The sequence below is a fragment of the Bdellovibrionales bacterium genome, from assembly GCA_041662785.1.
Taxonomy (GTDB): Bacteria; Pseudomonadota; Alphaproteobacteria; order UBA9219; family UBA9219; genus UBA8914.
The window spans coordinates 1-44694 of record JBAZRW010000010.1; the positions used below are offsets into that span (position 1 = coordinate 1).

Below are 44694 nucleotides of genomic sequence, written 5' to 3' on the forward strand. Positions count from 1 at the left end.
CTCCTTCGCTCACTGGAAAAACAAGGTCAAAATACATCGAGGATTGAAGAAGGATCGGCGGAGAAAAATGATCAGCTTTTTGCTCTCAAAATCGTGAATCTACCCACACCTTTTGATCATTATGCCGTTTTTATTGTGTTTTACAAACTTCGCCCGATTTTGGATCTCCAAAACCAAAAAAACAGGGAGAAGGTGGCGGGGGCCACCCGTTTCTTTTTAGCGGCGCTCGCAATAAATCGTTGTGGTCGTTATGAGCGCGATGATCACAATGAGTGCCACGATAAGCGCCCACGTGAATCCAAAAACAACAAAAGCCGCCGCGATAGACGCCGTGGTTATAAGCTCAATCACCACATAACGCGTACCGATGGGCGCGGCGCAATGGCGGCAACGCCCACGCCCGATCAGCCATGACACAACGGGGATTAGATCGCGTGGTGTCAAGTGAGAGCCGCAACTGGGGCAGGTTGAAGGTGGCGAGACAATCGACAGGCCTCGTGGCAAGCGATAGCTGAGCATGGTTGTGAAGCTGCCCAGCACCAGCCCGACAAGCGTGCCGACAAACAGTCTGACGAAGGGTTCGTTGAGCAGGGGGTCGTTCATATTTCTATACCTAAAACAGGTGAGGAGTTGGCGGGTGGAAAAAACAAACGGGACTCCCGCTTTCGCGGGAGTGACGGTGTTTTTTGTGGTCACAGTTTCCTTTAGCGTCATCCCCGCGAAAGCGGGGATCCAGTTTTCTTATTTTTTCTGTTCCAGAAAACTAACTCTTGAAGTGGAAGTGGCATAGCATAGTCTTTTTTTAGGCTGATGGCCATGCCGTCCTTGAAAAAAAGGTGGCTTTATGACTATGATCCTTATCTTTGCACTCTTGTAAAGCAGAGATGATCATGGCGGATCCCATCATTCAGGTACAGGACTTAACACGCGGTTTTCGTGTGCGTGATAAGGATGCCAAGAAAAGCGGTTGGTTTTCGAGTCCGAAAACAAAAGAGCTTGTGGCTGTTCGCGACCTCAATTTTTCCATTCAAGCTGGCGAGAAAGTTGCCTTTATCGGCCCCAATGGCGCGGGAAAATCAACGACGCTTAAGATGCTTTCGGGCCTTTTGTGCCCTACGTCGGGGACGGCGTCCGTTTGCGGCATGACACCGTGGGAGAAGACGCAAGAATTGGCCTCCAAGATTGGCCTTGTGTTCGGGCAGCGCTCACACCTGTGGCCGCACTTACCTGTAAAGGACAGCTTTGCTCTGCTGGCCAAGATTTACTCTCTGGATGAGACGGCGGCGAACCAGCAAACGGAAAAACTAATTGAGGTGTTTGGCCTTACCAAGTTTTTTAATCAGTATGCTCGCACGCTTTCGCTGGGGCAGCGGATGCGCTGTGATATTGCGGCGGCGCTTCTCCACCAGCCGTCGGTTTTGTTTTTGGACGAGCCGACCATCGGTCTTGATGTGACGGCCAAGGCCTTGCTGCGTGATCACTTAAATCGCTTGGTGCAAGAGTTCGAAACGACAGTTTTGCTGACCAGTCATGACACCGACGATATCGAGAAAATCTGCGACCGCGTGATTTTGATCGATCGCGGGCTTAAGCTTTTGGATACGACGTTGCCTGTACTGCATCGCGATTATCGTCAGACAAAAACGTTGCTGCTTACGACGGAAGAAGAATGCCCCCTGTTCGATCATCCGCATGTCACGGTGGAAGAACAGGGCGATCATAGGCTTGTGCTTAAGGTGGACGTAACGCAGGTGAGGATGGAGGTTATCGTCGCACAATGCCTTGAGCGATTTAAGCTGCTTGACATCACAATTGAAGATTTGCCGTTGGAGGAGATTATTAAAACGATCTACCTTCACATGAAACACAAAAAGGCGGGATGATGGCTGGCCTTTCCAACTCTTTGAGTGTTCTTGGCATTGGGTTGCGTCTTGGCTTTCGCCAGACGATGCAGCAAAAGATTTTGTTCGTCGGCGCGTTCCTTGTCTATGCGACGATCATGGTGTTTTACGCGGGCATTATCAAAATGATCTCGCCCGCCGATCTGGCCAAGCATGGCTATAGCCATGCGCAGTTGATCTGGTATTTGGCGATCACGGAATATATGTTGTTCTCGTGCGTTTCCTGGGTTTTTAAAGAGGTGCAAAGCGATTTTCATAGCGGGCAGATGAGCCTGTCTCTGCTGCGTCCTTATCCCACCAGTTTGACTCGCGTGTCGATTTGGTGCGGTGAAGCGCTGGCGCGGCTTTTGGTGTTGTTTGTGCCAATGATGGGAATCACAGCCTTGCTGGCGGGCGCGTTTGTGATGACGCCTTTGCAAACGGTTGGCATGGTGCTGAGCTTGCCTCTTGGCGCGGTGATCACGGAGTGCGCTTTTTATATGATTGGCGCGTCGTGTCTGTGGTTTGCGCAGGCTGAACCTGCCTCATGGGTGTGGCAAAAGGCTGTGTTTTTGTTTGGCGCGATGATCTGGCCGATGGCGTTTTATCCGCTGTGGATGAAAGGGATCATGTGGGCCACGCCCTTTCCCGCCGTGCTGGCGGCGGCGGGGAGTTGGGCCTTGCATCACTCCGCGCTTTATTACGCGCTGGCGTTCCTGCATCAGGTATTTTGGGCAGCGGCGTTTCTTGCGCTCTTACGTTGGTTTGATGGCGTGATTATGCGCAAAATCCAGTCGGGGGAGGGTGCATGAGGGGGACTCTTTCCTATCTTTGGGCGCTGATGATGGCAAACATGAAAAGCCATGGCGCGCAGCTTAGACGCTTGTTCGTCATGTCATTTTTCATGATGATCCAGAACACGATGTTTTTTATCATCTGGATCCTTTTTTTCCAATCGGTCAGCGATCTTAAAGGTTGGCAATTGCCCGATTATATGCGGCTTATCGGAATTTTTGCCTCTTCCTTTGGCTTTTGCATGTTTTTCTTTTACGGCGTGCGGAACATCGCCTACTGGATACAGGATGGATCGCTGGACGCTTATATCACGCGACCTCGTGCGGTTTTGCCTGCCGTGCTTATGAGCGCCTCATCGCCAGCCAGTTTGGGCGACATTTTGTACGGCCCTATTTTGTGGCTAACACTGGGGGGGATGCCTCTATCAAGCTTGCCGTGGTTTCTGGTGCTGGCGATGATGTCCGCTACGCTTTTGCTGTCGGTTCTTATTATCATGTACTCCCTTTCATTTTGGCTAAAGGGGAGCCCGCGCTTTCCCGATCAGCTTTTTGAAATGCTTCTGATTTTTACGGGCAACATTCTTCATGGCCAGCCCTTTGCGCTTAAAGCGGTGGCCTTTACGATCATTCCCGCCGGATTCATTACCTATATTCCTGTTCAATTGACGCGGGAGTTTGACGCAACGCTTTGCGCATTGCTTATCGGCGCGATGATTTTCTATGGCGTTCTGGCTGTGATTGTTTTTAACGCGGGGGTCAGGCGTTATGTGCGCGGCGCTGTCTAACCCTTAAGCGCCGTGATGGCTTCGCTCACCTGCGCTGGCTTTGTGAAATCAATGCGAGGATGGCGAAAAGGAACCCACTGGAATCGAGCGTACCATAATTTTCCTTCATGCGGCGGCTGCGCGTAATCATAAGACGCCAGCGGCCTAAAGACCTCATGATCTGTTTTGATAGTGCCAAGGTTGCTTCGCTCACTGGCGTAAAGGTTTAAAAGGGTTTGTTTGTTCCCTTTTTCTTCGTCCGTCAGGCGCACAAGTCTTTCGGTTCCATTCGGGGAGGAAAAATGATTTGAATGAGCCTTCCCGCCTGCATAGTTATATTCTGAGAACTCAAGAATACTGATGTCTTGTTTTAATAGGCTGCATACGCCGTTGATGGCGTCATGATCGGTATGGCCGCCTTCATAGGCAGGAACCCATAGTTGATCAATGTCGTGTGACGCGATGGCGTAGCGGATTTCCTCTAGGACAGTGGGCAACTCATTGATCGCGTATCGTGAGGGACGGTCCGCAAACGCAAGCGGTTTGACCTTAAGCCGTTTGGCGGCCAACTCAGCTTCTTTGTGCCGACGCGCGACCATCGTGCGGTAATGCTCTCGCTGCCACGGCCACAAGGCGTTTCGCGCAATGCAGCCATTCGTCAGATAAAGGGAATAGATCCTTGCGCCTAAGGCTTGGGCGCGGCCTATTGTTGCGGCGCAGGCGACGACCTCATCGTCGGGATGCGGGACAAGGATCAGTATGTGATGACCAAAATCAGGCATCTTTTTTCTTTTCTTCCGCCGCTTTTTTCCATACTGGGTAAAAATCGTTCTCTAAAACAGTGCGCCAATCCGCGATCGATGTATCGGCATAAGCACGTGCGACTTTGCCCATGTGAAGGCGCGTGTTGGTTGAGCCTGTCACGTCGCGCAAGGCATTGGTCCAAGCCTCAACCCCACTGGGCACGACCAGCATGGCGGGTGTATTATCGCACAGGGCGGCGATGCCGCTTTTTTCCGACACAAGGATGGGGAGGCCTGAAACGATGGCTTCAACTGAAGCCGTGTTGCGAATTTCGATTTCAGAAGGAAGGGCAAAAACGTCAGCACTAGCGTACAGACGGGCGATTTCTTCAGGACTGACTTGTCCCGCCACTGTGACGTGATCGCCAAGGCGCTCCCGCAAATCTTTATCGGCGGGGCCCACGCCTGCCGTGATAAGGTGAACGGCGCGACCCTCGGCAATGAGGTTTTCCATCGCGCCGATCAGGGTGTAGATGTTCTTGCCCTCATCTAGCCTTCCGACGAAGAGGACAATGATGCGATCATGCGGGATGGCATAGTCTGCCTCCACGCCTGCGCGGTCACGTCTGTGAGGGCCGAAAAGGTCGCGATCCGTGCCGATACGCACAATGTGAACGCGCTCGTCCCCGATAATGCCTGCCGCAATGGCTCTGTCTTCGTCACGTTTGTAGAAAGCGGCGGTGCAGGCGCGAAGATGTTTTTTAAGGCGGTTTATTTTGGCGGCTTCCTGCCGTTCAGGTAGATGAAAAACATTGAGGAGCAACCGCGCCAGCCAGCTTTGCCCAAAAAGACGTTCAATAGTCAGTTGCGTAAATACCCGCGCATAGGCGGGCGTGTCGGTATGAAAAGACGTTGTGAGGGGAATACCTTTTTTGCGGCTTACTTTTTCCGCCGTTTGCGCGAAGCAGAAAAAGCCATCTGTCGTAACGATAACATCGTAATCCGTAAGCTCTTTCGCCAGTTCCTTATGATAGCCCCCTAAGTCTGTGTTATCGGGAACGTAGGGAAGAAACTTAAGGCGGCTTGTGCTAAATATCGGGGGCAGGCGTTTAATCCTTGCCTTGGCGCTTAGCTCTTGCGTGCTTGTCTCACCCGAAAAATAGGCGGTGAAGTCAAGGGGGAGGTCTGTGATAGCGGCTGCCTTAGCCAAATTTTCCCAACCTCGTGCATGGCCTCCCGACATAGGCGAGAGGGGCAGGTCAATCAGCGCGGCAACGCGCAAGGGGGCGGGGGATGGTTTGGGGCTTGTCATGGGCTGTCTTTTTGTCATCTAATGTGAAGCGGGCTTTAAGTTGTTCACGAGCGCGATTTTTCCATGAGTGGGAGTCTAAAACAAGTGCGAAATCTGTTTGTTCTTATTCTTTTGTGTTTGTGCCTTCCTGTGCCCGTTCAAGCTGGCGTTCTGTCCACTTCTGGTGAGATTCAAACGGGCCCGCGAGAGGCTCCAGCCGATAAAACCATCTCGGTTGATTCTGTTCTTGACGGCGTTTCGGGCGTTTTTGATTCTGTTGTCTCAACGATTAGTGACGGTAGTCTTCCTAAAAGCGATGAGAAAAACGATGCGAAGAAGGCTGAGGTTAAGGAATCCCCTGCACTGATTAAGGCCAAACGCCTTGAGACGGACAAAGAGACTTCTGCCCAAAATGGGCCGCCGCGTAAAGACGAACCTTCCGCTCCCTATAAAGTCTATACCGCGCCGATGATTGCGGATGATCCACCCGTGGTGATTGACCCAGCCCCTCCTTCTTCTAGAGTGGACTCCGTTCAAGGCGATGGCTTTGAAGGGTGGCAGACGCAGGCTCCCAAAACGGTCGATCTTAGCAAGCCGCCTGCCCTGACAGAGGAGGCGAAAAAAGCGGCGGGCCTTGATGTTGAGCGCGAGGATGTTTTATATGCGCCCGAAGGGAAGGCAGGAAAAACGGAAAGGGGAAGGGGTATCCCCCCCATTGCGGCGTTGCCCAAACAGTTTATCCCGATCCTTCCGATGGGTTTCGGCGCGAAAGCCGCGCCCCAGCTTTTACCTGTGGCTAGTAGCGTTGCACTGGATGAGGATCAAACGCAAGTTAAGCGCGTCATTGTTTTTATCCACGATATGACGCGTAATGCCGCTGATGGCATTGCTACCTTGATGACCTTGTCCGGCTCAGAGGGCGAGCAGACTCTTATTCTCGCGCCGCAGTTTCCTTTGGATGTTGATATCGTGCGGTTTGCCAAGTACCTGCCTGATTCTGGACGGCAGGTTGCGCGTTGGCGCATCGAAGACGGCTGGCAATGGGGGGGGGAGTCCACGTTAGGGGCTGGGCAGCGTGGGATTAGTTCCTATACCGCGCTGGATATCTTGCTTTTGTATCTTTCGGATCGTGAGCGGTTTCCGATGCTGGAGAAAGTCATTCTTGCCGGACATGGGCAGGGTGGCGATTTTGTTCAGCGTTATGCTGCGGTGGGGAAAGCCCCTTCTGTTTTGAAAAAGGAGGGATTGCCCATGCGTTATGTCGTGGCCAACCCCTCTTCCTATCTTTATATGACGGCCTCGCGTCCTTCGCCGGAAAGCGCACGTTTTATCGCGCCGGATGTTGCTTCGTGCCCCAATGTTAACGATTATCCTTACGGTCTTGCCTCTCTTTCCTCCTATGCCAAGAGTGCGGGGGCCAATGCGATCCGGCTGGACTATCCAGAGAAGCCCGTTCTCTATCTAGTGGGTGATAAAATTCTCATTGATCACTATCTGGATCGTTCTTGCGCCGCGATGGCGCAAGGCCCAGATCGAACAGTGCGGGGCAAGAATTACGGGCAGTATTTGTCCAAAAGCTTTGGTGAAACGGCGTTTGGTCACATGATGACGATTGTCCCGAATGCAGGTTATGACCCCGTTTCGCTTTTTGGATCGTCTTGTGGGATGGCGGCGTTGTTTGGCGATGGCCGGTGTTAACAATCTCTACTACACCTTTGGCTTTTTGCCCGTTTTCTGTGGTTCGCTGCGCACGTACCTAAACGTACGTTTACGCTGCGATCCTCGAAAACAATCAAAAATCCTTTGTTGTAGCGAGATTGACTCTTTAAATAATAGAGGGGAGAAAAGATTCCCATGATACGTCGGCGCGGGGACGCGCCTCGTTCTCGGCAATAATCGCGTCGGCGCAGCGTGTGGCAAGACGAAGACTTTTGTCGACGGGCCAACCCAGTGTTTGTGCCTTTAAAAAGCCAGCCAGAAATTGATCGCCAGCGCCAAGGGAATTGACAAAGCAGGCGTGTGGCATGGCGCGGTGGGAAAGGGTTTTGCCCGCATGGCGAGCGCAGGATCCTTGCGCGCCTTTGGTTGTCAGAATAATTTTTTCGGGGTCGGTGATCTCTCCCGTTATGGCAAAAAGGGCCTGCATCTCGGTTTCATTGCCGACCAAGATATCGGCATGACGGGCTACAATATCGTTGGCGTAGGTCTCGCGGCCTTGCCAGTTTCTGACTTCCGAAACGGTGATAACGATTTTGCAGGATGTCGTGGCGGCTTGCTCTAGGGCGTTTGCGATAATATCGGCCGTTTCAGCGTTGGAAAGTAAATTGCCGCCGACAAGAAGATAGCGCGTGGAAGAGAAATCAAAGGCAGAAAAATCGGCAGGGTTAAAATGATCCACACAGCCTTTATGGAGGGCAAAGCTGCGTTCGCCCCCTTCGGTCAGCAGAACGATGCAGGTTCCGGAAAGAAGATTTCCCGTAAGAGGGTTTGAGGCAAGATCATCAATCTTGCGCTCCGCCAAGTCGTCTGAAAAAGTGCGCCCCAGATCATCGTCCGCGACGTTGCCAAAATAGCCTGCGCGCGCGCCAAGAGCCGCAACCCCCGCGATGGTGTTGGGGATAGCGCCGCCGGAAAAGTGCTGTGGGGACTTAAGCTTGGCTTGAATCTCTTTGATTTGTTGTGCATCAAAAAAGCGGCCCGTATCGAGGGGAATATCATGGTCGTTGAGAAGGGCATAAGGAGCTGATGCGATGACATCAACGTAAGAGCGGCCAATGCCGACAACGTCAAAAAGACTTTGGTTTTGGATCATGAGCCATCAATAAAAATGGTGCACCCGAAGGAATTCGAATCCCTAGCCTTCTGATTCGTAGTCAGATGCTCTATCCAGTTGAGCTACGGGTGCATTGCTTTACCAGCAAGGCGCGTAAAGTAGACAATCGGCGGGCAAAAAGCAAAGGGTTTTTTACCCTTTTTTTCATGGCGTTGCTATTAAGGGCCGTATGCGTTAACCAGTATAAAACACGTCGATGAAAGGGTTTTTCATGTGCATCACTTGCGGTTGTTCCGGCGAACAGCATCACGATCATACTCATGGCCATGATCACCACCACGATCACGCGCCTTTAGGCGCTGTTCACGATCATGAGATGGGCGCGACCCGCGCCGTTTCGGTCGAGCAAGACATTCTGGCCGAAAACAATCGCTATGCGGCGCAAAACCGCGCGGCATTTCTGGCCCATAAAATTGTCGCCCTTAACCTGATGTCCAGTCCAGGGGCGGGCAAGACGACGCTTCTCACAAAAACGCTAGAGGCCGGACGATTTAAGGCGGGCGTGATCGAAGGTGATCAAAGCACCGACTTTGATGCCGAGCGCATCCGCGCCACGGGCGCTCCTGCTGTTCAGATCAACACGGGCGCGGGCTGCCATTTGGATGGTCATATGGTGGGGCATGCGCTGGAAGATTTAAAGGTTGACGAGGGCACTCTTGATGGTGGGGTCATGTTTATCGAAAACGTTGGGAACCTTGTTTGCCCTGCCTCGTTCGATTTAGGTGAAGCGGCCAAGGTCGTTTTGCTTTCCGTGACGGAAGGTGATGATAAGCCGCTTAAATATGCGCCTATGTTCGCCGCTGCCGATTTAATGCTGCTCACCAAAATTGATTTGCTGCCCCATGTGCCGTTTGATGTTGAGCGTTGCCTTGGGTTTGCGCGGCAGATTAACCCTAAGCTTACGATTCTGCAGCTTTCCGCTACGTCGGGCGAGGGCATGTCTGCGTGGCTGGAGTGGATTGAGGGCGTAGGAAAAGTTTAGGGCGGCGCGTTATCCCGCCGCCTTCACAAAACTCTCCATCACCTTTTTAAGGCCCGCTTTGTCAAAGGCGATTTCTAGCTTGTCGCCATCCACACGGCGAACAGTGCCAAGGCCGAACGTGCCATGCGTGATGCGATCCCCGACATTCAGCCTGCCTTCCCGCCGTGGTGCGGCGATCTCACGCGCTTTGCCTTCTATCTGTTGTGCTTGATGAGGCAAGGCGTGGGCGCGTCCCGCCTTAAGCTGCTGCCAAAGGGGTGGGGCTTTCTTCTCGCGCCGTTCTTCATCCCAGCCGCCCAAAGACGATGAGCGGTGCGCGGCGGTTTGGCCGATGGTTGAGCTTCTCTCGACATGCGTGGCAGGCAATTCGGCAAGGAAGCGTGAGGGTAGGGCGTTCACCCAACTGCCATAAACAAGGCGATTGGCGACGTGGCTGATCCACGCTTTTTGCCGCGCGCGCGTCAGGCCGACATAGGCGAGGCGGCGCTCTTCCTCCAGCCCCTTGTTGCCGTTTTCGGCTAGCGATAGGCGTGAGGGGAAAATATCTTCTTCCCATCCCGGAAGAAAGACAAAGTTGAACTCAAGGCCCTTTGCGCCGTGCAGAGTCATCAGGCTGACTTGATCAATTTCTTTGTTATCCGTGACTTCAAGGACGAGGCTCACATGCTCCAAGAAGGCGGGAAGCGTGTCAAACTCGGCCATCGCGCTGATCAGCTCTTTCAAGTTGTCGAGGCGGGACGGCGCGTCGGGCGATTTGTCCGCTTGCCACATGCCTGTGTAGCCGGACTCGTCCAAAATAATCTGTGCGACTTCCGCGTGTGGAAGCTCATTAAGAAGATCGCGCCAGCGGGCGAAGCTTTGCATCAGGTTTTGCAACGTGGCGCGAAGCTTGGGCTTCAGCTCATCCGTTTCCGACAAACGAAGCGCGGCCTCGCTTAGCGAAAAGCCGTGGTCGCGGGCGAACGTGTGGCACTGCTGAATCGCGGCGGGGCCGACCCCGCGTTTGGGTAGGTTCACGATGCGTTCAAACGCCAGATCGTCGTCGGGTGAGGCAACAAGACGCAGGTAGGCCATCGCGTCGCGGATTTCGGCGCGTTCATAAAAGCGAGCACCAACCAGCACGCGATAGGGAATGCCAAGCGCGATAAACCGTTCTTCAAATTGGCGGGTTTGAAAGCCTGCGCGCACCATGATGGCAACTTGTGAAAGGGGGATTTTGCGTCGCTGTAGTGCCTCAATTTCATCCGCCGCCCACCGCGCCTCTTCCTCGCCGTCCCACAGGGTGCGCACCTGAACCGCATCGCCCATATCGGCCATCGTCCACAGGCTTTTGCCAAGGCGCATTTCGTTGTTTTCAATGAGAGCCGAAGCGGCGGCAAGGATATGGCCCGTGGAGCGATAATTTTCCTCTAGCCGCACAACGGTTGCACCCGGAAAATCCTCTTCAAAGCGCAGAATGTTGCCAATCTCCGCGCCGCGCCAGCCATAGATGGATTGATCCTCATCACCCACGACGCAGATGTTTTTGCTTTTTTGCGCGATCAGGCGTAGCCACAAATACTGCGCGACGTTGGTATCCTGATACTCATCGACAAGCAAATACTGAAAGCGGTTTTGGATCTGCTCTAAGATGTCGGGATTTTGGCGCATCAGCGTCAGGTGATGCAAAAGAAGATCGCCAAAGTCGCAGGCGTTCAGCTCTAACAGGCGTTCTTGATACAGTTTGTAAAGTTTTGGCAGCTTGCCGTTTGCGATATCAAAGTGATCGTTGCTGACCTCATTGGGGAGAAGCCCGCGATCCTTCCACCGCTCGATAAAACTAAGGACGACGCGAGGCGGCGACTTTTTGTCATCGATGTTTTCGGCTTCCAGTAGCTGCTTGATCAGGCGCAGTTGATCGTCTGTGCCAAGAATAGTGAAGGAGGGCTTGAGGCCAACGCGCTCAGCATGGGGTCGCAAAAGACGCGCGGCCAGCGCGTGAAAGGTTCCAAGATACCAGCCCTCAACCGAGCGCCCGCCCAAAAGTCCAGAGACGCGCTCACGGATTTCGGCGGCGGCTTTGTTGGTGAAGGTCACGGCCATGATCTGCGCCGGAACGGCCTTGCCTGTTGCTAGAAGGTGAGCAAGGCGAGAGGTCAGCACGCGCGTCTTGCCCGTCCCCGCCCCCGCTAGGACAAGGATGGGGCCGTCCAACTGCTCTACAGCCGCCCGCTGCGCAGGGTTCAGCCCTTGCCAGTAGGGGGATTCGGGTTCTTGATTTAAAGCGCCAAAAGTCATGCCTTTGGCCTAACGCATTGATGCGATAGGTGCAAGGCGTTCTTTACCGCCCCCCTTGCGGGGGAGGAAAGTTTTTCTTGGGTTTGCGTAGCAAGTCCTTAGAAAAACTAGGTGGGGGGTCATGATTGGATGGGACGGGTTTCGACCCCCCACCTGCAAAAACTAAGACTTACTTCCGTCTTCGCTGCTTTGCAGCTTCGCCGGACAAGTCGTAAGCCTAAGTTTTTGCTTCCTCCCCCGCAAGGGGGGCGGTAAAAGAATTAGGCAACCTTAATTATGAGAACTTGTTTCATTATCACTCTCCTTCAGCCCAAGCAATCGCGGCAGTTAGAAGATTTTCTGACCCTTGGGTTTGGGGAGAGCTTTCGGCCTTTGGCGTGTGACTATATTGCGTGCATGTTTTCGGATGATTACCACAAGCCTGCTTTTCTGGTATGTGAGGAAGAGGGCGCGATCATCGGCGCAGCGGCGATTTCAGAGGAGTTATTTACGGTCAATACTTGGGGCATTAGCTGGTTGGCTGTGCATCCCGATCATCAAAAACAAGGACTCGGATCGCAGATGATTGAAGGGTGCGTTGAGGAGATTGCTAGGCGGATCAAAGTGCCATCAACGGTTATACTTGCCGTTTATGACGCCATTGCGCCATTTTATTATAAGGCTGGATTTAGCGGTACGACGCGTGTCCACGATGAGGGCGGCGGCCTATATTTGACCCGCGCCGTTCTGCCAAAATTGGCATCGTCGACTATTGCGCGTCCGGCTCTGTAACTGGCGCGGCCTTGGGCACGACCTTGTTGCGGCCCGTTTGTTTGGCTTCATACAAAGCCCCATCAGCGCGACCAATAAAACTGTCTGTTTCCTCATTGGGAATATATTCTGTTGCGCCCATCGAGATGGTGACGACGCCCAGATTTTCATTGGTGCGGCGGCGGCGTACTTGCTTGGTGGCCAAAATGTTGCGCAGCTGATTGCCGACGCGCTCGGCGTCCGCCACGGTGGTTTGAGGCAAAAGGATCACGAACTCCTCCCCACCATAACGGGCGATGATGTCGCGGCCTTTCAAGTTTTCAACCAGTGTTTTAGCGACAAGTTTAAGAACTTCATCGCCGATCAAATGCCCAAAGGTATCGTTGAACTTTTTAAAGAAATCGATATCGCACATCAGTAAGGATAAAGGCGTGTTATTCTCAACGGATTCATCTATGGCGCGTTTGATCTCCTCATCAAAATACTTGCGGTTGCCGACACCCGTCAACGCATCCGACAGCGAGGCCTTACGCACAACATCAAGGTTATAGCGCATCTCGGTTAGCTGTTGCGTTGAGTTTGTCAGCTGGGATTGAAGCCGCTGATTTTGTTCGGCCATGATGCGTGTTTCGTTTGCCACGCGGGACACGGCTGATTTAATCTGATCGATTGAAACGTTGGATTGAAGAGCTCCCGTGAAAGATGTCAGCGTTTGGTTGTACTGATTGGACTCATCCGCTGATTTTTCTAAAACCTTCATCACCGTGTTGATTTCATCAACAATGTTGCCAGAGGCTTTTTGGATGACCTTGTTTTCGGCCTCAAGACTAAGATGAGCCAGAAAGAGTTCCGTGCATTGTGATTGGGTCAGGCGCCCATCTTGATCAATGAGCAAACCCATCGCCATTTTCAGGTTAGGGTTCGAATTGGAAAAGTAACCGTAATAGACGGCAAAATTATCGGGCGTTGGAGCAAGGCCATGCTCTGCCATAAGCTCTATGGAAAGTTTGGCCCATACGTCAGGCAAATCTGTGTTCTTATCGTCGCTCACGGAGCCTCACAGGCGGGTGGTTGATTCGCGTTTCCCCAAGTTAGGCAAAAAGCGCTTCATTGTACAGAGGGTTAGAGGGATTCAATAAGATGGAGCCATGCGGCCTCATCCAGCACAGTAACGCCCAGCCCTACGGCTTTGCCTGCCTTGCTGCCAGCGTCCGTGCCCGCGACAAGAAAATCCGTTTTTGAGGATATGGATCCGGCTACCTTAGCCCCCAGACTTTCTGCCTTGGCTTTGGCCTCGCTGCGCCCCATGCCCTGTAAAGTGCCTGTAAACACAATGGTTTTTCCGGAAAGGGGCGATGGCCTTTCCACCTGAATAAAGGGCAGGATGGTCAACTCGTGGGCCAAATCGGCCAAAACTTGCCTATTATGCTGTTCGGCGAAAAAGGCGACGATGTCGCGGGCCACAAGCTCGCCAATCTGGTCAATGCCGATAAGAACCTGCCATGCCTCGGCCGTTTCGTCCTGCGCGGCGATCATGGAAGCTTGCAGGGCGTCAAGCGAGCCATAGTGCCGCGCCAGCAGTTTTGCCGTTGCCTCGCCGACTTGGCGGATGCCAAGGGCGTAGATGAGCTTGTCGAGGGAAACCTCGCGCCGCGCCTTAATGGCATCCAGAAGGTTGGCGACAGACTTTTCCTTCCATCCCTCGCGCTGGGTTAAGGCGGCGCGGTGCGCGTGAAGGCGGAAAATGTCGGCGGGCGCTTTGATTAGGCCAGCTTCCATCAGCTCACGCACGCGGCGCTCGCCAAGGCCTTCGATGTTGAACGCGTCGCGGCTGACAAAATGGCATAGGCGTTCCACCGCTTGCGCGGGGCAGGTCAGGCCGCCTGTGCAGCGGCGAACCGCCATGCCTTCCTCGCGCACAGCCTTAGCGCCGCAAGCGGGGCAATGATCAGGAAAGGCGAACGGCGCAGAGTCCTTGGGGCGATGGTGAAGGAGAGCCTCGACAATTTGCGGGATCACGTCACCGGCACGTTGCACGATAACCGTGTCGCCTTCGCGAATATCTTTGCGGGCGATTTCATCTTCGTTGTGAAGCGTGGCGCGGCTCACCATCACGCCGCCGACATTGATCGGCTCCAATTCCGCAACAGGGGTCAACGCGCCCGTTCGTCCGACTTGAACCGTGATGGCTTTTAAGATTGTTTCTGCGCGTTCAGCCGCGAACTTGTGCGCGATGGCCCAACGTGGAGCGCGGCTGACAAAGCCAAGACGTTCTTGCAGCGCGAAGTCATTGACCTTGTACACCACGCCATCAATATCAAAGGGCAGGGCGTGACGCGCCTGTTCAATCTCTTCGTAATAGGAAAGAATCTCATCCGTTGTGTGACACAAGCGGGCGGGTTCATTAAGGGCAAAGCCCCAAGCCAGAAGATGTTCGCGCAAGCCTTGCTGTGAGGTGAAGGGGAGGGTGGAGGCCTCGCCCAAAGCATAGGCGAAGAAGGAGAGAGGGCGCTGCGCCGTGATTGATGCGTCAAGTTGACGCACACTGCCAGCCGCCGCGTTGCGGGGGTTAGCAAAAAGAGGCTCGCCCGCCGCCTCACGCTGCGCGTTGAGCGCAAAGAAATCCGCGCGGTTCATGTAAATCTCACCGCGCACCTCAAGGACATTGGGCGCAAGACCGGCAAGCGTGTGGGGCACGTTCTTGATCGTCATTACGCCTGCCGTGATGTTTTCGCCGACTTGGCCATCGCCGCGCGTGGCAGCAAGAACAAGGCGTCCCCTTTCGTAGCGCAGTGAGGCCGATAGGCCATCGATCTTCGGCTCGGCCATCATGGCGATGGGGGCAGAGTCGGCAAGGTTCAAAAAGCGTCGGATACGCGCGATAAAATCGGCCACGTCCTCGGCGGCAAACGCGTTGCCCAAGGACAACATTGGCACGCTATGCGTGACCTTGCTAAAGCCTGCGGCGGGCGCGGCGCCAACCTTCTTTTCAGGATCGTCGGCGGGGGCAAGGTGGGGAAAGGCTTCGCGTAGCGCCTTGTATTTCATGCGCAGAGCATCGTAATCCGCATCCGAAATCTCTGGCGCGTCCTTTTGGTGATAGAGCGCATCATGCCGCGCAATCTCAGTCGCCAGCGATGCCATCGCAGCAGCAGCTTCCAAAGGGGTGCGGGGAGGGAGTGTGGTCATGTGTCTTGCGTAAAAGAGGAATTATCTAGGCACAACATAGGATGGGGTAGGAGAATAGTATTTTACCCCATAGTTTTTTTCGTATTTTTGAAGAATAGTTTCTATAACGCCGTCATCGGCAAGTTGTGTAATGGCGTGATCAATCATATCTCTTAATTGATACTCGCCGCGTCTAACAGAAAGAAGCTCGCCATAAATGCGAACGGGAGGAATACTGGCTACTTTGCGAAGCGTATTCGGGTTTGTTTTCATAAAGTCATTTACAAGACCAACATCGCACATGACAATATCAGCTTTCTTTGTCATGATTTGCATCAGAAATTCACTCCCCGAAGCCGTCATAGGCAGAGAAACGATGGTGGCATTGGGAAGTTTTTCCTTCGCAAGATCGTAGCTATAGTCGCCATCAATTGCGGATATTTTAACATCTTTTATGTTCGCTTTCTCGATATTGCTATCAAAGCGTTGGTCGTCGGCGCGTGTGAAGGCATGAACCGGGTTATAAAAAGTTGCCCTTGTCATAGTTAGCGTTTGAAGGCGTCCGGCTGCTGGCCAAAGGGAGGCGCACATGACGTCAAATTTTTGGGCGTTTAGCGCGGCTGCAATTTCGCCACTACCTGTTTCAACAATCCAGTTTATTTTAAGACCAAGGTTCCTGCCGATGGCTTCCATAATATCATAATTGATGCCAGACACTTTTCCAGTGTTTGGGTCTTTGATAATATAGGGGGGCCAAGTAATATAGCCGCAGTTTATCGTTTTGCTTTTTTCAACGCGCAAAAATGCGGTTTCTTCAGCGTGTGCGGGCAGGCTCGCAGCGAGCAAAAGAATAATCATTAAACCAAGATGAGCATATGGGCGAAATGACATTATGGATTCTTTCTGATAGAGGTAACAAGCTCAAAGTTTATCTATAGATGGTATTCCAATCAAGAAGCTTCATAGTACGTAACTCATTTTTTAAAGCCATAAGTTATAATCGTCATTGCGAGCGGAACCCCCGCGAAGGCGGGGGAATCCAGCGCCGCGCGGCTGGATGGCCACGTCGGCCTTTGGCCTCCTCGCAATGACGGTAAAATGTCAGTCATCACAATCTTACTGCTTTCTTTGGTGTTTGAAAATTATCCCCCATTAGCGCTCGTGCGGCGTCGCGGGCGGCGTCGGTGGTGGCTGCGCCTGCCAACATCCGGGCGATTTCTTCAAGGCGCTCATCGTGCGCAAGGGGCTTAACATCCGTGGTGGTCGCTTTGCCCTTCGTGCTTTTGCTGACGCGCAAATGATGGCCGCCAAGAGCGGCGACTTGCGGGCTGTGTGTGACGACTAGAACCTGCACGTCGCGCCCCAGCTGCGCGAGGCGGTGTCCTACGGCGGAGGCGGTCGCGCCGCCGATGCCTGCATCCACCTCATCGAAAATAAGCGTCGGGACAGGGTCGGCTTTGGCCAGCACGACTTTGATCGCCAGCATAAAGCGCGAAAGCTCGCCGCCTGAAGCGACTTTGTTGAGGGGCGCGAGCGCCTGCCCCGCGTTGGTTGTTGCCATAAACGCGACGCGATCAAGCCCTTCCGCGTTCCATGCGGCTTCATCTTGGCGGGTGACTGTCGGCTCAAACACCGCGCGTTCCAGTTTGAGCGGCGGCAATTCGCGCATAATATCGTTGGCGAGTTTGGCGGCGGCTTTTTGGCGTTTGTCGCTGAGTTCCTCGGCGCGTTTGACATAAGCCGAGCGGGCGAGCGATACGGCTTTGGCGAGTTTGGCGAGTTGCCCACCTTGATCGGTAAGCAGCGCAAGGCGTGCGCGTAAATCCTCATGGATCGCAATTAAATCGTCCGTATTATGGCCGTGCTTGCGGGCCACGGCGCGGAGCTTGAATAGGCGTTCCTCGATTTTATCAAGGCTCGCGCCGTCGTTATCGATGGCCGCCCCAAACCGCTCGATCTGGATCGACGCCTCCTGCGTTTCATTGATGGCGCGATCCACAATAGCCAAAATGTCGGAAAGCATGGGCGCTTTGTCAGCAATTCGTGCCAGCGTCTTTCCGGCCAAGGCGAGCTGAGCCGCCGCGCCGCGATGACTGCTAAGTGCTTGCTCGGTTGTTTGAAGCGCTTCCAAAATCTTCTCACGGTGCTGCAATTGCGTGCGCTGCGCCGCCAGCGCTTCGGTTTCCTTGTCTTGTGGCGCGAGGTCGTCCAACTCCGCCACCGCGGCTTTAAGAAACTCTTCCTCATTTTGCGTGCGCTCATGTAAAGCCAGCGCATCGTCATAGGCGGAGCGAGCCTTGTGCCAGTCGTCAAAAGCCGTGCCGGTTTGTTTTTTAAGCGCCCCCGCGCCCGCATAAAGATCGAGAATCGTGCGGTGGTTGGCGGCGTTCAAAAGGCCATGTGTTTCAAACTGGCCGTGAACTTCGATCAAAGCATCGCCGATTTGGCGCAAGAGAGCCACGCCAATCGGTTGATCGCAAAAAAAGGCGCGGCTTTTGCCGTCCTTGCCAATCACGCGGCGCAGGGTCAGGGGATCCTCAAAACTTAGGCCTTGTTCTTGAAGTAAAGCCTTAAGATCGGGCGGCAATGCGCCAGAAAAGCTGGCCGTGACAGAGGCTTGATCAGCGCCTGCGCGGATAAGGCCCGCATCGCTTCGTGCCCCCAAGGCAAGAGCCAGCGCGTCCAACAGGATCGATTTTCCCGCGCCCGTTTCGCCTGTCAATACATTCAGTCCCCCTTCAAAGGAAAGCGTCAGCTTTTCGATCAGGACGACATCATGGATGATGAGTTGGTTTAGCACGGCGGGTCCACTTTTGGTTTAAAACGCCTTGTCCCAAATCTTGCCGATCCAGCTTTCCTTATTCTCTTCGGGGGCGAGATCGTTTTTCACAAGAAGGTTATAACTGTCTTGATACCACGAACTGCCCGGAAAATTGTGACCCAGAACGGCGGCGGTGGCTTGCGCCTCGCTCACGATACCCAGCGAGAGATAGCATTCGACAAGGCGGTGTAGCGCTTCAGGCACATGGCTGGTGGTCTGATACTTTTCGACGACATTGCGAAAGCGTCCGACGGCGGCGGTGTATAGTTGTTGCTTCATGTAATTGCGCCCGACTTCCATCTCGGCCCCCGCCAGATGATCGTTGACCAGTGCAATTTTTAGCACGGCGTCTTTGGCGTAGGTTGTTTCGGGAAAGCGGCTAATAATCGTTTGCAGGCGTTTCAGCGCGTTGTGAGCATAGGTTTGATCGCGCCGCACGTCCGTTAGTCGTTCATAGTCGCACAAGGCAGCAAGGTAATAGGCGTAAGGCGTGCTGTCATGGCCGGGATGAAGCTGAATGAATTGTTCCAAAGAGGTTAGCGCAGCATCGTAATCCATAGCTTGGTATTGGGCATAGGCCCCCATGAGCTGTGCTCTGGTTGCCCACGTCGAATAGGGATGCTGGCGCTCGACCTCTTGAAACTGCTTAGCGGCCTCCTTGTAATCCTTTTGATCCATCAGGTCAGAGGCATGCGAATAAAGCTCCTCAACGGGTTTGTCGGGAGGCAGCGGTTTGTCCTCGCTCGCGCAAGCGCCAAGCGTGGTTGTCAAAAGCAAAAGAGCTAAAAGGCGGTGAAAAGAAGTGAAAGTCACGGCGCGAATCCCATAACAGTTTGATGGTGGGGAACTATAGCAGGCGTCCGCGCAAAAATCACCTTGGATCCCACAAAGCCCTAACATGAAGAAAAAGCTATAATTCTCTGATTTTTCCGTTAACCAAACCGCCGCGTTGCATGACCAAAAATAAAGAGATAGGCTTATGAAAAAGGGTAGGCCTTTAACTAAAAAAGGGGGCGGCATGATGGACGAGCAAGAAGTGGAAGCTAAGGTTGGCCAGATTTTTGCTGAGTTTATAGAGGCAATCCCTTCCCACATTGTGACCGATCCAGAACATATGAATTACTTGTGTAGTCTTTTGGTGGGGTATTATTTGCCTTGTTCTGTCCCCGAAGAGGCTCAAAAGATTTCCTCTGTTTTTAATCAAACTTTGGATCAGGATAAAGGGACTCGTGATGGCGTGGGGTTAGTGTGGGAGGCCACGCAACAGGTCTGCCAAATCCCCCAAGAACATGAATCCATATACAAGGACGTCGTCAAGACTTTGGAAGAATTCATGAGGCTTGACGCAAACCTTTCTGGACTCTTTGAGAAAAAAACAATTTTTTCGTATAAAAGGTATGTTGATACTCATAAATTTCTTTATGAAAACGCTGACCATGAAGAAACAAAACAGGAAACCGTTTTGCGTGTTTGGCATAATTACTGCGCTCTGATGGATGAAAAGGAAACGGCCGCCACCCCAGCCAGTCGTGAGGCGTTACTGTGCTATCAGAAGGATTTAGATTGGGTTGGGAAGAACACCCGTGACCCCGATGTTCAAAAGGGGGTTTCCAGTGCCCGTGTAAAAATAGAACAAGACATACAGACGATGCCCGTGCCAGAAGAAAAGTTTTATGTTGTTAAACGGCCTGCCTTTTTTCTTCAATATGCAACGCCTTCTTTTGAGACACACTGACGCGGCATCTGCCTTATCCCTTTCGCACCTTTTCGACAAAGGCGGCCACAGTATCGCGCATGACAGCGGCATTGCGCGTTAGCCCTTGGGACTCGCTCAAAAGCGTTTTTGCATTTTCCCCTGCATTGCGGATGGCTGTCGATATGCCCGATATGTTGGAGGATACTTCTTGGGTTCCTACCGCGGCCTGTTCGACGTTGCGGGCGATTTCTTGCGTCGCGGCGCTTTGCTCCTGTACGGCCGAGGCAACGCCGTTGACGTGTTCAATGGATTCAGAAACATGATGGATGGCATCGACGGCTTTTTTCGTTTCCGTTTGAACGGCTCCGATCTGTTGCGCTATTTCGTCGGTAGCGCGCGCCGTTTGGTTGGCGAGGGACTTAACCTCATTTGCAACAACGGCAAAGCCTTTGCCTGCATCACCAGCGCGAGCCGCTTCAATCGTGGCATTGAGCGCGAGTAAGTTCGTTTGCGCCGCAATATCATTGATAAGGTTGACCACTTCACTAATGCGCGTGACGGCGGCCTCAAGTCCATTAATAACGGCCCCCGTTGAAGAGGCATCGGTGACGGCTTGTTGCGTTGCCTTTGTGGATTCCGTCACCTGTCTTCCGATTTCTTCAACAGAGGAGGAAAGCTCTTCCGTGGCGGAGGCGACGGCCTGAACATTAGCTGCGGCTTCTTCCGAGGCGGCTGCCACAACGGTCGATTGAGAGTCAGCTTGTGCTGACATAGAAGCTAGAGACTGCGCGCTGTTCTCCATACCTTGGGCGGCTCCGGCGACCCCTTGGACGACGGAAAGAACACTCGACTCAAAATCGTCGGCAAGTTTGAGCATCATGGCCCGTCGTTCTTCCTCGCTGCGGCGTTTACCCATATGCGAAGATTGTTAAATATGAAGGCCCCTTTGTTTGTGCTGAATTCGTATCAAAGATTGTGTTAACCATGTTTCCCTTTATTAACCAAAACTTCAAGCAATAGTTTTTTTAAAAAAACGCAAATGCATGTTTTTTTTGTGATTTTTAAGTGGGCGGGTTTGCTCTTTCTCCTTCTTTGACGATTTCTTGTTTAAAGGTACACTGGGACAGAACATGCCTTCCTTTTGACTGGGTTATCCCCTGATGTCCGATGCTCCCCTCATCCACTGTGTCGTGCCTCTGGCAAAGCGCGTGCCGCCTGTCCTTGGCGTGGGCGCTTTTTTGAAAAACGCGCTCTGTCTTATTCAGGGGAATGAGGCGTGGATCAGCCGTGAAAACGGATCACTGGATTCAGCGGAGGCGATCCACCGCTTTGAGGCAACGGCGCAAGGGCTGCTGGCCTTGGCGCATGAGAACCCCATCGTGGTCGCCCATGATCTTCACCCTGATTTCCCCTGCACGCGCTGGGCTGTTGAGAGCGGTCTGCGTACGGTCGCTGTTCAGCACCACCATGCTCACGCCGCTGCCGTGATGGCTGAGCATGAAATCGCGCATCCCATTCTGGCGCTTACGTTGGATGGCTTTGGCCTTGGCGAAAATAATGAAGCATGGGGCGGCGAGCTTTTGCATGTTCGTCCCGATGGTTTTACGCGCCTTGGTCATTTGCTCATGCTTCACCAAGCGGGCGGCGATGTTGCTGCACGACAGCCTTGGCGCATGGGCGCGGCGGCGCTTTGGGCTATGGGGCGCGGGGATGAGATTGCCTCGCGCTACAGTGCGTTTGCTGGCGCAGCGCAGCTTGCCGTGATGATGGAGCGCGGCCTCAACGCGCCTTTGACCAGCAGTGCGGGGCGTCTGTTTGATGCGGCTTGCGGACTGCTTGACGTGATGCCCGTCGCCTCGTTTGAAGGTGAAGCCCCCATGACGTTAGAGAGCCTTGCCGCGCAAAGGCAGGGCGCTCCGCTGGTCGATCAAGAGGGCTGGCGCGTGGAGGCAGCGGGGCTGATCCTTGATATGCGTCCTTTGCTGGTGCGTCTTGCGGACAGCAAGGCGGAAGGTTTGGCTATAGAGGATGCCGCCAGCCTGTTCCACGGAACCTTGGCATCGGCGCTGGTCGATTGGACGAAGCGTGCCGCCGCGCGGGTAGGTGTGCGCGAGGTTGCTTTATGTGGTGGGTGTTTCCTCAATGCGATTTTGCGAAGTTTGGTGGTGCAGGGCTTGACGGACGCAGGCCTCACGCCGTTGCTGCCCAAACAATTGCCGGTGGGCGATACCGCCATCGCTCTGGGGCAGGTTTATGCGGCTGCGCTGACGTTGGATGAGCAAGAAGCCCCCCCCCCTTTGACAAAACACAATTTCTTTTCTAGGCTCTCTCTTACTGGGGTGCCCCTTTGGTTGAGGGCTGAGATGATACCCATTGAACCTGATCTGGGTTATGCCAGCGAAGGGAGTAGTCCTTGAATGAACGTCGCCGCGTTGCGGACGCGATCGTGTCCAACCTTTTTTCCCATGTCCTCTCTTGCTCTTCCATCGGCGGGTCGCCGGATCCATGTCGGATTCTCGCACCTTCAACGTATTGGTAAGGGCGCGACGACGGATGTCTGGTTCTCCGATGGCTATTCGCCAGAAAAGGAAACGCCGCTCGCTTGGGCAGCGGTGAGGCAGTTTGAGCTATTACAAGAGGCGGGCAATCTAGCGATTGAGGATTTGGACGTTGCCGACACGCGCCGCGCCTTTCAATCCATGATGAAGATGCGGGCGGGTGGCTACCGCATGACGATGATCATGATGGGCGATTATAGCGACGAGCCAGAGCGCGATGATCTGGCCATCGTTGATCAAAAGCTTCAGGACGAAATCGCGCAGCTGATCAACTTCCTCTATCTCAGCGAGCTAAGCGAACGCGCCAGCGCCCAGAACGCTGAGGCGTTGCAAAGGCCTCTTTGGTCGTGTGAGGAAGCGCTTCCGCATATTATCCAGACGCTCAGCGCCAAAAAGTTGTTTAAGCCAGAGCGCGAAACGCTGGCCGAGAAAACCTTTCTCGCTCTTTTGAAAAAACTTCCCGCAAGCCATATTGTGCATGACACGGCCATCGGCCTCGTCTTGCCCGATGCGACAAAGGAGAAAAACTGGACGTACATCGCGGCGGGCGAAAACACCTTTGCCTCTTTTCAAAACGCGATGACTACGGTTCTGGGCGGACTGGATAAGGGGATGGCCACGATGCGCCATATGCGCGGCTATGGCGACCGCCTTGGCTCACGCTTTGAAGGATGGGGTATGCGCTTGCACTACTTGCCGCTACATCCAAAGAACAATTAACTGAGCCAGACAAACCGAAGAAGATTGCAGGACTAGATGATGAACAGATGTTTCGAATGGGGCGCGAAATGGGAAGTTTACAAAGGGAGTTTAAGTTGATTGAAGAATCCTACGGAGGGGATGTTTTGAATCTGACTCTAATTAAAACGTGGTTAGCCCGCCTCATCAGAAATGGAAATATAAGCAAGTACATGGCACATCATTATCCAGATCTTCTAGAGCAATTTAAACAAATTGCTGGCATAGAATCTTTGAATGCTCCTTGATTGGGCCCATATAGTCGGCATTGCTGCTTTAAAACTACATACGTGTTTTTTAATGATTTCTATAAACTCGCCGCCCTATGCTTATCGAAGCTGACCTACCCTCGCATTTATATACTACTCGTAAATAGAGTCTTTGGTAATGTAGTACCTGACGGTCCGGGCAGAAAGAGGCTGTCGGCTCGGGACTCGCGGCAGTTACGGCACATAGGGTTGAGTCAGAGCATAGGACTCAGAAAGAAAGGCTTGCATCCTTCGATCTGCGTCTTGTTCCGTTTCCTGTGGGGCAATCGTTGTTGTCAAACGGACAAGAGCACCATCTGTGCGATGTTTCATGATCGAGTCGACGAACAGATACCATTTTGCTTCATATTGCTCATTTAGGATACGACCGCGACCGGCAAACCAATAATAAACGAGCATTGCCTGTTGTCCTTCCCTTATCAAAAGGCGAGAAACAGGTATTGTTTGTGCGCCAAGGTCTATCGGTTCAATGCTCCGTTTTTCTATGCGCCACCCGCCGCCTGGCAAGCAATTTGAGGGGGAATGGATAGACGAGCCAACCCGTTGGCTCTTATAATAGGCCATGTACAGATTGACTGACACCTTGTCTGCGTCGCGTTGATAGTTTGCTAACAAATAGTCATCGAGCTTGAGTGTGGAAAGTGTCGCGGAATCGATGGGCTCATTCGTGCCAACCCACCCTTCAATTTGAGCAGGGAAAGATTGGAACAAGGGCCGTTGAGGTATAATTTCCTGCCTGTTGTCCAGCGTACCTATCACCAAAATGAATGCCGCAATACCGCTTATGAAGAGCGTTATGAGGGGAAGAGTGCTTAGCGTCATCTTTCCCTTGGCAAGAAGGGCACCATGTGCCAAACCAAGATAGTCGTAACGAAAGAACTCGCCATTAGAGCCTTTCTTACCGAGCAAATTTAATAGTTTCATTTCACCAAAGAGAAAGGCAACGCAGACAGAAAAAATAACCCAGCCTTCAAAATCATGAAGCACGCCTTCCGCCATGGAAGCTCCCCATTGATTTACCGTCACCCCGACAAGTGCAATTCGCAGCGCATTCATTCCGATAGTGAGGGGGATGGCGGACAGAAAAAGAACGATACGTTTCCACATTTTGTCGTTGTAGAGAAACGCCATTAAAAAGCTAAAGCTCATAAGAGGGAAAAGGTATCGAAGTCCGCTGCAGGCTTCGACAACTTGAAGCTTATACCCCCCCAAGTCGATAATGTTCCCCTCCTGAAAAACTGAAACATTCATAAGCTGCAAAATAAAGACGCCAAGTGTTGAGGACCAAAGTTGCATTTCTGCCGACAGCGCCACATAAATCAAGCGAGGCAAAGGGATCGCGAAGAAAAGATAGATAAAAGACGGGGTAATCGTGGACGTGAAACTCTTGCCAAAAGTGGCCAAAGTGATCCCGACCAAAGTTAGAATAAATCCGTAATGAGCGGGCGGTTCGAAAGCAGAAAGGTGAGAAATCGCGATCAACGTAATCCCGAACAAAAGAACAGGAAGACCAACCCATGACGGTTTAATGTCGGGCTGTCTTTCGGTTAAGCGATGCCAGCCAATTAAAAGGGCAATGAGCGGGATCAGCGGACCATGGCTATATTCATCAGCTTGCCAAGCGGCCCCGAGATTCAGAAGACTCTCAAAAGGTAAAATGAAGAGGAAAGTGCAGTTTAGAACAAAAGCAAGAAATGATGCTGTCTTGAGCCATGCAGTAGGGAAGCCCGCTTTAACTGTCTGATATCTTACCATTTTTTTATCCTACCATTAATTCAGAGTCTGAATTGCAGTCTTTCAGAACTTGGCCTATAAAACCAGTGGTCATTGCACAAGTCAATTATTTAGCATTGCATGTCTTTGAGGATGTTAGGATGAGGAAAAACCCATGAAGGTTCTTCATATTTGTGAAACAGTTAAGGGAGGCACTGCCACCTATCTTAATGAGTTGATCCCCCTTCTTTTAGCGCGAAAGGATAAAATGCAAGTGAGGCTCTTGATGCCTCGCGAGCATATCACGGAAGTTCCAGATATTGGTCCCGCGTCTCTTGTTTTCTTCTTTCGCCCTAACCGTGCATTTGGGTTGTTTTTCTTGTTTTGGTCAACATATTGACCCTTGCTCGGTTTCGCCCGGATATCGTCCACGCGCACTCAACCTTTGCTGGCGTTGCCGCTCGCCTTTTGGGCCCCTTGTTTAGGGCAAGAGTTATTTATTGTCCTCACGGCTGGGCGATGGATCGGGAACAGCCGAACTATCTGCGCCACTTTTATACCTTGGTTGAACGAGGCTTAGAAAAACTCACGACACACTTTGTCGCTGTTTCGGAACATGAGCGTCAGCGCGGGATAAGGGCGGGTTTGCCACCCGAAAAAATAACGACTGTTCACAATGGGCTGCGCTCTAATGTTCCAGCACATGAATCCACATTGTGGGACTACTCACGCTTGAAGGTTTTGTTTGTAGGGCGTTTAGACCGAGATAAAGGAATCGATGTTTTGCTAAACGCCAGTCAGCTCTTGAAACATAAAGTTGTTGTGCGCGTTATAGGGGGAGCCGTTATAGAAGAGCTATCCGTTAATTTTTCTGATTATCCTCATGCCGAATTTTTAGGTTGGTTGGATGCACCCTCAATCCTGCCTCATATGGCGTCCTGCGATGTCGTGGTCGTACCATCGCGGTGGGAGGGGTTTGGTTATGTTGCCGCAGAAGCTATGCGCCTAGGAAAAGCCGTCATTGCCACTCGCGTTGGGGGCCTTGTTGAGCTTGTTGTGGATAAGGAAACGGGCTTCCTCTTTCCTTCGGAGGACTCGAAAGCTTTGGCGGGAATTTTAAGTCAGGTGGATAAATCAGAACTTCAAGAAATGGGCGCAAAAGGGCGAGACAGATTTCTGAAACATTTTACGGCCTCGCGCATGGCACAGGCAATCATCCATTTATATGGAGAAATAAAGCACTAGAGCATTTTTCAAGTAGGTTGGCCATAACCTGAGTTGGAAAGATAGTTTGAGCATTCGGTTGGAGAGTAGCTGTCCAAAAGTTTGCCGATCACTGTCCACAAAGCATCAACGGTTCTGGCCGCTGCTTTTCTGAGCAGGGTTTTGAGTTTAGAAAAGACCTGTTCGATGGGGTTCAGGTCAGGGCTGTAAGGGGGCAAGAAAAGGACGTTTGCACCCGCCGCTTCGATTGCTTCGCGCACGCCCACCACTTTGTGCGATCCGAGATTGTCCATCACAACGATGTCGCCTGCTTTGAGTGTTTTGACGAGGCTTTGTTCCACCCAAGCCAAGAAGCTTGTTCCATTGATCGGGCCGTCAAAGACATAAGGCGCGGTGATTTCGTCATGACGCAAGGCTGCGATGAAGGTCGTCGTTTTCCAATGGCCATGAGGCGCATAATCGACAAGGCGTTCGCCTTTCGGCGCCCAACCTCGCAAAGGCGTCATGTTGGTTTTTGCCCATGTTTCGTCGAGAAAAACAAGACGCTTCGGATCAAGACTTTCTTGAAGCTTTTTGAACGCATCTCGGGCTTCTGCCACATCCTTCCGTTTCTGCTCGGCTCCAAATACCGTTTTTTTTATTGCTGTAGCCAAGCCTTTTGAGAAAGCGGAAAAGCGTCGTCGTTCCAACGGCAACCTTACGGGAAGATAAAACTTCCTTTATTTCTTTCAGCGTCGCGTCCGGTGTTCCGTGGATAAGAGCCTCCACCTCCGACCCATGCTTTTCAAGAATGGGCCGCATGTGTCCGCCAAACTTAGCGTGGCTGTCAACATCGCCTCCTTGTCGAAACATCAAAAGATACCGTCGGACGCTACGTTCCCCAACTTTGAATATTCGTGCAATTTCAGCTTGTGAGCATTTTGTGGCCTGAACCATGCGTACAATGGCTCGTCTCGTCTCAAGTGGTAAGGGTTTTCCCATTCATACTGGCCTCCGACCCAGTACACAGTATGAATCACATTCCAACTGATTTGGGAATCCCCTATCTAGGCCAACCTACTCGGAAAATGCTCTAGATGAAGAATTGTTGCGACGGTTTTGCAGTTGCGCTTACCAATAATAAGCTGTAGCCCCCCTTAAAGGCAGCCGCCAAAAGGCTCCGTCCTGAATCGGTGAAATTTTGGGCCCTGCAAGGCTCTCTTCATGTACAACATCAGGCATAGGAATATGCTTGTTGTTGATGGCGACTTCAAAATCTCGCTCACGATTTAGCGGCCTTAACACCCAAATTCCATTTTCTTCACGATGAAGCGCTACTGTTCCGTTCGTTTTAATCGTTCCGAAATCAACGACGCGACTTGATTGGTTCACGCGCATCGGAGCTGTGAAAAGGATGTTCGAGGAGATCAGATCCAGCTTGTCCTTAGGATAATCGGCAGGATCACGTGCGTTGGCAAAAAGCGAATTTCTCGTTTCCGCATAATCCACGATAAGTCCGTCACGAATGGCTGTATAGGCTCGCAAGTCCTTCCCTTCTGCCATCCACCCATACTGGGGAAGAACCAAAGCATCGTAAGAAAAGGGAGCTTTGGCACTATTGCCAACAATTTTGACACCGTTGTTATATATTATCTGAACGCGCGTCCAATTGCCGACGCGAGAAGCCTCATCGAGGCCAACCCATTTGCCATCGACATCGTAAAGGATGGATTTCACTTCAGCGAGATTTGTTCTCTGCGCAACGGGTCCAATAAGTTCGAACTCAGTTAGGGCATAGGCGGGGACAGACCACGCCTTAGTGCTTAAAAAAGGCGCATGGCCGAAAACAATTTCTTGCATTCGATAGGCATCCGTCAAAAGGGGATTGAATACATCTTCGCGCTTTAGACCCCATCTCTCAAAATACCCCATGCCGTGATTAACTTGCAGGGGATGAATTTCTCTTAAATTGAAATCAACAATCAAAGGCAAAATAGGACCTGCCCCTTTGTTCGTCCAATAAGTTTGCCCCGTAACACCATCGGCACTCCCCGACCAGAAAAAGTGTCCCCATCCGCCTTCACCAAAAACGGGGCCTTTGTGCGTGTTTCTTAAGTAGGTCAACAGTTCTATTCTGGCTTCGTTATAGGTGGTATATTTTCCAGCACCGTCTGTTTCTGCGTTCATGTCAACATCAACCCAAGGCAACCGGCTTGGAATAACATCGATGAATGAGGCTGTTGTTCTATAGCGCTTGTGAATTTCTGGCGCCTGCATCAAGGCGTTTTTAATAAGGGCATCAGGGCGAACGCTATACGCCCAAACGCCAGCATCATTGGTAAATGCCTTGATGCGCTCCCCTGTGGAAGATTTTGATAAAAAGCTTTCATGGAAGAGAGGGCTGTCATCATGAACCATCATAAAGTTTTGATGAAGCACCATCTCATGCCCCATTGCTTTTCCTACGGCCAAAACGTCCTTCAGCCCCTTATCACCGCCAAGACGGTCGCTTGCAGGAGCGTGTACAGGAAGCCCTATATCAAAGCCTTTGTTTTGCCAAACATGAATAAGGACAATGCCATTGCGCAATCCATAGGACGCCAACATTTTAAGTTGGTCAGCAAATACATTGAAGGGGCGCGTCCAGACATCTAAAACAGGGCGTCCCGCCACAACATTGCGATAGGGTGAAGGCTCATTGGGTGCGCGAGGGAAAGTCTCATTGATGTGCTCGCTCACCGTGATAATAAACCGTTCATTCAATTTATTCCTCTGCCCGCTTGTCAGGGGGTCATAAAGAGCCTTACGTTTATCTTGTCCGCTAGCGTGACTGAATGTCCAATCATAGTAGCCCGACGCGAATAAATCTTGTCGCGAGAAATAGGAAACCTCGAAAGGATTATAGGGAACCTGAATCTTTCGTGTTGCCAAGCCCCCCCAGTCTCCAACATCAAGAGCCGCAAGCAAAGGCTCTGTTGCATGAAGATCAACGATAAGCGATTTCCCCTGCATCCATGCGAATATCTGAAGGTTCAGCGGTGTATCATGAAGGGTGTAGTCTAAGGATAAAACAGCGCATGACCCTTTGTGCATCCACATGCTTTTAACCGGAACCAGCCGTTCCTTAAACGCGCCCCATTTCCATTCAAGAGAAACGGGGATGGCCTCACCTTTCTTGCCGGAGAGGCTGAGTCGACCCAACCCGTCTGAAATAGAATCCGGTTTTTTCCAAGCATACGTTAAAGAACTTTCTTTCCCTTGATAATGAAAAAGGGCTTGGCTGGGCGTGATATCAAACGTATTTTCGGCAATCGTCACCGCGAGCCTAGGGGCAACGCGCACCTCACCTCCACAAGGGGCATCAGCAAACGATGAAGGCGCTGGTGCTGCATGCGCACTTTGCGCCGAACACATAACGAGAACAAAAAGAAGACAGCTTATGCGTTTCATATATGGATCCATGCCGTGAATTAAGAAGGAGTTCCGCCTTGAGAGATTTTTCTGCCATAAACCAGCTTCTTCACCCGGTTCACTAACGAAAAGGGAACGGCGATAAGACAGATTGTTTTGCCCATCCCCACATAGCAACGCCAATTGGCGATTTCAAACATGCGCCACTGCACCTCAAGACGCACAGTAAGTTGCCGCCGTCTTTTCTGAAAAGAGATGCCTTTTTGCGAGATGCAATAATCCAACAAATACTCAGGAATGTTGGCAACTTGGTGTTTTTTAATCAAACGTCTTAGGAAATCATAGTCCTGAGCCGTTTCATAAGATGTGTTGTAAAACCCAACGTCGCGAAAAACAGCGGCGCGCATAAACCAAGTCGGATGATAAAGAGCGCTATTTGAATACATCCGGTTCTTTATTTCTTGCGACGTCGGCGGCGGGCTAAGGCTCATGATCGTCTCACGCGTATCTTCATCGAAAAGCCGAATCCAACAACCGACAAGGTCTATCTCTGGATGGTTTTCAAGGAAAGCCATCTGTTTTTCAAAGCGCGTCGGAAGAGAAATGTCATCGGCATCGGCACGCGCAATATAAGGAAAGTTTTGTTTTAGGATAACGTCAAGCCCATGGTTCAACGCCGTAGGCAGGCCGACGTTTTTGTCTAACCTAAGAATCGTAAGATTATCGCGAGCAGGCAAAAGGTCGATGACGTGACGCACGCTTCCATCATCAACAATAAATAAATGCAAAGGAGCTTGGTTTAACAAAACACTCTCAACAGCCTCGACAAGAGTCTTCTCGGCATTATAAGCAGCCATAAGAACAGCAATTTTAGTCACGGGGGGACTCCTTGTTTCGTAATCCAATTAAGGCTTGTCGTTTTGGTTTTTCACGCCCACCAAGCGATAGTTTTTTGAAGCATAGAACGATTGAACAAGGTAAGAAACAGAACCAAACAATCTCTCGCAAAATATGTCTTGTTTCGGCCCTTGGATAAAAAAGAATGATGCAACTTAAGCATCCCATAAAAGCAACGGATATTCTATTTTCTGTTAGGAGCGTTTTTATAGACAATGCGGCCAGAATATACCCTAAAAGCCCACTTATCAGAAAAATGCCAAGCCATCCATAATTATAATAGGCTTCAGCAACAAAGCTAAAACCGTATCCTCCACCTTGAACAGCCCATTGTGGCTCCATGATCGCGACAAGCCATCGACTAAGACTGCTTGCGTTGTATTCTGCGGCTCCAGAAAAATGTGGTACCAACACACCAAGCGCAGTCCAATAGCTTTCCCCATAAGCAAAATCATGTTTGTTGGGAACAAGATCATAAACCCAAGCGATAATTCGCAAGCCCGATTGGCCCATTTCATCAAGAATAGAAACGATCGGATTGTCCACTCCGGAAAAAGCCGCAAGATAAACCGATAGGTCACTGCGGTCAGCACCAGCACTCATTCGCGTTATGCGAATGATCGGGAAGACAAAAAAGAGGAGAAAAATTCCAGAAAAAATGAGCAGGCTCTTAGGGAGAGGTTTGATCGTTTTGTGCCAGACCCATGCGCTTGCCAATAATGGCATAATGGCTCTGGATCGTTCTCCAAGAAAAAAGAAAGGCAAGGAATAATAACAAATCATCGCAGCAGCAAAGAAGGCTTGCCTCTTATTCTTTCGACAACCTGAAAGAAGCAGAAGGCATCCTGGAAGAAAAAACATCCCCCAGTTCCGCATTAGAGAGGTCGTTGCGTCAAAGCTGCCGCCCCTATACATATAGGCTCCATAGCCCCCGGCCATAACGCGCCCGATATTATGATAGACGTTTAATGTTACAGGAATTAAAGAAAATACAATAATTGCCCACCCTACTTTGCGGAGAATTGCTTCGTCGCGGAGCATGTCTCTTTCTTCTTTTGGCGAACGTAAAGAATAAGCGGTTTTAAACTTAAGTCCTCCGCCAATTCCAAAACAAACGAAAGCAGCAAAAATTTGCAAGAGGGCCATATTCGTCGTTTCAGGCGAAACGATGGAGTACAAAATTCCGCCGATGACATCGGCAAGGCCTAGCAGGTAAAGGATCTGATGCCCACACAAAAAGAGGAGCATGGAAAGAAGAAAAAGGGTAAAAGGATCAAACGATGAACCAGCAATTCTTCGCCAGAAAAGAAAGAGACATCCAGCGTATAAGACCGTTAGCAGCGACGTGGAATACATCAGTTCGCCGCTGTTTGTGTCAAATATGATAAAAGTTGTAAGCGCCAGTATTATTGCAACAAAAGTTACAATGTAGAAAAAAGTCGTTGAGCCTTGGTTTCGAATTTGCCTCATGCTTTATCTACCCCCTTTTTTTAGATAGACGTATCGAACGACGCTGCCGATGCCAACCGTTAGAAGAACCGCCCAAGCAGCCCCCATAAGATCCCACGAAGGAATCAAAAGCATAGGAAGAACCGCAGAAGCCACCAACACATAAAGACCTGTGACAAGCGTTTTTATATCTTTGTTTTGGCTGTAAAAACTAACCCCCAGAACCTCGTAAAGCATACGCCCAACAAAGCCTGCCAAGATAATGGGGTAAACTGAAAAATAGCGTTCGGCAAGGGGTTGTTTTAGGTGCGGCAAAAGGAAAGAAAGCGCCCAATAGGCGGCAAACGAAAGTGCCACAGAAATCAAAAGTGTTTGTTTGACGCATTTTCTGAACGTACACCAATACAGCGCAAGGTCCTTGGTAAAGGCGCTAATCAAGCTCGGGCGATAAAGGGTTATCGTTCCCGTCCTAACAAGATTTCCAAGAGCGTTGCCGATTGACCAATAAAGAACATAGACGCCCGTTAGTTCTAACCCCAAGAAAACTGAAATAATGTACCGATCCAAAAACTGGCTTGCTGTATTGGCTATATCATTAAGGTACAGGAATTTTGCTTGATAAAGTTGCTTTTTCAACCACGTCTTAGACGAGGATTGAAAACTTCTTTTTCTCCATGGCCACGTTCTTGTGACATAGGCAAAAAAAGCTAAAGCCACTATGCCTCCTCCAACCCAAAAGAAAAGCAGTATGTTGATGTCGCGCAAAGCGGGAAAGACCAGAGCCAAGGGCATGTAGATATAGATCCACAAACCGGATCGAATAAAAAGGGAAAGGTTGGCAACAATCGGGCGGCTAAGGCTATTCAGAAGAACAAAAATATCGTTATTCGCGTGTTCAAGAAAGGTAATCAAAACAATTGAAAGCGCGAAGAATAAGGCCGTGTGATCCGTAAGAGCCACCCCAACAATAGTCGGAAGGCCCAAAATACAATAAAGAAAGGTAAAGCAGCGCATATAAACAATCACTGTATCGGCAACGCTTTCCAGGGATTGCGTTACAGCCGTCCGCGCAAAGTTATTAATGATGCCAAACCCCATCACGACAGGAATGATCGCGCTAACACCGACAACCAGACCATAAACGCCCAAGGCCTTTAGGTCGAGAAAACGCGCAATAAACATCGTTAGAAGAAATTTGGCGACAAGGGATGCCCCCCTCATCTTCATGATTGTAAGAGAGTGCAATAATGTATGATTACATGGCACATGCGCAACAGCCATCAGGTTTCTTTCCAAAAAAGACCCGCTTTTATCGGGATACCCCTTAAAGACTACTTTATAGAGGGGTTGTAAGGCACTTGTCCCTTATTTACAACCTTTTTACAAGGCAGCCGTTTCTGTTTCATTGAAGAAAAGACCGCGCTTTGAACCTAAATCCTTTCTATATTGATGATCTAGGAAGTCTCTGATAGATAGGGGGCCTACAAAATGGTGAAAGGGGTTCCGTCATGATAAGGAAAATGGTTAGAAACATTTATTGGTTCTGCATGAACCTACTTCCGGAATATGGGGCAGTTAATCTCATTTATTTTATGGCGTTCAAGAAATTTCCTAACTTGAAAAACCCGAAGACACTTAATGAAAAGATTTCGTGGCGAAAACTCTATCAGCGTGATACTAGGTTTCCTCTCTTTGCAGATAAAATTACGGTAAAGGACGAGATTGAAAAAATCATTGGCAAAGAATATGTGATCGAAACTTTATGGACGGGGGAAACACCCGAAGAGATTCCCTTTGATACCCTCAAACCTCCCTATGTCATTAAGGTTAGCCACAGCAGCGAAGGAAACATATTTATTCGCGCAGACAAGGATATTAATAAAGAAAAAATCGTTGACGATCTAAATAAGCAACTTCGTTTTTCTCATGGCTGTGAAAGCCGAGAGTGGGGTTACAGGGACATTCCTCATCGGGTGTTGATTGAGTGCATGATTGAGATGCCGAATAACGAAGTTCCAGAGGATTATAAATTCTTTGTATATGACGGACACGCTTCCTTTGTTCAGGTTGATTATGGTCGTTTTACAGAGCACAAGCGGAATTTTTATTCACGGGATTGGGAATTTATCCCGACAACGTATCAGCACTATCCGAACACAGACACCCCCATGCCAGCTCCAGCAAATTTGAAAGAAATGGTTCTTATCGCAGAAAAAATTGGAAAACAATTCGATTTTGCGCGCGTGGATTTATACTCGACCCCAAAGGGTGTGTTATTCGGTGAGGTTACTTTCTATCCGGGGGCTGGACGTGGCCCCTTCGTCCCTGAAATTTGGGATGAGAAATTCGGCGAGCCTTGGAAAATAAAGAAATAAAGCAGCGCTTACTTTATCGGCAAATTAAGAATTTGCCGATATTTCTGCGCGACGGCATCAACTTTGAATTGATTTAAATGATGCAGCAGCTCCGCACTCATTGGCGGTTTGGGTCGTTGAAGAATTTCAATAATGCCATTTGCCAAAGCCACCTCGTCGCCTACTGGAACGAGTTTGCCAAACCGTCCATTTTCAAGAACATCCGAAGGCCCTGTTCTGCAATCTGTGCTGATAACGGGTGTGCCTGTTGTAAGGGCCTCGATAAGAACACCAGGGAGCCCTTCCCATGCAGAGGATAAGACAAAAACATTCGCACGATGAATATAACTCAATGGATTTGTGACAAACCCAAGAAAATGGGTATCTTTGGCAACACCCAAGGATGCCGCAAGTTGTTTAAGCTTGTTCTTAAGCGGACCAACGCCAAGGATAAGGAGTTGGCTGGGACTCTTTTTTCTGACAAGCGCAAAGGCTTTTAGAAGCGTTGGATAATCTTTTTGCTGGTGCAATCGTCCAACAGCTATAAGGGTAGGCAGAGTCGTATCAATACAGGATGGATAGACAGGCTCTTCCTTTATTCTTGAAGAGAAATCAGGCTGAATGAGAGGATTATATATAAGATGTATGGGCGTTTTTTTAAGCGTTGGAACGCACATCAATTGTTGTGCAATGCCCTTTGAAATGGCAAATATACCGTCTGCTTTAGGATAGCTAAAAGCAAGAAGGGTGAGCCAAGGCAGCCGATAGAACTGTTTCCACAGAGGCTCTGATGTGATCAACGTGCCTTCCATGCGAATGAATAATTTGTGCTGATGCTTGCTGAGCCATTTGCCAAAGCCAGCAATAATACTCGGCCTTTCTATTGAACTAAGGACTATTGGCGGTTTAGCGATCTTAAGGTAGCGTAGGTAATCGGGAAGCGAAAAAACAACACGTTTCTGATCGAGGCTTACAATTCTAACTGTTGGGGGAACCTGATCTTTAAGTTCGCCGACGAACTTGCAAACAACAAGATCAACGCGCCAGCCATTCGATGCAAAAAACGTCGCAAGATTTATCAGTATGCGTTCAGCGCCGCCGCCCCCAAGTGTTGCCGTGAATAAAGCTATATCTGGTGGCAAGCATGTGGTGAGGTTGTGATCGTCGAGGCGTGTAGGGTTGGTCATAAGCTTGTTCTTGCTCTCTAAAAAGGGCTTATCTTAACTTGGTTGGACTATAGAGCATTCAAGAATGTGTTTACAAGCCTTTGATGATCTGCAGCCTAAACGTGCCAAGTCTTTGCTGCGACATTCGCCGCTAGCAATTTTTAGTTTGTCAGTAACAGATGTCGTCACCACATGCACAACATGCCCCTTCTTTCTAGGCCCCCAACACTATGATAAACAACAACATTCCGTATTAATGATAATCATAACAGCCTGTTTCATAATTAACAGCTTAATAATTGCACCTTTACCAACTAATCTTAAAAGACTAAGTAGATTTGGCTTTTACATTTGTTTGAGGCAAAAAGGAGAATATATAACAAATTTGATGATTGCAACCTTATGTCTAATTGCTGTGTTGTTTGTTGTTATTCGACAACTAAATACAAAGTTTGAAGGTGGATGTTTCTATTAAGCTTTGATTGCTTGGGTATTACGCCTGATATAAGTTGTTGCCGTTCTCTGGTATAAGTTTTACGAACAAAGAAGCAAACGCTCACTTTCTTAAAAGGAGATGACTCCTTGGGTAGCTATCTTCTGAAGGATTCGCTTAATTCTTAGCGAGGGCTAAGACAGTATTCTGTAAATGGAAGTGTATTATGAAAGTTTTGATAACAGGCGTAGCAGGATTTATCGGCACATCTTTAGCTCTGAGGCTTCTGGCGACAGGCAATGAAGTCATTGGGATCGACAATCTCAATGATTACTATGATGTAAATCTAAAAAAAGCGCGGCTTGAACTGGTGCGGGCTTCTGGAAAAGAAGCGTTTGTTTTTTATCAAATGAACATCACCGATAAAGAAGCCATGCTTGGTTTGGAAGAAAAGTGCCATGACGTTACGCATGTGGTAAACCTTGCTGCCCAGCCGGGGGTTCGTTATTCGCTGATTAATCCGTTCGCCTATGTTGAAACAAACGTGATGGGTTTTGTTGTTCTGACCGAGCTGGCACGCCGCTTGCCTAAGTTAGAGCAGTTTGTTTACGCCAGTTCGTCTTCCGTCTATGGCGGTAACACGAAAACGCCGTTCTCCATCGACGATCCAGTGGAGAAACCCGTTTCGTTTTATGCCGCAACCAAGCGTAGCGATGAGCTGATGGCCTACACCTACGCGCATTTGTATAAAATGCCTTGCACGGGCCTTCGGTTCTTTACTGTTTACGGACCATGGGGCCGCCCAGATATGGCAGCATATTTATTTACGACGAATATTCTTGCAGGCAAACCCATTCCTGTTTTCAACAATGGTAACTTGCGCAGGGATTTCACATATATTGATGACATCATCTCTGGCATTGTTGGGGTTTTAAACAATCCCATGCATGCTGAACCGGATGCGGTTCCGTGGCGTCTTTACAACATCGGTAATTCGCAGACGGAGACACTGATGGACTATATCAGCGAGATTGAAACGGCTTTGGGGAAAAAGGCGGTTTACGACTTCCTTCCCATGCAAGCCGGCGATGTTTACGAAACGTTTGCAGAAATTGATGCAACTAAAAAGGATTTCGGATATGCTCCGACAACGACCATTCGCGAAGGCATCCCGCGTTTTATTGAATGGTACAAAAATTATCATGGCGTCTAACGTCCAAAGAAATCAGAACATCTAGAAAGCTAGGAGACAGAAATGAATGTTATAATGCTTGGTGCCGGTTATGTCGGTTTGGTTTCCGGCGCATGCTTCGCTGAGTTTGGGGTGAATGTTACCTGCGTTGATCCAGATGAAGGTAAAATCCAACGCCTTCACGATGGCATCATCCCCATTTATGAACCTGGCCTTGATGATCTTGTTAAAAAGAATGTGGCCGCAGGCCGCCTTAATTTTTCAACGGCGCTAGCTAAATGCGCCCCCGAAGTAGATGCTGTTTTTATCGCCGTCGGCACGCCAACGCGACGCGGGGATGGTCATGCAGATCTGTCTTATGTGTATCAAGCGGCGCGTGATATCGCGGCCTATTTGACGCCCGACCATTTTACTGTTGTTGTGACTAAATCCACCGTTCCCATCGGCACAGGCCGTGAGGTGGAGAAGATCATTCGTGAAGTCAATCCATTATCCAGCTTTGGTGTCGCTTCAAACCCAGAGTTCCTGCGCGAAGGCTCTGCCATCGGCGATTTCATGCGCCCTGACCGCGTCGTCTTTGGAACGAACAGTGAGAAGGCTGCCGACGTCATGAAGGCGCTTTATCGCCCGCTTTACCTGCTTGAAACGCCTATCGTCCAAACGACACTGGAATCCTCCGAGCTGACAAAATATGCTGGCAATGCTTTCTTGGCGACTAAGATTACCTTTATCAATGAAATGGCTGACCTTTGCGAAAAAGTCGGTGCGAACGTACAAGACGTTGCACGCGGCATTGGGCTTGATGGCCGTATCGGCAAAAAGTTTCTGCATGCAGGCCCTGGCTATGGCGGCTCATGCTTTCCCAAAGATACGCTCGCGCTTGTGAAAACGGCGCAGCAAGTTGGCTCGCCTGTGCGGATCGTGGAAACTGTTGTCGATATCAACAACAAGCGCAAGGCTCATATGTCCGAGCGAGTAATCGCTGCGGCTGGCGGCGACGTAAAAGGCAAGATCGTTGCCGTTTTGGGCGTATCATTCAAGCCAAACACGGACGACATGCGTGACTCTGTTGCCCTAGACGTAATCCCTGTTTTGCAAGCCGCAGGCGCAACCGTCCAAGCGTTCGATCCCGTCGCGATGGAAGAAGCAGGCAAACTTCTGCCGAACGTGACGTGGGCGAAGGACACATATGGAGCCCTTAAGGGAGCTTGTGTGGCTGTCATCCTTACCGAATGGAACGAGTTCCGCAGCCTTGATTTCGACCGCGCCAAAAGCGTGATGGCTGCCCCTGTTCTTGTCGATTTGCGTAATATTTATAAACCGGAAGAAATGGCTAAAACAGCTTTTTCCTATACCTCCATCGGCAGATAAGGGTAGATTCTTTATTCACATTCTCTGAGCTGAAGACGGATTGTTTCACACTCCATCAATGCCTCAGGAAACACTGCTCCCTCTGGTGCTGTTTCAGTTTCAGCTGCAAGCTTTTTCTGAAACTCGCGGCTATATTCTTTGATCGGTGGACAAACGCAGGCGGGGTTAGAAATTGCCGTCCCGCAGGCGCTTAACGAGGTCAGCGCGAGTGCGAGGAGCATCCAGCGTGGCGCGAAGTTGGGCATCTTTGATCTCCACTATTTTCTTGAGTTGGTCAAAGCGTTCGGCGGTGCGCCCTGATTGCTTTGCGCCGAGCAGAACGGCGGCCACAGACGCAGCAATCACACCCCAGCCGGCGATTTTTATGATGTTGCTGGAAAACCAGCCAGTGATAATCGTCCACATCACCGCAGACCCTTCCGGCTGTCATCGATCCGCGCCCAAATCATCACGCCGATGCCTATCAACGTGATCGCCAGTAACAACCACTTCGCCGCGTCAAGGTACGGAACAAGCGTTTGTAAGGCGTCACGGGCGGGATCAAGGGCATCTTTGGCGGCTTCTAGCGCCCAAAGTCCAACGGTAGCCGCTGTTGCGGTCTTTCCGCCCTTTACGGTGCGCGTGTGTTGCAAGTTCTTGGGTGCGGGTTCCACACCTGCCAGAACCAAGGCTTTGTCAACCTGCGCTCCCGTGTACGGCTGCTTGCCGTTTTCATAATGGACGATGGCCGTGACAACGGCATTAAGATGCTCGTATTTGTGCATGTTCAGCACGACGTCCGGCGCAAACCCCGTCTCGTCCGAAACAGCCTTGGTATATGCTACCGTGTCGTTTTCGACGTTAGGCGCCCAACGTCCGATAATCTGCCTGATCGTGCGCAGGCCATTCTTATCCTGATATTTTATCAGCGTTCGGGCCAAGGCGCGGATCCCGTAGATCGGGCTTTGAAACACAAAGAATAGCATTTCACCGAACAGCGCTTCGGGGCTTGTGCCTCTGGAGTGCTTCCACCCCGTCCAGTACGCGCCGCTTGAGCACACGCGGCTCTCGCATGGATCGTACCGATCACGCACGCGCACATCGTAGACGCGCCCTGTGTGCGAGTACCCCATGCAGAGGGATTGACGTAACACCCAATGAAACACCCAACAAAGATTTACGACGCTCTTTAAATATTCTCCAAGCCTTTGTAAAAGCGTGGTGGGTGCGACAGGGATTGAACCTGTGACCCCTACCGTGTGAAGGTAATGCTCTACCGCTGAGCTACGCACCCACGCTTTATTATAACGACTGAACCAAAAGCCTGTAACAGCTTTACTAAATCCGAGGCGGTAGATAGAAGGATTTTCCCTTTGCTGTCAAGCGTGTGGGGTGTTAATCTTGAAAAAATGACACAAAAGCCCATTTCCCCTGCTGCGAAGCCTCATATTCTGGTCGTTGATGATGATGACCGGCTGCGTGAGTTGTTGCGCCTGTTTCTTAGTAAGAATGGCTTTATCGTGAGTACGGCGGCGGGCGCGGCGCAGGCGCGGGGTATTTTTGCCTCTTTGGCGTATGATCTGGTGGTTTTGGACATCATGATGCCGGATGAAAGCGGTCTTGATCTAGCGCGCTCCTTGCGTAAAAAGGGACAGCCCCATGTCAAAGACATTCCGATCCTTTTTTTGACGGCGCGGGCGGAAGCCAGCGAACGCATTGAAGGCTTTGAGACAGGCTGCGATGATTATTTAACCAAGCCGTTTGAGCCGCGTGAATTGCTTTTGCGCATTAACGCGATCTTACGCCGTGCGCAAAAGGAGGAGGTGGCGCGGCCGCCTCTTCGCTTGGGGCGATGGCTTTATGATGCCAAACGTGGCGAGTTGTGTTCACAAGATGAAGTTATCCGTTTGACGGATACGGAAGCAGGCCTGATGCGCGTTCTGGCAGCTGAGCCGGGGGCTGTCGTAAGTCGCGAGCTTCTTGGTGAACTTAGCAAAGAAAGCGTGAATGATCGCACGGTCGATGTGCAGGTGACGCGCCTTCGCCGCAAGATTGAGGGCGATACGCGCAATCCGCGTTATTTGATCACGGTGCGAGGCGAGGGCTATTGCTTGATGCCTGATGATAACGGATAGAGGGGACACTATGGCCATCCTTAAGCTTCCCTTTTCCATGCGCTGGATCAAGCGGCTTCTTCCCAGTAGTCTGTTTGGCAGAACGCTTTTGATTATCGTGATGCCGACCTTGCTGGCGCTGATTGTTGCCACCTTCGTCTTTTTTGATCGTCATTGGTACACCACGACCAATCGGCTGACTATTGCCGTGGCGGCGGATATCTCGATGGTTGTGGAGATGCTTGACCTTATGAAGGACGATGAGGAAAAGGGAGCCCTGATCCGCATTGCCAATAAGAAAATGGATTTGTCGGTCACCTATCAGCCCAAAGAACATTTGTCCAAGCGCGTGAAGCACTATGCCAATCCTTTGTCTGAGATGCTGCGGCTCGCGTTGGATGAGCGCGTAGGATACCCGCACCTGATCGATATGCGCCGCGCCCCTGACATGGTTGCTGTACAGGTGGAGATTCCAAGGGGTCTTTACACGTTTTATGTGCCGCAGCGCCGCATTTATACGCCGACGACCGAGGTGTTTATAGGCTGGATGATTGGAAGCTCAATCCTCCTTTCCGGCATAGCCTTGTTATTTATGCAGGGTCAAATTCGCCCTGTCCGTCGCTTGGCTGAGGCCGCCGAGGCAATTGGCAAAGGACAGGATGTGCCATGGTTTAAGGTGGAGGGTGCTACCGAGGTGCGGCAAGCCAGCGCGGCGCTTATGGTGATGCGTGATCGCATTCATCGCGCGATGAACCAGCGTACGGCGATGCTGGCGGGGGTATCACATGATCTGCGTACGCCCCTGACGCGCATGAAGTTGCAGCTTGCTATGATGCAGGAGACGTCGCAAACACGGGGTTTTCAGGCTGACATTGCGGATATGGAAAACATGCTAGAGGCTTATCTGGCTTTTGCGCGGGGGGAAGAGGCTGAAGTTGTTACGCAGGTCGATTTGGTTAGCTTGCTCCAAGACATCATCGAGGGCATGAAGCGGCAAAATGATCACGTCACGCTTAAGGCTGATACGCCCTGTATCATGATGCTACGGGCGCACTCGATTAAGCGCTGCATTGGCAATCTGGTTAGCAACGCTGCTCGTTATGGAAAGAACGTGGTTGTGACGATGGCGCTGCGTGACCATGCCGTCGATATTCTTGTGGACGATGATGGGGCGGGGATTCCACGTGAAAAGCGTGAGGAAGTTTTCAGGCCCTTTATGAGGCTTGATGAATCGCGAAATAAGGATACGGGCGGTGTTGGCCTTGGCCTCACCATTGCGCGGGATATTGCGCGGGCCCATGGCGGAGACGTCGTGCTAGAAGAAGCCCCCTTGGGGGGGCTTCGCGCTCGAGTCTGGTTACCGGTTTAAAAAAGCGTTTTACCGTGCGTCGGATTCATCGTCAGTGGCGACATCGACGACATCATCAACATCGACTTCGTCTTCGCCTAGTTCGTCAATATCTTCAATGACCACATCATCAGCTTCATCCGAAGCCACGGGGATATCATCAATTTCTTCGGGTGCTGCGGTGATCTTGCGCGCCTTTTCCTCGGCGGCAGCGCGGCTGCGCCGTGATTTGGTCAGCGTTTCAGGATCAAAAACCGTCCCGCAGCTTGGACATACGGGCGGATTCTTTTTCATATCGTAATAGCGCGTGCCGCAATGCGGACAAATCCGTTTTAAACCCCACTCTGCTTTCGCCACGTTTAGTCTCCCTGCTCTGAATTTTTGGGCCGAAAAATAGATTATTTCGAAGGCGTAGTCCTGTGACATAGAAAATTCTATCTGTCAACGCGCTAGTATGGCAAGATTCTCCACCCGTCAATTTTTCTGACATGAATGAGGGGCTATCCCCAACTATATGGACTTGTTAACCTTAGCAATCTGTTCCTTCTCTTTATGGTTTGAAAGAAACGAGCGTTCATGACCGTACCCTTTCCCAAAGCCCTTCCTTCTGGTGGGTGGTCGCTGTTGGCGGCATTTTGACTTTGGCGCGTTTTAGCGAGGCTTTCCTTATCTTGCGTGCGCAAAGCATCGGGCTGCCTATGGCATGGGTTCCGCTGGTCATGGTGGTGATGAGTGTTGTTTACGCTCTGGCGGCCTATCCCGTCGGTATTCTTTCCGATCGCATAGAGCGTCGGTTTATTCTGATTATCGGAACGGGCCTCCTTATCTTGGCCGACCTTGTTCTGGCTTATGCTGGTAACGTCTGGGGCGTGATGATAGGCGTTGGCCTATGGGGCTTGCATATGGGGTTTTCTCAAGGCCTTCTCGCCGCCCTTATCGCCGACACAACGCCCGAAGAGAGGCGTGGAACCGCCTTTGGCCTCTTTAATCTTATAAGCGGCGTGTTGCTGCTGGTGGCCAGCGCTCTTGCGGGTCTTCTTTGGGAAAGGGGAGGGCCAGAGGCCACCTTTCTTATGGGGGCAAGTTTTAGCGCGATTGCCTTATTGGGCCTGTTTCTTTTTCCCCTCAAGGGTGACAGAATAGGCGCGTAACGAAAAGGAGCTGCACATGGCGACGACCCAAACGATCATCCCGCCGACAGAGCCACAGGACGTTCCCGTGATAGAGGGAAATCTAGGCAGCCTCTTGGCACGCTTCGTGGCGCTGGTAATTGACATGCTCATTATTAAGGTCGTTTTTTTTATCATTTTTATTCCGCTAGGGCTGGTGGCGTCGATTGGAACTTTTCTTATTATGCCAATGCCCCTGTTTTTCTTTGGTGGTGTAGGGCTTTCCTTTGTCGCAACGAGCGTTGTGGCCGCATGGCTTTATTTTGCGGTGCAGGAAAGCTCGGCGAGAGGTGCGACGATTGGCAAAAGGATTATGGGGCTTCGGGTCGTTGATGAAAACGGGCGGCGGCTTACGTTTTCTTTGGCCACGCTACGTTATGCCGTAAAAATCATCTCCATGATTCCTATGATGCTGGGATTCTTTCTGGCGTTTTTTACGTCCAAGAGACAGGCCCTTCACGATCTGATCGCAAACACTGTCGTTATTAAGGTATCCTGAAGATGGAGACAGTTATAGCCGATGCACCCCTTTATGCTGGTTTTGGCAAACGGCTTTATGCCTATCTGATAGACCAATCCATTATTCAGGGCGTTGCACTTGTTCTTTTGCTCCCGTTCGGGGGAGGGCTGTGGGATCAATTGTCGGGCGCGCTAACCCGTCAACCTACCACCTTGTCGATGCAAAGCGGCTCCTTTGATGTTTTGGCTGTTTCGATCACGGCGGCGGTATTGTTCTTTATGATTTTTCAGTTTGTTTTGGGCGTTGCCTATGGAACCGTGATGGAAGGCGGATGCGCGGGGGCGACTTGGGGTAAAAGATATTGCGGCCTGCGCGTGACGGACGTGCAGGGACAACGGATTGGCTATGGCGCGGCGGCGTTGCGTAATGCGGGAATCAATGTCCTGAGCGTGGCCTTGTCGATGGATATGACACTTGGACTAATGCTTGCGCCGTTTTATTTGATGCCTCTTTTTACAAAGAAGAAGCAAGCTTTGCACGATATTGTTGCCCAAACGATTGTGGTTCAAAGGCCGTAAACAAGACATTTCATGATATAGCTAATCCACCATAAATTGATAACGAGGTTTTGCATTACCCTCGCCGTCATTCCGGACTAAACTTTCTTTCGTCTTCTGCGAAGCCGAAGAGAAAGGATCGAAGGAATGACGGTTCATTTTAGGCACGTGTGCCTTATCCTTTTATATGGCATAATGATCAAAAGGTGTGGGTAGATTCACGATTTTGAGAGCAAAAAGCTGATCATTTTTCTCCGCCGATCCTTCTTCAATCCTCGATGTATTTTGACCTTGTTTTTCCAGTGAGCGAAGGA

At 50.8% G+C, this 44694-nt stretch carries 41 protein-coding genes, 2 tRNA genes, 1 pseudogene and 1 riboswitch; of the genes and pseudogenes, 18 read left to right on the forward strand and 26 right to left on the reverse strand.

All coding sequences use genetic code 11. The features are described from left to right. Positions 1–216 precede the first annotated feature (216 nt). Positions 217–603, reverse strand: a complete 387-nt coding sequence (locus WC612_07025) for a prepilin peptidase (GenBank protein ID MFA6280526.1) — start codon at positions 601–603, stop codon at positions 217–219. A gap of 287 nt (positions 604–890) precedes the next feature. Between WC612_07025 and WC612_07030 the strand changes: the two genes are divergently transcribed. Genes WC612_07030 through WC612_07040 form a run of 3 tightly spaced genes read left to right on the forward strand, consistent with a single transcriptional unit; the run spans position 891 to position 3459 of the window. Beyond that, positions 891–1883 (forward strand): ATP-binding cassette domain-containing protein, encoded by a 993-nt coding sequence (locus tag WC612_07030; GenBank protein MFA6280527.1) that lies wholly within the window; start codon positions 891–893, stop codon positions 1881–1883. Further along, on the forward strand, positions 1883–2692 hold the full coding sequence (locus WC612_07035; GenBank protein MFA6280528.1) for a hypothetical protein: 810 nt from the start codon (positions 1883–1885) through the stop codon (positions 2690–2692). The genes WC612_07030 and WC612_07035 overlap by 1 nt, the downstream gene beginning before the upstream one ends. Continuing rightward, positions 2689–3459 (forward strand): ABC-2 family transporter protein, encoded by a 771-nt coding sequence (locus WC612_07040; GenBank protein ID MFA6280529.1) that lies wholly within the window; start codon positions 2689–2691, stop codon positions 3457–3459. Before WC612_07035 ends, WC612_07040 begins: the two co-directional genes overlap by 4 nt. Here WC612_07040 and WC612_07045 read toward each other — a convergent pair. Next, complete coding sequence (locus tag WC612_07045; protein ID MFA6280530.1) at positions 3456–4220, reverse strand: PIG-L family deacetylase; 765 nt, start codon at positions 4218–4220, stop codon at positions 3456–3458. The two genes, WC612_07040 and WC612_07045, sit on opposite strands and share 4 nt — an antisense overlap. Next, positions 4213–5493 (reverse strand): glycosyltransferase, encoded by a 1281-nt coding sequence (locus WC612_07050; protein ID MFA6280531.1) that lies wholly within the window; start codon positions 5491–5493, stop codon positions 4213–4215. Before WC612_07050 ends, WC612_07045 begins: the two co-directional genes overlap by 8 nt. An 84-nt stretch (positions 5494–5577) precedes the next feature. Here WC612_07050 and WC612_07055 point away from each other — a divergent pair, with 84 nt between their 5' ends. Then, positions 5578–7170, forward strand: coding sequence for a hypothetical protein (locus WC612_07055; protein ID MFA6280532.1), 1593 nt, complete (start codon positions 5578–5580; stop codon positions 7168–7170). A gap of 127 nt (positions 7171–7297) precedes the next feature. Here the strand turns inward: WC612_07055 and WC612_07060 are convergent, their stop codons facing one another. Then, the gene (locus tag WC612_07060) at positions 7298–8284 is read right to left on the reverse strand and encodes a PfkB family carbohydrate kinase (GenBank protein ID MFA6280533.1); all 987 of its coding nucleotides are present in this window, start codon (positions 8282–8284) and stop codon (positions 7298–7300) included. Between the two features lie 16 nt (positions 8285–8300). After that, positions 8301–8377 (reverse strand) — tRNA-Arg (locus WC612_07065). 139 nt (positions 8378–8516) lie between these two features. Here WC612_07065 and hypB point away from each other — a divergent pair. Next, positions 8517–9287, forward strand: a complete 771-nt coding sequence (hypB, locus tag WC612_07070) for a hydrogenase nickel incorporation protein HypB (GenBank protein ID MFA6280534.1) — start codon at positions 8517–8519, stop codon at positions 9285–9287. Positions 9288–9296: 9 nt separating this feature from the next. Here hypB and WC612_07075 read toward each other — a convergent pair whose 3' ends face one another. Further along, complete coding sequence (locus WC612_07075; protein MFA6280535.1) at positions 9297–11564, reverse strand: UvrD-helicase domain-containing protein; 2268 nt, start codon at positions 11562–11564, stop codon at positions 9297–9299. Between the two features lie 276 nt (positions 11565–11840). Here WC612_07075 and WC612_07080 point away from each other — a divergent pair, with 276 nt between their 5' ends. Continuing rightward, on the forward strand, positions 11841–12335 hold the full coding sequence (locus WC612_07080; GenBank protein MFA6280536.1) for a GNAT family N-acetyltransferase: 495 nt from the start codon (positions 11841–11843) through the stop codon (positions 12333–12335). Here WC612_07080 and WC612_07085 read toward each other — a convergent pair. The 5 genes from WC612_07085 to WC612_07105 form a co-directional block, all read right to left on the reverse strand. Next, positions 12313–13365 carry a GGDEF domain-containing protein gene (locus tag WC612_07085; GenBank protein MFA6280537.1) on the reverse strand — a complete coding sequence of 351 codons (1053 nt, stop codon included), beginning with the start codon at positions 13363–13365 and terminating at the stop codon, positions 12313–12315. The genes WC612_07080 and WC612_07085 overlap by 23 nt on opposite strands. Positions 13366–13436: 71 nt before the next feature. Further along, positions 13437–15503, reverse strand: coding sequence for an NAD-dependent DNA ligase LigA (gene ligA / locus WC612_07090; protein MFA6280538.1), 2067 nt, complete (start codon positions 15501–15503; stop codon positions 13437–13439). Positions 15504–15524: 21 nt separating this feature from the next. Beyond that, positions 15525–16373 carry an ABC transporter substrate-binding protein gene (locus WC612_07095; protein MFA6280539.1) on the reverse strand — a complete coding sequence of 283 codons (849 nt, stop codon included), beginning with the start codon at positions 16371–16373 and terminating at the stop codon, positions 15525–15527. A gap of 217 nt (positions 16374–16590) precedes the next feature. Continuing rightward, a complete protein-coding gene (recN, locus tag WC612_07100) occupies positions 16591–18282 on the reverse strand; it encodes a DNA repair protein RecN (GenBank protein MFA6280540.1) in 1692 nt (563 codons plus the stop codon). Positions 18283–18300: 18 nt separating this feature from the next. Then, positions 18301–19116 (reverse strand): outer membrane protein assembly factor BamD, encoded by an 816-nt coding sequence (locus tag WC612_07105; GenBank protein MFA6280541.1) that lies wholly within the window; start codon positions 19114–19116, stop codon positions 18301–18303. 205 nt (positions 19117–19321) lie between these two features. Here WC612_07105 and WC612_07110 point away from each other — a divergent pair, with 205 nt between their 5' ends. Next, entirely contained in the window at positions 19322–20038 is a 717-nt protein-coding gene (locus WC612_07110) for a hypothetical protein (GenBank protein MFA6280542.1), read from the forward strand. A 13-nt stretch (positions 20039–20051) separates the two neighbouring features. Here the strand turns inward: WC612_07110 and WC612_07115 are convergent, their stop codons facing one another. The 4 genes from WC612_07115 to WC612_07130 all read right to left on the reverse strand — a co-directional run bounded on the left by WC612_07115 (position 20052) and on the right by WC612_07130 (position 22281). Continuing rightward, positions 20052–20879, reverse strand: a complete 828-nt coding sequence (locus WC612_07115; protein MFA6280543.1) for a methyl-accepting chemotaxis protein — start codon at positions 20877–20879, stop codon at positions 20052–20054. A gap of 427 nt (positions 20880–21306) precedes the next feature. Next, entirely contained in the window at positions 21307–21618 is a 312-nt protein-coding gene (locus tag WC612_07120; GenBank protein MFA6280544.1) for a hypothetical protein, read from the reverse strand. Between the two features lie 264 nt (positions 21619–21882). After that, entirely contained in the window at positions 21883–22047 is a 165-nt protein-coding gene (locus WC612_07125; GenBank protein ID MFA6280545.1) for a hypothetical protein, read from the reverse strand. Positions 22048–22119: 72 nt separating this feature from the next. Then, complete coding sequence (locus tag WC612_07130) at positions 22120–22281, reverse strand: hypothetical protein (GenBank protein ID MFA6280546.1); 162 nt, start codon at positions 22279–22281, stop codon at positions 22120–22122. A 43-nt stretch (positions 22282–22324) separates the two neighbouring features. Beyond that, positions 22325–22422: riboswitch (TPP riboswitch) on the forward strand. Between WC612_07130 and WC612_07135 the strand changes: the two genes are divergently transcribed. Together WC612_07135 and WC612_07140 are read left to right on the forward strand one after the other, a co-directional pair. Next, positions 22417–23277: a hypothetical protein gene (locus tag WC612_07135; protein MFA6280547.1), complete on the forward strand. Its 861-nt coding sequence runs from the start codon at positions 22417–22419 to the stop codon at positions 23275–23277. Its footprint overlaps the riboswitch before it by 6 nt. Further along, the gene (locus tag WC612_07140; protein MFA6280548.1) at positions 23229–23543 is read left to right on the forward strand and encodes a plasmid partitioning protein RepB C-terminal domain-containing protein; all 315 of its coding nucleotides are present in this window, start codon (positions 23229–23231) and stop codon (positions 23541–23543) included. Before WC612_07135 ends, WC612_07140 begins: the two co-directional genes overlap by 49 nt. Positions 23544–23738: 195 nt before the next feature. Here WC612_07140 and xrtD read toward each other — a convergent pair whose 3' ends face one another. After that, entirely contained in the window at positions 23739–25319 is a 1581-nt protein-coding gene (gene xrtD / locus WC612_07145) for a VPLPA-CTERM-specific exosortase XrtD (GenBank protein ID MFA6280549.1), read from the reverse strand. Between the two features lie 354 nt (positions 25320–25673). On the opposite strand from xrtD, the gene WC612_07150 reads away from it, so the two are divergent. Continuing rightward, positions 25674–26522: a glycosyltransferase gene (locus WC612_07150; protein ID MFA6280550.1), complete on the forward strand. Its 849-nt coding sequence runs from the start codon at positions 25674–25676 to the stop codon at positions 26520–26522. Between the two features lie 8 nt (positions 26523–26530). Here the strand turns inward: WC612_07150 and WC612_07155 are convergent. From WC612_07155 to WC612_07175, 5 genes and pseudogenes are all read right to left on the reverse strand, one after another. Next, positions 26531–27145 (reverse strand): annotated as a pseudogene (locus WC612_07155) (IS630 family transposase). Positions 27146–27611: 466 nt separating this feature from the next. Further along, a complete protein-coding gene (locus tag WC612_07160; protein ID MFA6280551.1) occupies positions 27612–29930 on the reverse strand; it encodes a DUF5696 domain-containing protein in 2319 nt (772 codons plus the stop codon). 20 nt (positions 29931–29950) lie between these two features. Next, positions 29951–30769 (reverse strand): glycosyltransferase, encoded by an 819-nt coding sequence (locus tag WC612_07165; protein ID MFA6280552.1) that lies wholly within the window; start codon positions 30767–30769, stop codon positions 29951–29953. Continuing rightward, positions 30762–32258, reverse strand: a complete 1497-nt coding sequence (gene wzy, locus WC612_07170; GenBank protein MFA6280553.1) for an O-antigen polysaccharide polymerase Wzy — start codon at positions 32256–32258, stop codon at positions 30762–30764. Before wzy ends, WC612_07165 begins: the two co-directional genes overlap by 8 nt. A gap of 3 nt (positions 32259–32261) precedes the next feature. Continuing rightward, a complete protein-coding gene (locus tag WC612_07175) occupies positions 32262–33518 on the reverse strand; it encodes a hypothetical protein (protein ID MFA6280554.1) in 1257 nt (418 codons plus the stop codon). Positions 33519–33745: 227 nt separating this feature from the next. Between WC612_07175 and WC612_07180 the strand changes: the two genes are divergently transcribed. Continuing rightward, positions 33746–34612 (forward strand): ATP-grasp fold amidoligase family protein, encoded by an 867-nt coding sequence (locus WC612_07180; protein ID MFA6280555.1) that lies wholly within the window; start codon positions 33746–33748, stop codon positions 34610–34612. An 8-nt stretch (positions 34613–34620) separates the two neighbouring features. Here WC612_07180 and WC612_07185 read toward each other — a convergent pair whose 3' ends face one another. After that, positions 34621–35778, reverse strand: coding sequence for a glycosyltransferase (locus WC612_07185; GenBank protein MFA6280556.1), 1158 nt, complete (start codon positions 35776–35778; stop codon positions 34621–34623). 638 nt (positions 35779–36416) lie between these two features. Here WC612_07185 and WC612_07190 point away from each other — a divergent pair. Together WC612_07190 and WC612_07195 are read left to right on the forward strand one after the other, a co-directional pair. After that, complete coding sequence (locus WC612_07190; GenBank protein MFA6280557.1) at positions 36417–37403, forward strand: NAD-dependent epimerase/dehydratase family protein; 987 nt, start codon at positions 36417–36419, stop codon at positions 37401–37403. A gap of 42 nt (positions 37404–37445) precedes the next feature. Next, positions 37446–38753, forward strand: coding sequence for a UDP-glucose/GDP-mannose dehydrogenase family protein (locus WC612_07195; GenBank protein MFA6280558.1), 1308 nt, complete (start codon positions 37446–37448; stop codon positions 38751–38753). Positions 38754–38918: 165 nt separating this feature from the next. On the opposite strand, the gene WC612_07200 is transcribed toward WC612_07195, so the two are convergent. The 3 genes from WC612_07200 to WC612_07210 all read right to left on the reverse strand — a co-directional run bounded on the left by WC612_07200 (position 38919) and on the right by WC612_07210 (position 40026). After that, on the reverse strand, positions 38919–39158 hold the full coding sequence (locus WC612_07200; GenBank protein MFA6280559.1) for a hypothetical protein: 240 nt from the start codon (positions 39156–39158) through the stop codon (positions 38919–38921). After that, entirely contained in the window at positions 39158–39865 is a 708-nt protein-coding gene (locus WC612_07205; protein MFA6280560.1) for a structural protein P5, read from the reverse strand. Before WC612_07205 ends, WC612_07200 begins: the two co-directional genes overlap by 1 nt. Positions 39866–39951: 86 nt before the next feature. Beyond that, positions 39952–40026 (reverse strand) — tRNA-Val (locus tag WC612_07210). Positions 40027–40141: 115 nt separating this feature from the next. On the opposite strand from WC612_07210, the gene WC612_07215 reads away from it, so the two are divergent. Then, positions 40142–40867 (forward strand): response regulator transcription factor, encoded by a 726-nt coding sequence (locus WC612_07215; protein ID MFA6280561.1) that lies wholly within the window; start codon positions 40142–40144, stop codon positions 40865–40867. A gap of 10 nt (positions 40868–40877) precedes the next feature. Further along, complete coding sequence (locus WC612_07220; GenBank protein ID MFA6280562.1) at positions 40878–42215, forward strand: ATP-binding protein; 1338 nt, start codon at positions 40878–40880, stop codon at positions 42213–42215. 9 nt (positions 42216–42224) lie between these two features. On the opposite strand, the gene WC612_07225 is transcribed toward WC612_07220, so the two are convergent. Next, complete coding sequence (locus WC612_07225) at positions 42225–42551, reverse strand: TIGR02300 family protein (protein MFA6280563.1); 327 nt, start codon at positions 42549–42551, stop codon at positions 42225–42227. A gap of 200 nt (positions 42552–42751) precedes the next feature. Here WC612_07225 and WC612_07230 point away from each other — a divergent pair, with 200 nt between their 5' ends. From WC612_07230 to WC612_07240, 3 genes are read left to right on the forward strand one after another with little or no spacing between them, the layout of a single operon-like run. Further along, positions 42752–43345 carry an MFS transporter gene (locus WC612_07230; protein ID MFA6280564.1) on the forward strand — a complete coding sequence of 198 codons (594 nt, stop codon included), beginning with the start codon at positions 42752–42754 and terminating at the stop codon, positions 43343–43345. 16 nt (positions 43346–43361) lie between these two features. After that, complete coding sequence (locus WC612_07235; protein MFA6280565.1) at positions 43362–43862, forward strand: RDD family protein; 501 nt, start codon at positions 43362–43364, stop codon at positions 43860–43862. A gap of 2 nt (positions 43863–43864) precedes the next feature. Next, complete coding sequence (locus tag WC612_07240; GenBank protein ID MFA6280566.1) at positions 43865–44401, forward strand: RDD family protein; 537 nt, start codon at positions 43865–43867, stop codon at positions 44399–44401. Positions 44402–44694: the final 293 nt, after the last annotated feature.

Bases quoted from the DNA above. Each gene is read 5' to 3' on its own strand.
- WC612_07025 (MFA6280526.1), bottom strand. From the start codon at position 603: ATGAACGACCCCCTGCTCAACGAACCCTTCGTCAGACTGTTTGTCGGC.
- WC612_07030 (MFA6280527.1), top strand. From the start codon at position 891: ATGGCGGATCCCATCATTCAGGTACAGGACTTAACACGCGGTTTTCGT.
- WC612_07035 (MFA6280528.1), top strand. From the start codon at position 1,883: ATGGCTGGCCTTTCCAACTCTTTGAGTGTTCTTGGCATTGGGTTGCGT.
- WC612_07040 (MFA6280529.1), top strand. From the start codon at position 2,689: ATGAGGGGGACTCTTTCCTATCTTTGGGCGCTGATGATGGCAAACATG.
- WC612_07045 (MFA6280530.1), bottom strand. From the start codon at position 4,220: ATGCCTGATTTTGGTCATCACATACTGATCCTTGTCCCGCATCCCGAC.
- WC612_07050 (MFA6280531.1), bottom strand. From the start codon at position 5,493: ATGACAAGCCCCAAACCATCCCCCGCCCCCTTGCGCGTTGCCGCGCTG.
- WC612_07060 (MFA6280533.1), bottom strand. From the start codon at position 8,284: ATGATCCAAAACCAAAGTCTTTTTGACGTTGTCGGCATTGGCCGCTCT.
- hypB (MFA6280534.1), top strand. From the start codon at position 8,517: ATGTGCATCACTTGCGGTTGTTCCGGCGAACAGCATCACGATCATACT.
- WC612_07075 (MFA6280535.1), bottom strand. From the start codon at position 11,564: ATGACTTTTGGCGCTTTAAATCAAGAACCCGAATCCCCCTACTGGCAA.
- WC612_07080 (MFA6280536.1), top strand. From the start codon at position 11,841: ATGAGAACTTGTTTCATTATCACTCTCCTTCAGCCCAAGCAATCGCGG.
- ligA (MFA6280538.1), bottom strand. From the start codon at position 15,503: ATGACCACACTCCCTCCCCGCACCCCTTTGGAAGCTGCTGCTGCGATG.
- WC612_07095 (MFA6280539.1), bottom strand. From the start codon at position 16,373: ATGTCATTTCGCCCATATGCTCATCTTGGTTTAATGATTATTCTTTTG.
- WC612_07110 (MFA6280542.1), top strand. From the start codon at position 19,322: ATGATGGACGAGCAAGAAGTGGAAGCTAAGGTTGGCCAGATTTTTGCT.
- WC612_07115 (MFA6280543.1), bottom strand. From the start codon at position 20,879: ATGATGCTCAAACTTGCCGACGATTTTGAGTCGAGTGTTCTTTCCGTC.
- WC612_07120 (MFA6280544.1), bottom strand. From the start codon at position 21,618: ATGACCAAGGCGCGTAAAACCATCGGGACGAACATGCAAAAGCTCGCC.
- WC612_07135 (MFA6280547.1), top strand. From the start codon at position 22,417: ATGAACGTCGCCGCGTTGCGGACGCGATCGTGTCCAACCTTTTTTCCC.
- WC612_07140 (MFA6280548.1), top strand. From the start codon at position 23,229: ATGGGGTATGCGCTTGCACTACTTGCCGCTACATCCAAAGAACAATTA.
- xrtD (MFA6280549.1), bottom strand. From the start codon at position 25,319: ATGGTAAGATATCAGACAGTTAAAGCGGGCTTCCCTACTGCATGGCTC.
- WC612_07160 (MFA6280551.1), bottom strand. From the start codon at position 29,930: ATGAAACGCATAAGCTGTCTTCTTTTTGTTCTCGTTATGTGTTCGGCG.
- wzy (MFA6280553.1), bottom strand. From the start codon at position 32,258: ATGAGGCAAATTCGAAACCAAGGCTCAACGACTTTTTTCTACATTGTA.
- WC612_07175 (MFA6280554.1), bottom strand. From the start codon at position 33,518: ATGGCTGTTGCGCATGTGCCATGTAATCATACATTATTGCACTCTCTT.
- WC612_07180 (MFA6280555.1), top strand. From the start codon at position 33,746: ATGATAAGGAAAATGGTTAGAAACATTTATTGGTTCTGCATGAACCTA.
- WC612_07185 (MFA6280556.1), bottom strand. From the start codon at position 35,778: ATGACCAACCCTACACGCCTCGACGATCACAACCTCACCACATGCTTG.
- WC612_07190 (MFA6280557.1), top strand. From the start codon at position 36,417: ATGAAAGTTTTGATAACAGGCGTAGCAGGATTTATCGGCACATCTTTA.
- WC612_07195 (MFA6280558.1), top strand. From the start codon at position 37,446: ATGAATGTTATAATGCTTGGTGCCGGTTATGTCGGTTTGGTTTCCGGC.
- WC612_07200 (MFA6280559.1), bottom strand. From the start codon at position 39,158: ATGTGGACGATTATCACTGGCTGGTTTTCCAGCAACATCATAAAAATC.
- WC612_07205 (MFA6280560.1), bottom strand. From the start codon at position 39,865: ATGGGGTACTCGCACACAGGGCGCGTCTACGATGTGCGCGTGCGTGAT.
- WC612_07215 (MFA6280561.1), top strand. From the start codon at position 40,142: ATGACACAAAAGCCCATTTCCCCTGCTGCGAAGCCTCATATTCTGGTC.
- WC612_07220 (MFA6280562.1), top strand. From the start codon at position 40,878: ATGGCCATCCTTAAGCTTCCCTTTTCCATGCGCTGGATCAAGCGGCTT.
- WC612_07235 (MFA6280565.1), top strand. From the start codon at position 43,362: ATGGCGACGACCCAAACGATCATCCCGCCGACAGAGCCACAGGACGTT.
- WC612_07240 (MFA6280566.1), top strand. From the start codon at position 43,865: ATGGAGACAGTTATAGCCGATGCACCCCTTTATGCTGGTTTTGGCAAA.